Annotated in this window: 47 protein-coding genes and 1 tRNA gene (2 of these 48 running past the window's edge); 21 read left to right on the forward strand and 27 right to left on the reverse strand. The window is 59.2% G+C overall.

Translation table 11 applies throughout. From position 1 onward, the window contains the following. Positions 1-699, reverse strand: partial view of a DUF3068 domain-containing protein gene (locus LG376_RS04770; protein WP_225746319.1) — the 5' portion only. Its footprint begins 456 nt before the window's first position; the window shows 699 of its 1,155 coding nt (coding positions 1-699); the start codon lies at positions 697-699; its stop codon lies off the left edge, out of view. 9 nt (positions 700-708) lie between these two features. On the opposite strand from LG376_RS04770, the gene LG376_RS04775 reads away from it, so the two are divergent. Then, positions 709-1,869 (forward strand): acyltransferase, encoded by a 1,161-nt coding sequence (locus LG376_RS04775; protein WP_225746320.1) that lies wholly within the window; start codon positions 709-711, stop codon positions 1,867-1,869. On the opposite strand, the gene LG376_RS04780 is transcribed toward LG376_RS04775, so the two are convergent. The 3 genes from LG376_RS04780 to LG376_RS04790 are packed head-to-tail and all read right to left on the reverse strand — an operon-like array spanning position 1,790 to position 5,587. Further along, a complete protein-coding gene (locus tag LG376_RS04780) occupies positions 1,790-4,858 on the reverse strand; it encodes an alpha-(1->3)-arabinofuranosyltransferase family protein (protein WP_225746321.1) in 3,069 nt (1,022 codons plus the stop codon). The genes LG376_RS04775 and LG376_RS04780 overlap by 80 nt on opposite strands. Before the next feature lie 2 nt (positions 4,859-4,860). After that, the gene (locus LG376_RS04785; RefSeq protein WP_005325448.1) at positions 4,861-5,058 is read right to left on the reverse strand and encodes a DUF2613 domain-containing protein; all 198 of its coding nucleotides are present in this window, start codon (positions 5,056-5,058) and stop codon (positions 4,861-4,863) included. Positions 5,059-5,080: 22 nt separating this feature from the next. Next, positions 5,081-5,587: a universal stress protein gene (locus LG376_RS04790; protein WP_225746322.1), complete on the reverse strand. Its 507-nt coding sequence runs from the start codon at positions 5,585-5,587 to the stop codon at positions 5,081-5,083. 58 nt (positions 5,588-5,645) lie between these two features. Here LG376_RS04790 and LG376_RS04795 point away from each other — a divergent pair, with 58 nt between their 5' ends. The 7 genes from LG376_RS04795 (at position 5,646) to LG376_RS04825 (ending at position 17,884) form a co-directional block, all read left to right on the forward strand. After that, a complete protein-coding gene (locus tag LG376_RS04795; RefSeq protein WP_225746323.1) occupies positions 5,646-6,806 on the forward strand; it encodes a glycoside hydrolase family 3 N-terminal domain-containing protein in 1,161 nt (386 codons plus the stop codon). A gap of 34 nt (positions 6,807-6,840) precedes the next feature. Continuing rightward, positions 6,841-8,526, forward strand: coding sequence for a VanW family protein (locus tag LG376_RS04800; RefSeq protein WP_225746324.1), 1,686 nt, complete (start codon positions 6,841-6,843; stop codon positions 8,524-8,526). Positions 8,527-8,529: 3 nt separating this feature from the next. Beyond that, entirely contained in the window at positions 8,530-10,311 is a 1,782-nt protein-coding gene (locus tag LG376_RS04805; protein ID WP_225746325.1) for an ABC transporter ATP-binding protein, read from the forward strand. 639 nt (positions 10,312-10,950) lie between these two features. Next, positions 10,951-12,435: a SpaH/EbpB family LPXTG-anchored major pilin gene (locus LG376_RS04810; protein WP_225746326.1), complete on the forward strand. Its 1,485-nt coding sequence runs from the start codon at positions 10,951-10,953 to the stop codon at positions 12,433-12,435. A 193-nt stretch (positions 12,436-12,628) separates the two neighbouring features. Then, positions 12,629-13,534, forward strand: a complete 906-nt coding sequence (locus tag LG376_RS04815; protein ID WP_225746327.1) for a class C sortase — start codon at positions 12,629-12,631, stop codon at positions 13,532-13,534. Positions 13,535-13,538: 4 nt separating this feature from the next. Further along, the gene (locus tag LG376_RS04820; RefSeq protein WP_225746328.1) at positions 13,539-14,381 is read left to right on the forward strand and encodes a surface anchored protein; all 843 of its coding nucleotides are present in this window, start codon (positions 13,539-13,541) and stop codon (positions 14,379-14,381) included. Next, a complete protein-coding gene (locus LG376_RS04825; RefSeq protein WP_225746329.1) occupies positions 14,381-17,884 on the forward strand; it encodes a SpaA isopeptide-forming pilin-related protein in 3,504 nt (1,167 codons plus the stop codon). The genes LG376_RS04820 and LG376_RS04825 overlap by 1 nt, the downstream gene beginning before the upstream one ends. Positions 17,885-17,961: 77 nt before the next feature. Here LG376_RS04825 and LG376_RS04830 read toward each other — a convergent pair whose 3' ends face one another. From LG376_RS04830 to LG376_RS04840, 3 genes are all read right to left on the reverse strand, one after another. After that, the gene (locus LG376_RS04830) at positions 17,962-18,891 is read right to left on the reverse strand and encodes a class C sortase (protein ID WP_225746330.1); all 930 of its coding nucleotides are present in this window, start codon (positions 18,889-18,891) and stop codon (positions 17,962-17,964) included. A gap of 109 nt (positions 18,892-19,000) precedes the next feature. Further along, positions 19,001-19,189, reverse strand: coding sequence for a hypothetical protein (locus tag LG376_RS04835; RefSeq protein ID WP_005325457.1), 189 nt, complete (start codon positions 19,187-19,189; stop codon positions 19,001-19,003). A gap of 47 nt (positions 19,190-19,236) precedes the next feature. Next, positions 19,237-19,310: transfer RNA gene (locus tag LG376_RS04840), tRNA-Gly, on the reverse strand. Positions 19,311-19,375: 65 nt separating this feature from the next. Here LG376_RS04840 and dcd point away from each other — a divergent pair. Then, a complete protein-coding gene (dcd, locus tag LG376_RS04845) occupies positions 19,376-19,939 on the forward strand; it encodes a dCTP deaminase (RefSeq protein ID WP_005329405.1) in 564 nt (187 codons plus the stop codon). 42 nt (positions 19,940-19,981) lie between these two features. Then, the gene (locus LG376_RS04850; RefSeq protein ID WP_225746331.1) at positions 19,982-21,304 is read left to right on the forward strand and encodes a UDP-glucose/GDP-mannose dehydrogenase family protein; all 1,323 of its coding nucleotides are present in this window, start codon (positions 19,982-19,984) and stop codon (positions 21,302-21,304) included. A gap of 87 nt (positions 21,305-21,391) precedes the next feature. Here the strand turns inward: LG376_RS04850 and LG376_RS04855 are convergent, their stop codons facing one another. Genes LG376_RS04855 through LG376_RS04875 form a run of 5 tightly spaced genes read right to left on the reverse strand, consistent with a single transcriptional unit; the run spans position 21,392 to position 28,822 of the window. Next, the gene (locus LG376_RS04855; protein ID WP_225746332.1) at positions 21,392-22,654 is read right to left on the reverse strand and encodes a YibE/F family protein; all 1,263 of its coding nucleotides are present in this window, start codon (positions 22,652-22,654) and stop codon (positions 21,392-21,394) included. A gap of 52 nt (positions 22,655-22,706) precedes the next feature. Beyond that, positions 22,707-23,936, reverse strand: a complete 1,230-nt coding sequence (locus tag LG376_RS04860) for a pyridoxal phosphate-dependent aminotransferase (protein ID WP_049378968.1) — start codon at positions 23,934-23,936, stop codon at positions 22,707-22,709. 55 nt (positions 23,937-23,991) lie between these two features. After that, complete coding sequence (locus tag LG376_RS04865) at positions 23,992-24,633, reverse strand: DUF1707 domain-containing protein (RefSeq protein WP_225746333.1); 642 nt, start codon at positions 24,631-24,633, stop codon at positions 23,992-23,994. A gap of 57 nt (positions 24,634-24,690) precedes the next feature. Next, positions 24,691-25,968: a cation:proton antiporter gene (locus tag LG376_RS04870; RefSeq protein WP_225746334.1), complete on the reverse strand. Its 1,278-nt coding sequence runs from the start codon at positions 25,966-25,968 to the stop codon at positions 24,691-24,693. Positions 25,969-26,002: 34 nt separating this feature from the next. After that, on the reverse strand, positions 26,003-28,822 hold the full coding sequence (locus LG376_RS04875; RefSeq protein ID WP_225746335.1) for a (Fe-S)-binding protein: 2,820 nt from the start codon (positions 28,820-28,822) through the stop codon (positions 26,003-26,005). A gap of 250 nt (positions 28,823-29,072) precedes the next feature. Here LG376_RS04875 and LG376_RS04880 point away from each other — a divergent pair, with 250 nt between their 5' ends. Genes LG376_RS04880 through LG376_RS04890 form a run of 3 tightly spaced genes read left to right on the forward strand, consistent with a single transcriptional unit; the run spans position 29,073 to position 30,698 of the window. Then, positions 29,073-29,651 carry a DUF6230 family protein gene (locus tag LG376_RS04880; RefSeq protein WP_179387067.1) on the forward strand — a complete coding sequence of 193 codons (579 nt, stop codon included), beginning with the start codon at positions 29,073-29,075 and terminating at the stop codon, positions 29,649-29,651. Continuing rightward, positions 29,641-30,108 carry a DUF6114 domain-containing protein gene (locus LG376_RS04885; protein ID WP_225746336.1) on the forward strand — a complete coding sequence of 156 codons (468 nt, stop codon included), beginning with the start codon at positions 29,641-29,643 and terminating at the stop codon, positions 30,106-30,108. Before LG376_RS04880 ends, LG376_RS04885 begins: the two co-directional genes overlap by 11 nt. Next, the gene (locus tag LG376_RS04890; RefSeq protein ID WP_225746337.1) at positions 30,105-30,698 is read left to right on the forward strand and encodes a hypothetical protein; all 594 of its coding nucleotides are present in this window, start codon (positions 30,105-30,107) and stop codon (positions 30,696-30,698) included. The genes LG376_RS04885 and LG376_RS04890 overlap by 4 nt, the downstream gene beginning before the upstream one ends. 18 nt (positions 30,699-30,716) lie before the next feature. Here the strand turns inward: LG376_RS04890 and LG376_RS04895 are convergent, their stop codons facing one another. From LG376_RS04895 to LG376_RS04905, 3 genes are all read right to left on the reverse strand, one after another. Then, the gene (locus tag LG376_RS04895) at positions 30,717-32,654 is read right to left on the reverse strand and encodes an ABC transporter ATP-binding protein (protein WP_304505917.1); all 1,938 of its coding nucleotides are present in this window, start codon (positions 32,652-32,654) and stop codon (positions 30,717-30,719) included. Next, positions 32,654-34,396 carry an ABC transporter ATP-binding protein gene (locus tag LG376_RS04900; RefSeq protein ID WP_225746338.1) on the reverse strand — a complete coding sequence of 581 codons (1,743 nt, stop codon included), beginning with the start codon at positions 34,394-34,396 and terminating at the stop codon, positions 32,654-32,656. The genes LG376_RS04895 and LG376_RS04900 overlap by 1 nt, the downstream gene beginning before the upstream one ends. An 85-nt stretch (positions 34,397-34,481) precedes the next feature. After that, positions 34,482-34,901 (reverse strand): methylenetetrahydrofolate--tRNA-(uracil-5-)-methyltransferase, encoded by a 420-nt coding sequence (locus tag LG376_RS04905; RefSeq protein WP_225746339.1) that lies wholly within the window; start codon positions 34,899-34,901, stop codon positions 34,482-34,484. A 172-nt stretch (positions 34,902-35,073) separates the two neighbouring features. Here LG376_RS04905 and LG376_RS04910 point away from each other — a divergent pair, with 172 nt between their 5' ends. Genes LG376_RS04910 through LG376_RS04920 form a run of 3 tightly spaced genes read left to right on the forward strand, consistent with a single transcriptional unit; the run spans position 35,074 to position 38,041 of the window. Then, entirely contained in the window at positions 35,074-35,859 is a 786-nt protein-coding gene (locus LG376_RS04910; protein WP_225746340.1) for a phosphoadenylyl-sulfate reductase, read from the forward strand. Next, complete coding sequence (gene cysD, locus LG376_RS04915) at positions 35,859-36,758, forward strand: sulfate adenylyltransferase subunit CysD (protein ID WP_225746341.1); 900 nt, start codon at positions 35,859-35,861, stop codon at positions 36,756-36,758. The genes LG376_RS04910 and cysD overlap by 1 nt, the downstream gene beginning before the upstream one ends. Then, positions 36,758-38,041 carry a sulfate adenylyltransferase subunit 1 gene (locus tag LG376_RS04920; RefSeq protein ID WP_225746342.1) on the forward strand — a complete coding sequence of 428 codons (1,284 nt, stop codon included), beginning with the start codon at positions 36,758-36,760 and terminating at the stop codon, positions 38,039-38,041. The genes cysD and LG376_RS04920 overlap by 1 nt, the downstream gene beginning before the upstream one ends. 202 nt (positions 38,042-38,243) lie before the next feature. Here the strand turns inward: LG376_RS04920 and LG376_RS04925 are convergent, their stop codons facing one another. From LG376_RS04925 to LG376_RS04945, 5 genes are all read right to left on the reverse strand, one after another. After that, positions 38,244-38,642 (reverse strand): hypothetical protein, encoded by a 399-nt coding sequence (locus LG376_RS04925; protein WP_225746343.1) that lies wholly within the window; start codon positions 38,640-38,642, stop codon positions 38,244-38,246. Positions 38,643-38,717: 75 nt separating this feature from the next. Continuing rightward, positions 38,718-39,044 (reverse strand): hypothetical protein, encoded by a 327-nt coding sequence (locus LG376_RS04930; protein ID WP_225746344.1) that lies wholly within the window; start codon positions 39,042-39,044, stop codon positions 38,718-38,720. Further along, the gene (locus LG376_RS04935) at positions 39,035-40,189 is read right to left on the reverse strand and encodes a GTPase (RefSeq protein WP_225746345.1); all 1,155 of its coding nucleotides are present in this window, start codon (positions 40,187-40,189) and stop codon (positions 39,035-39,037) included. The genes LG376_RS04930 and LG376_RS04935 overlap by 10 nt, the downstream gene beginning before the upstream one ends. Positions 40,190-40,288: 99 nt before the next feature. After that, positions 40,289-40,978, reverse strand: coding sequence for an LppP/LprE family lipoprotein (locus LG376_RS04940; protein WP_225746346.1), 690 nt, complete (start codon positions 40,976-40,978; stop codon positions 40,289-40,291). A 124-nt stretch (positions 40,979-41,102) separates the two neighbouring features. After that, positions 41,103-41,696: a hypothetical protein gene (locus LG376_RS04945; RefSeq protein WP_225746347.1), complete on the reverse strand. Its 594-nt coding sequence runs from the start codon at positions 41,694-41,696 to the stop codon at positions 41,103-41,105. 766 nt (positions 41,697-42,462) lie between these two features. On the opposite strand from LG376_RS04945, the gene LG376_RS04950 reads away from it, so the two are divergent. Both LG376_RS04950 and LG376_RS04955 read left to right on the forward strand, forming a co-directional pair. Then, a complete protein-coding gene (locus tag LG376_RS04950; RefSeq protein ID WP_225746348.1) occupies positions 42,463-43,446 on the forward strand; it encodes a hypothetical protein in 984 nt (327 codons plus the stop codon). Between the two features lie 23 nt (positions 43,447-43,469). Then, positions 43,470-44,060, forward strand: a complete 591-nt coding sequence (locus LG376_RS04955; protein WP_198492140.1) for a nucleosidase — start codon at positions 43,470-43,472, stop codon at positions 44,058-44,060. 53 nt (positions 44,061-44,113) lie between these two features. Here LG376_RS04955 and LG376_RS04960 read toward each other — a convergent pair whose 3' ends face one another. From LG376_RS04960 to LG376_RS04990, 7 genes are all read right to left on the reverse strand, one after another. Next, positions 44,114-45,487 (reverse strand): AI-2E family transporter, encoded by a 1,374-nt coding sequence (locus LG376_RS04960; protein WP_225746349.1) that lies wholly within the window; start codon positions 45,485-45,487, stop codon positions 44,114-44,116. A gap of 118 nt (positions 45,488-45,605) precedes the next feature. Further along, positions 45,606-49,049, reverse strand: coding sequence for a bifunctional proline dehydrogenase/L-glutamate gamma-semialdehyde dehydrogenase (locus LG376_RS04965; protein ID WP_225746350.1), 3,444 nt, complete (start codon positions 49,047-49,049; stop codon positions 45,606-45,608). A gap of 581 nt (positions 49,050-49,630) precedes the next feature. After that, positions 49,631-50,290: a response regulator transcription factor gene (locus LG376_RS04970; protein WP_225746351.1), complete on the reverse strand. Its 660-nt coding sequence runs from the start codon at positions 50,288-50,290 to the stop codon at positions 49,631-49,633. 11 nt (positions 50,291-50,301) lie between these two features. Beyond that, a complete protein-coding gene (locus LG376_RS04975; protein ID WP_225746352.1) occupies positions 50,302-50,457 on the reverse strand; it encodes a hypothetical protein in 156 nt (51 codons plus the stop codon). A 90-nt stretch (positions 50,458-50,547) separates the two neighbouring features. Then, positions 50,548-51,228 carry a sensor histidine kinase gene (locus LG376_RS04980; RefSeq protein WP_225746353.1) on the reverse strand — a complete coding sequence of 227 codons (681 nt, stop codon included), beginning with the start codon at positions 51,226-51,228 and terminating at the stop codon, positions 50,548-50,550. 606 nt (positions 51,229-51,834) lie between these two features. Next, positions 51,835-52,908 carry an IS30 family transposase gene (locus LG376_RS04985; RefSeq protein WP_225747348.1) on the reverse strand — a complete coding sequence of 358 codons (1,074 nt, stop codon included), beginning with the start codon at positions 52,906-52,908 and terminating at the stop codon, positions 51,835-51,837. 679 nt (positions 52,909-53,587) lie between these two features. After that, entirely contained in the window at positions 53,588-53,764 is a 177-nt protein-coding gene (locus tag LG376_RS04990) for a hypothetical protein (protein ID WP_179387052.1), read from the reverse strand. A gap of 453 nt (positions 53,765-54,217) precedes the next feature. Here LG376_RS04990 and dnaK point away from each other — a divergent pair, with 453 nt between their 5' ends. The 3 genes from dnaK to dnaJ all read left to right on the forward strand — a co-directional run. Further along, on the forward strand, positions 54,218-56,068 hold the full coding sequence (dnaK, locus tag LG376_RS04995; RefSeq protein ID WP_005325523.1) for a molecular chaperone DnaK: 1,851 nt from the start codon (positions 54,218-54,220) through the stop codon (positions 56,066-56,068). Next, positions 56,068-56,775, forward strand: coding sequence for a nucleotide exchange factor GrpE (grpE, locus tag LG376_RS05000; protein ID WP_225746354.1), 708 nt, complete (start codon positions 56,068-56,070; stop codon positions 56,773-56,775). Before dnaK ends, grpE begins: the two co-directional genes overlap by 1 nt. A 97-nt stretch (positions 56,776-56,872) precedes the next feature. After that, positions 56,873-57,671, forward strand: partial view of a molecular chaperone DnaJ gene (dnaJ, locus tag LG376_RS05005; protein WP_225746355.1) — the 5' portion only. The gene runs 407 nt beyond the window's last position; 799 of the gene's 1,206 nt are visible here — the first part of the coding sequence; it begins with the start codon at positions 56,873-56,875; the stop codon falls past the right edge of the window.

The raw sequence follows: 57,671 nt of genomic DNA on the forward strand, positions 1-57,671 counted from the left end.
GACCTCGGTGGTAATGCTTTTGCGCATATCAGCCAAGGAAATGGGCTGGATATCGTGGTGGAAAGAATAGGTAGGGATACCATCGAGCTTTTCCGTCGTGGTGAAGTCCACCGCCGTGGAGGATTGCGTCGCTAGATCGAAAAACGGATAGGAGCGCTGCTCGGTACCGGAGGGAAAGAAGTAGTTGATTCCATCGCGCTCGAAGTCGGTGCGGGCCATGCCGGTATCCAGCGCCGGTAGGACAAATCTCCATTTATCCTTTGGCGCGGCAACCGGGTAGGTGGACTCGCGGTTCAACACGGAATGCTCCGTGATTTGGGCAAGGGGAGTATCGCCGGCGAGCAGGCGAGAGAGCGAATCGGAGTTAGCGAGCGCATCGTCTTCTGCTACCTCAGAGGTGGTGGTATTGCGCTCGATAGTAAGCAGGTCGTGGTGCAGGTAGCACCACATGGGCGCCTGCTTTTCTTGGCATTGCGGGTCTTTGCTATCGCCAATGGCTTTGGCCCCGGCGATGAACTCGGGCGCTTCCATCCACACACCGGCCGATGGGGCGGTGACTGTGTTGATGTTTTGGTCGAAGGCCAGCGGCCGGGTCTGGTTGTTATACAGCGGCGGCACCACGGTGCCCAGCACCAAGAAAATGACGGCGGCAATGACAACCCACGCCAGTGGCGAGCGTGGCCAAAGGTAGCGTTTCATTGCAGTAATATGTCCAATCAGTTTCAGGTCGATCCGGGGTTAGGAGCAAGCGTGCAGCCGCAGGCATCTGTGAAAAGCGTACCCCAGCATCTGCCGGAGCTAGACGGTCTACGCGCGGTCGCCTCCCTTGGAATCATTGTCACCCACGTGTCTTTTCAGACCGGAACCGGGTGGGGGTTTGCTGGGCGCTTCGATTTTTTCGTTGCCGTTTTCTTTGCACTCAGCGCCTTCTTGCTGTGGCGCCGCCGTGGCTTGCACACCTTATCCGGCTACGCGCGCTCGCGCGTGGCGCGACTTTTGCCGGCCTATTATGCCTGCGTGGTGGCGGTGATGCTCCTGCTTCCCGACGCCCACTCGCTCACCCTCACCCAGCTGCTGAGCAACCTCACCTCCACCCAGATTTATGTGGTGGACGGGCTAGCGCCGGGGCTTACCCACCTGTGGTCGCTATGCGTGGAGTTCTTCTTCTACCTTGCCCTGCCTTTGTTGGTGTGGCTTCTTGGGGCACTGCCGCGGCGCTGGCGGGTAGTGGCCATTGTGCTGGGCGCCGTGATTAGTTGGGCTTGGGGCTTCGTTCCCTTTGTGGCCGATTACACCAAGGATCAGGTCAATTCCCAGATTTGGCCGCCGGCGTATGCTTCGTGGTTTGCCGTGGGAATGCTAGCTGCCGAATACGAAGAAGCCGGCATCAGCCGGCGCGTCCAGAGGGTGCTGCGGCCGCGCTGGGCGTGGTGGCTCGCGGCGGCAGTGGTGTTGTGGACTGCCAGCCGCGAGTGGTTCGGGCCGCAGGGACTTATCCATCCAGAACCGGGTGAATTTTCCCGCCGAATCATTGCCGGAGCTGCCTTTGCCGCAGTCGTGGTGGTTCCGGTAGCGCTTGCCCCACGGGATAAGTCCTGGCTGACCAGCCCGCTTATGCAGGCACTGGGCGCGTGGTCTTATTCCATCTTCTTGTGGCATGTGGCCATCTTGGGGCTAGCTTTTCCCCTTACCGGGGTGCCGCTGTTTAGCGGGAAACCCCTGGACTTTTGGGTCATTTTAGCCGTGACGGTGGTGGGCACCGTGGTGGTCTCGGCCGCGAGCTATACGCTCATCGAGCGTCCCGGCCGGGATCTTCTCCTCGGTCGGAGGCGAAAAGACAAGCCACGCCCGCGGCACACAAGCAGCTAAGCAGGAGCGAATCGCCCGCATAGGATCCCGATGTCCACGGCGCGCGGGCAAGGATGGCCCCGGCCGCAGCCACGACACCGGACGCGAGGTAGGCGCGCGGGATGGTAGTCCAACGCACCACCAACCAAGCGGCAACGGTCGCCACCGCGGCCGGCCAGCCGGTCAGGGCCAGCGCGCCGAGTGCGACCACGGCCGAGGCAGCGCCGCCACGCGGCGCGCGCCAAGTAGGGTGGGACGGGCGCCGCGTGGCCGCCAGGATGCACAGGCCGAGGGCAAGTAACCCCAGCGCACCGCCGAAGAGGAGGGTGGCGCGGTAAACCGGTTGGGCGCTAAAGGTCATACGGAAGTCACCGGAGCGGCCGGCCGGAATGACAAAAGCTTGGGTGGCTGCATCGATCTCGCGCGGGGTGAGCTCTTCATTGCCCAAATAGCCGCGCAGGCCCTTATTGAAGGCGCGACCGGTGACCAAGAGGCGATCCTCATCAGCGGCTGCAATCGAGTACCCGGTGGGCTCGGAAGAGCCTGCTGGTTGCCAGCCCTCCTCGCGCAGGCTCACCCACGGCCCCGTGGTGCGCACGCGGTGCGTGCCAGGGCTCAGGGTGAGGGAGTCGCCGGGGGAGTAGCGGTGGGCGTCGATAAGCACAGGCTTGGTGGAATCTACCTTTACCCGCATGGGGCGCGGTGCCGTGAAATCGCGGATGAGCACGCCGGTATCCTGCAGCATTTGCTGGAAGAAGAATTGGTGCACGTCAGGGGAGGTATCCGGGACGGTCACCACGCGCTCGACCGGCTGGCCTTCTACCTCTAACTCCGCGATGCCGGTGCGGTGGGAGAGCTCTACGCGGATGGCCTCGGTATCGCCGCCGGGAACGCGGACTTCCTGCGAGCGGAAGGGCTGTAAATCCACTTCTACGGCCGCGCTGCCGGAGCGCACGGTTACCGTGGTGGCGCTGGTGGCCATGAGCTTGAGTCGCGGCTGGGTGAAAGAACCGCGCAGTTCAATCCACCCGGCATCATCGCCCGGCGCGGGCCACCAGGCGGTGGAGTTCTCCCCGTCCACAGCGGCCGTGGCGGACTTTTTCGGCTGGGCGCCGCCAAAGGCCGTGGCATCGGCAGCCGAGGAGGAGACCGCCACGGAACCGCCGTGGGTTTCCACCTGGGTGAGCGGTCCAGCGGAGGGATAGTCGCGCAGACGGTTATTCACGTGGCTGGGATCGTCCGCGGCCAGGGGCGCGGAGATAGGGCCATCGAGGGTGCCGTAGTTGCGGTCCGTGAGCGCTGGGGTATCGGTGACGATATCGGCGTCGCGATCGACGAGCTGGCGGGTGGTGGGGGTGGAGTGGGCATCGAGAAGCGCCAAGGCTTCCCCACCGCCGGCCACGCGCACTGGATCTGTAGGTCCTAAGGACATGCCGGCGTGGTTGAGCAGGATGACATCGACGTCGCCGAAGCGATGGACCTCGCCGCCAAACTTGCTGGCCAGCGCCTCGTCCTCGCCGGTGAAGAGATCGTGGCGCACCATGACCGCGCCGATGCCCAGGCGCTGCAGGGAGCGCACGCCGGTAGCCGGATCTTCCTTGAGTGCGGCCATGACGCCGTCGAGCCCGCGGATGGCCTCTGGCGGCACGAGCGGAATGGCATCGCGCACGGCCCAAGGGACATCGAGCAGCGGCTGGGCCGGCTCGTCGCGCGTCCACCCCCAGGTCTGCCGGGCGAAGGACGCCTCTGGGTAGATAAGGGTGCGGGTATCGGCGGCATGGGTATTGATAAAGTCCGTGGCCTCGTGCCAATAGGAGGGCACCTCTTTATAGGCACCCAGCGGCAGCAAGCGCTGTGACCATGCCGGGGAGACCACCGCGATGCACAACAGCAGCGTCAGTGCACCCACCGTCTGCCTCTTGGTGGGGCGCAAACTCCTCGGTAGTGGAAGATGGGCGCAGGCGCGCGCCACGCCTAACAGCAGCGGGATGCGCACCAGCGGATCGAATTTATGCAGGTTGCGCAGCGCGGCCAGCGGTCCATCGAGCGCATCGAGGTACCACGCCATCTGGCAGCCCAGCACCGCGATGCCCACCACCAGCATGACGGACCACACGCGCGGCAGCTTGCTAAGACCGTAGATGCCCACGGCCGCGATGCCCATGGTGACCAGCACAAAGAAGGACTCGGTGGCTAGCTCATAGCCGGCAACGCGCTCGGTATCGACAAACGGCGTCCAGCTCGTGGTGCCGCGCAGAATCTCTGGCAAGTTGAGCCAGCGCGTGGTCACGCGCGCGGATTCGATGAATTCCGTAAACGGCGGGGCATAGCGGCCTAGCACGACGAGCGGGCCGATCCACCAGGCCGATACCGCCAGGCACCCCAGGAGCCAGGCCGCGCCGGGCTTGAATGCGCGGCGGTAGAGCAGGATTACTGCGGCCGGGATACACGCCGCGATGGTCGCGGTGGCATTGACCGCACCCATCAGCGCTACGGGGATGGTGGCCGCGGCGGCATCGCGCCAGGTGAGCTTGGCGTTGAGGAAGGGCAGGATAACCCAGGGAGCGAGCATGACCGGCCAGGTCTCAGAAGAAATGGCGGTCAGGGTAGAAAGTGCGCGAGGCGAGAGCGCGTAGAGCATCGCCGCAACCCAGACCCACCAGCCACGCAGGCCCACCTTGCAGGCGAGCTTATGGAAGCCGATGAAGCCGACGCTCAAGACCAGCAACCACCACAGGCGCTGGGCCACCCAATCGGGCAGTGGCTGGGTTAAAACGAAGAAAGGTCCCTGGGGAAAGAGATAGCCATAGGCCTGATTCTGCAGCTGCCCCAGGGTAAAGGTATCCGTATAGGCGCTAAGCGCCCCGCGGAGAAAGTGCAGCGGATTGGCTGCCAGATCATGCTTGGTATCGGCGGCCGTTAACCCCCACGGCTGCACGAGAAGGATGAGCGCTAGGGCAAAAATCCCCAGCGGGTAGGGGCGGGCAAGCCGCCCGCGGAGGGTACGCACACCTAGTTGCGGGATCCGTACTCAGGGCCGCCCAAAACCGCATCGGAAGCAGAAACCGCATTGCCTTCTGGCACGGTATCGGTGCCGGAGAATTGTGCGATGCCGATGATGGTGATGACGCCGAGCGCGATGCCCACAACAGCGCTACCGATGGCAGGGCCAAGGGTGCGCTTGTTCAAAGAATCGGTTTCCAGAGCCATGGCTAAAGATATTAGCAGCTATTTAGAAGTATTCGGCCTCATCATCGTCCGCGTCATCTTCGTTTTCCTGTGGCACGATGAAGACGGGAAGGCCGGCATTGCGCACAATCTGGTCGGCGGTGGAGTTGGTCCACCACGCGCGGAACCCGGTCAGGGCGCGGGTGCCGGTGACGATGACGTCCACGTCTAGCTCGTGTGCTGCATCAATGATGGCGGAGGAAATAGTGGTGGCGGATTCCACCAAGTGGGCGCGGCCGGCTAGGCCCAGGCTTTCGGCCAGCTCGATGCCCTGGCGGCAAATCTTTAGTGCCTCTTCATAGGCCGGATCCTCTTCGACGCCGTCCGGGGAGACGGTGGACTGGTGCATTCCGGTGCGGCTGACGGCGCGGGCGGTCTGCCGGGCTACCGGCTCCCAGGCGGTGAGGATTTCTACCGTGGTGGGCCGCAGCAGCTGGGACGCGTACTCGAGGGCGCGGCCGGCTCGTTCGGTGCCATCGTAGGCAATTAGCATTGTCTCGCCGTTACTCATGTCACTAGTCTACCCACCGCTTGCGACAGAACGCGAGGAATATTGCACACTAGAAGGCATGAAAACTCCGCGCATCCTTGCCAGCCTCGCCTTCGTGACGGCCTTGGGAGCCTGCTCTACCTCCATCCAGGAGGACAATGAGAGCCAAAACTCCACCACCCCGGCTGCGTCGAGCTCACCTGCCGCAACGCAGGAAACGCACGAAGAGACCTCGCAGGAGGCCGCCCCGCAGCAGGACATCCGCGCCATGGCTGCGTCCGTGCTGATGCCGCCGGTCATCAACTACGACGACGCTAAGGCCAAGCTGGAGGCCGGTGTGGGCGGAATCTTTATCCCCAGCTGGGCGGATCCAAACCTGCTGCAGGAAGAGGGCCGCGATATTAATGCCCTGCGCCAAGAGGTAGGCCGCGACTTTGAGGTCTCCATCGATTTTGAGGGCGGGCGCGTGCAGCGGTTTTCCGACGTCCTCGGGGAGTACCCTTCCCCGCAACAGATGGCGGCCGAGCGTTCCCCACAAGAGGTGGAGCAGCTTGCGCACGAGATGGGCACGAGCCTGAAGGCGCATGGCATCAACGTGGACTTTGCACCGGTGCTTGACATCGATGGCAATGGCCTAGAGGTGGTGGGAGATCGATCCTTTTCCACCGATCCGGTCCAAGCAGGCGAGTATGGCGCGGCCTTTGCCCGCGGGCTGGATTCCGCTGGGGTCAAGGCAGTATTCAAGCATTTCCCGGGACACGGCCGTGCTTCTGGCGATACCCACCTGGCCGAGGCCGTTACCCCGCCGCTGGAAGAACTAGAAGGCCACGAGTTCATTCCTTTTAAAACCGCTCTTCCCCAAGCGCCCAATGCCGCGCTCATGATGGGCCACCTCGCCGTGCCCGGCCTGGGCGATGGTCAGACTCCCGCTTCCATCCTGCCGGAAGCCTATGGTCTAGCCCGCGAGACCCTGCAGTACGACGGGCCCATCTATACCGATGACATCGGCGGCATGAAGGCGATTGCGGATTCGCTCCCGCTTGCCGACGCCGTCGTGGCCTCCCTCAATGCCGGTGCCGACATGCCCCTGTGGTCCACCGAAAGCGACATTAATGCGGTGATCGACGCCGTTGTTGGCGCCGTCGACCAAGGCCGCCTGCCACTCGAACGACTTGCGGACGCCGCCCGCCATGTCAGCGCTCCCCCGGCCGGCGCTGCACCCGAGCCCGCACAGGACTAGGAAAAATGCCACTAAAACCGTTAACCTTTAAGGCGTGAAAAAGGCAGAAGGAAAAAACGGTGCTAAAGGCTGGCTCATCGCGCTCGGCGCATTGGTCGGCCTTGTCCTGATCGCGGGCATTGCTTATGCCTGGGATGTCGCGGCCAACCAGGACAAGATTCCGCGCGCCGTTTCCGTCAACGGCGTGGATATTTCCGCCATGGATCGCACCGCCGCCGTGGAGAAGCTCGAAGACGAGCTTGCGGGCGTAGAAACCGAGCCCGTGAGCGTCACCTCCGGCGATCTGCACACCGATCTGGTCCCTTCCGAGTCGGGCCTCGCCCTAGATAATCAGCGCGCCGTGGACAATATTGAGGAGCCTTCCCTCAATCCTTTTACCCGCCTGTATAGCTTCTTCCGCTCCACCCGGGATATTCCGGTAGAGACCAACGTGGATGAGGCCCAGCTGCAACCGGCTCTGGACCGCGTGAAGAAGGATCTCTCCACCGATCCAGTTGATGGCATGTTGGAGCTCAACAATGGTGAGCTCAAGGTCACCGACCCCAAGCTCGGCCAAACCGTGGATGCCGGCTCCCTGCACAATGCGGTTACGGATAATTGGCTCGATTCCGAGGGCGTAAACGTGGACCCAGAAGAAGTAGAGCCGGCCATCAATGATGAAGCCATCGAGGCCATGCGCACCGGCGATGCCGCCAAGGCGCTGGATAATCCCATTACCTTGAAGGCCAAGAATAATGTCAGCGCTACCCTGAATAAGCCGGAAATCTCCCAGTTCACCAGCATTGAAAAGAAGGACGGCAAGCTTAAGCTCGCCGTGGATACCAACCGCGCGCAGGAGCTGCTGGCCGAGCGCTCCGAGGGCGCCGATGTCCCCGGCGTAAATGCCAAGATTTCCTTCAACGGCAACGACAAGCAGATCACCCCGTCCGAAGATGGCGAGATCATCGATTGGGAGCCGACCATGAAGGACTTTGACAAGCGCGTGACCGGCGACGACCGCGAGTGGGATGCTACCTACAAGCCGGACCCAGCAGAGTTCACCACTGACGATGCCAAGAAGGCGACCTTCAACGACACCGTGGGCGAGTTCACCACTGAGGGCTACTCCGCTGCCTCCGGCAAGAATATCGAGCTGGTAGCCCAACAGGTCAACGGCGCCGTGGTCAACCCAGGCGAGACCTTCTCCCTCAACGGCCACACGGGCCCTCGCGGCACGGCACAGGGCTACGTTGAGTCCGGCATCATTATCGATGGCCACTCCGGCTCCGCCGTGGGCGGCGGCATCTCCCAGTTCGCCACCACCTTGTACAACGCTGCCTACTTTGCGGGCATGGAAGACACCGCCCACACCCCGCACTCGTACTACATTTCCCGCTACCCAGCCGGCCGCGAGGCCACCGTGTACGAAGGTGCCATCGACCTGCAGTTCACCAATACCTTCAATACCCCGGTCCGCATTGAGACCGACTTCGGCGGCGGCAAGATTACCGTGCGCTTAAAAGGCACCAAGACTGTCGACGTCGAGTCTGTGAACAACGGCCGCTGGGCCAAGACGGAGCCGCAGCGCAAGTCGGTGAGCGAGGATTGCTCGCCGTCGTCTGGCGCGCCGGGCTTCACCACCTCGGATACCCGCGTGATCAAGGACCTCTCCGGCAAGGAGATCTCCCGGGAGACCACCACCACGGTCTACGACCCGCAGCCCATCGTTACCTGCGGTTAAGCCATGACCCGGCCGATGCACACCGCGGTGAAGGACCCGGCGGACATCGATCAGCTGGCCCAGCACCCGGTTGCCTTCCGCCGCGTCGCCGGCCTGTTTCGCCCGCACCGCGGCACGCTGTTGCTGGTGGTGGCACTCATCATCGCCACCTCCGGGCTGACGGTGGTGCAGCCTTTCCTGGTGCGCCGCACCGTGGATGAGGCCATTCCTGAACACGACACCGCGCTGCTGCTGTGGCTCGTCGGCGGCATGCTGGCCATCACCGTGGTCTCCCAGGCCATCGGCGTTATCCAGTCCTTTCTGTCGGCGCGGGTGGGGCACACCATCATGCACGAGCTGCGCACGCAGGTCTTTGCCAACCTGCAGCGCCAGTCGCTGCAGTTCTTTACCAATAACCGCGGCGGTGAGATTCAGTCGCGCCTGACCAATGACATCGCGGCGATGCGCGGCATGGTGACCACAACCGCGACATCCGTGGCCAGCAACCTCACCATGACTGTGGCTACGTTGGTGGCGATGGTGGCGCTTTCGCCTACCCTCTCGCTTTTGTCCCTGGTGGTACTGCCGCCTGCAGTGTGGCTGACCCGCCGCGCCGCCGTTCTGCGCCGCAGCCTCATGGAGAAAAACAGCCGCGCGCAGGCGACGCTTCAGCAGACCATTTCGGAGAACCTGTCCGTGTCCGGCATGCGCCTGGCGGCCACGCTGGGTGCGCAGGAGCGCGTCTATGACGGCTTTGAGAAAACCTCCCGCTCCCTCATCCGTTTGGAGCTGGAATCGCAGTTGGCCGGGCGCTGGCGCATGGCGCTGACGCAAATCATCTTCGGCTTGATGCCGGCCCTGATTTACCTGGCGGCCGGCTTGCGCCCGGGCATTACGATTGGCACGCTCATCGCCTTTTCCACCCTGCAGACCCAGATCTTCCGTCCCATTACCGGCCTGCTCAACGTGGGCGCGCAGTGGGTGGCGTCGATGGCGCTGTTTAGCCGCATCTTCGAGTACCTGGACCTGGAGCCCGAACTCACCGAGGCCACCCAGCCCGCCCAGCTTGCCGACGCCTCCCTCACCCTCCAGCACGTCTCCTACCGCTACCCCGGCACCGACACCGACGCGCTTTCCGACGTCTCCCTTTCCATCCCCGCCCACACCACCACCGCGCTAGTGGGGCATACCGGGTCCGGCAAGTCCACGGTGGCCGCACTTTTTGCGCGCCTTGCCGATCCGACCGAAGGCACCGTGCACCTGGGCGGGGTCGACCTGCGCGATATTCCACCTGAGCAGCGCGCGGAGGTCATTGGCGTGGTCTCCCAGGAGACCTACCTGATTCACGGCACGGTGCGGGAGAACCTCCTCTTCGCGCAGCCGAATGCGAGTGAGGAACAGATGTGGGCGGCGCTTAACGCCGCGCGCGTGGACGAGGTCATCGCCGCGCTGCCGGAAGGTCTGGACACAGTGGTGGGCTCGCGCGGCTACCGCTTCTCCGGCGGTGAGCAGCAGCGCCTTTCGCTTGCCCGCACGTTGCTGCGCCAACCACGGGTGCTCATCTTGGATGAGGCCACCTCCGCCCTCGACAACGAGACGGAGCGCGCCATCCAGGAGGCAGTGCTTGGCGCGGATGCTACCCGCTTGGTCATCGCCCACCGCCTGTCCACTATCCGCGATGCCGACCAGATCATCGTCCCCGACGCTGGCCGCGTGGTCGAGCGCGGCACCCACGCCGAGCTGCTTGCGTGCGGCGGTGCCTATGCGGCGCTTCTTCGTGCTGTCGACGAGGCTCAGAGTACGTAGAGAGCTCTTGTCAGGAATCTTAACGCTATTAACTCTTTGGTACGTGGGCTGTTGAAGGCTGAGAATCTAAATGAGTTCAGGGTACCTTGAGCGCTCTTGGTGACGCTTCCTTTTATGGGTCATCAAAGGGGATGTTCTACCTGGTGGTATTGGCAGCATATATGGTTCGTTTCGTCGTCGTTGGAAGGTGCTCTCTGGGAAGCTACTCTCCTGCGTGAAGCTTGCATTCTATGTAACGGGTGTAAAATCGAGCAGGCTTACCCCCTTAAAGGGGCAATGTGTTCAGTTTCACACAAAACTAGATGACGTCACGAAAGCATTAGTTGAACTGCAGAAGGAGTCTTCACGTTTGGGTGGACCGTGCGGATTCTTGAGAAGTTTAGCCGGTTTTGCGGGGGAGGAGCTTTAGTTGGGGACTTTGCCCAACACGCTGGGGTAGAATCTAGTTATGTAATCCACAGGCTATCGTTAGTTAAGGTTGGGGCCTGCGTAGACGTTTCCACCTGAAAACTACTCTCGGCAGGCGAAAGATTCTTAGCAACGAGTCAGGTCATGGTGCGTGAACCGTGGGGAATGGATTGCACACAGCCAATGAGGTGCGGTGCCTCATTTCAGAACTCGTGTAAAGGACCAGTTTCCGTGAACAAGATCTCTCGTACCGCTCGTTCGGCTACTTTCGCTGCCGTCGTTGGCCTCTCTATGGGTATCTCCGCTCCGGGGGCCCTGGCGCAAGACGGTGTTGTCGATGCACAGCCTGCTGCTGAGCAGGGCGCCGTGAACAAGGCAAACATCAATTTCAACAAAAAGGGCTCTATCACCCTCTTCAAGAAGAAGGGTGCTGAGTCTGGTACTGCAGCTACCGGTCAAAAGATGGAAGGCGTTCCGGGCGAACCGCTCGCTGGCGTCACCTACAAGATCACCAAGCTGAATTACGACCTGCAGAATGGTGACTGGTCCAAGTTCCCGAAGGCTGCTGCAGATGTCAAGGACGGAGATAAGACCGATACCACCTTCGAGAAAACCACCGCCGGCGAGGGTGAGGCGAAGTTCTCTGATCTGCCTTTGGGCATCTACTTGGTAGAGGAAACTAACGCTCCGGACGGCATCGTTGCCGGTGCTCCGTTCATCGTGTCGGTGCCGATGGTTAACGAGGCATCGGATGCCTGGAACTACGACGTCATCGCGTACCCGAAGAACACGGAAACCAAGACCAAGAAGACTGTCAAGGATGCAGATCAGAACATCCAGGACGCGTACACCTACACCATCAACGCGGATGCTCCGACCTGGGGTGCGGGTAAGAGCCTGACCGCCTTCCGCTTCGAGGATCAGCTGGACCAGCGTTTGGACTTCCAGAAGGTCACCGAGGTCAAGGCTGGAGAGACCGCTCTGGGTGCCGGTGACTACGAGGTCAACAATCCGGCTGAGAACGGAAACAAGCTCGTCGTTAAGCTGACCGACCAGGGCCTTGCCAAGGTTAAGTCCGGTGACAAGATGTCTCTGACCTTCGAGGTCAAGCGCAAGGAAGTGGGCGACACCACTGAGCTGAAGAACCAGGCTGACGTCATCTTCAACAACCCGAACACCGGCAACGAGGTCAAGAACAAGACCAATGAGGTCGTGACCTACCACGGCAAGCTGAAGGTTGTGAAGAAGGACGGCAAGGAGGACGGTAAGGTCCTGGAAGGTGCTGAGTTCGAGCTATACCAGTGCACCGCGGCAAATAAGCTGGGCGGTAAGTTGACCGTCAAGGAGCAGGACAAGTGGACCACCGGTGCTGACGGCACCATCACCATCGACGGACTGCACGTCACCGACTTCGCAGATAACGCACAGGTCACCGACATCAAGAAGTTCTGTCTGAAGGAAACCAAGGCTCCAGCGGGCTACGCACTGCCGGAAAACCCTGTTACCGAAATTGAGTTCACCCGCGAGAACATCGCGAAGACTGGTGAGCTCGAGGGTGACGACGCCGTCACCCTTGTTTCTGAAATTGAAAACATCAAGCGCGACACCCCGAACCTGCCGATGACCGGTGGTGCCGGTGTGGGCATCCTGGCTGCTATTGGCGCAGCAATTGTTGCTGCTGGTGCTTGGTTCGCTCGTCGTACCGCGCGCAACTAATAGCCGGGCGTAGTTCCGGTGGCGCAGACTGTCCATGATGGTCTGCGCTGCGGGTCGGGTAATCAAAATATGGTGCTCGACCCAGTGAGGGGACTGGGCTAGGTATAGACTTCAGTCCCCTTCATTCTCTTTCGTTGTAATCCCGGTCGCGCTGCGCTAGCGCGTGGGGCATTGTTTTGGGTGGTGCGGGTCGTTGACTACGGTGGTAGGCCAAAATGCAGGCCGACGGCACAGGCGCCGTGGAGGCCTAGTCCTTCCGGCGGTAATCGTTGTCGTTGGGTTGTTGGTGATGCTGTACCCAGTGGTCTCGACCGCATGGAACAATTGGAACGCCTCAAGAGTGGCGCAGGAATATGCGCGACTGGATAAAGAGACACCGGCGCAGGTGCAGGATTCGGTGTGGGATGCTGCACATGCATACAACGAAGAACATACGTCGGGTCCGATTCTGGATCCGTGGCTGAACCGTATCGGGGTAGACAATCCCGACTATGAGGCTTATCTGAAGCAGTTGGGTGAGAACGAAGCGATGGCCCGCCTCGTGTTCCCGGAGGTAGACGTTGATCTTCCGGTATTTCATGGCACCGCAGATGAGACACTGCAGCGTGGACTGGGACATTTATATGGTTCTGATTTGCCGGTAGGCGGATCAGGAACCCACTCCGTCATTACGGGGCATACGGGTCTGGCAAATTCGACGATGTTTGATCACCTCGACTCTGCCACCGAGGGAGACGTGTTCTACATCCAGGTTGCTGGCCACAAATTGAAGTACGTCGTCGACAGCATTCAAGTGGTTCTGCCGAGTGAGGTTGATGGTCTACGGCCAGTCGCCGATCAGGATTACGTCACGCTGATTACCTGCACCCCGTACGGGATCAACACACATCGCTTGTTGGTACGTGGCCATCAGGTTCCTATGGAGCCGGGGGAGGAGTCGGTATTTGAAGGCTCCCACGGCCCGGGTTGGCAATGGTGGATGTACGCACTGTTGGCTGCGGTGATTGTCATTGGTTGCTGGCTGGTGTGGTGGCTGCGACGGCAGAAGGCGGCCGGAGCGCAAGAAATTATTGGTGAGGAAAGTAGCGTGCGGGAGTAAGGCGATGAAGAGGTTGACAAATACTTGGTCGGCCCGAATGGTTGCCGTCGGAGTAGCGTGTGCAATTGCGTTCGCTGGGCCGGGCATGGTTGCTGCGGGTGCGGTACAGGTTGTCGGGCAACAGACTACTGGTGCGGAACGCACCGTAGATACGGATACGGTGACTGTTCGGCTTACGCAGGGCAATCCCGACGACGATGGGCAGGCACCTTCGGGAAAGATTCAGGGAGTCACGATACATCTGGCCCGGCTCGCCGGCCTAGATCCAAACAACGCTGACGATGTAGCACGCGTGCAAGACGCGGGTCTGGCCGAGGTTCGTGAATGGCGTACCGACGTGCACGTGGACCAGGTCACCGATGCCAATGGAGAAGTGACCTTTGACGGTCTAGCGGATGGCTTCTACGTAGTGACGTCGTCGGCGCCAGATAACTCCTACCGGGAGATCAACACATTTGTGGTAGCGGTTCCATTCCACACTGTGGCGGACAATCCGAAACCAGTGCCAGGAGTAATTGTGGCCAAGACTCACAAACCGGGTGAAACACCAACGCCGCCCACGACGCCGACTACTCCGCCGTCGCATCCGAATACGCCGCAAACAACTCCAAACTATCCACCGACTAAGCCTGGGAATCCGCCACACCAACCCGAGACAACACCGTCGAGTACTCCAGGTGCAGGTAAGACCTCCACTCCGGCAGCTCCGTCGGGGAACAGTGGCTCATTGGCGATGACCGGTGCACAGGTAATCGGTGTAGTAGCCGCAGCGTTGGCATTGATTGCCACTGGTTTCGTGATGATTGCCTTTAGCCGTAGGAAGAATTCAGAAAGCGAGGGACGCTAATGTCCTGGACAGATTCTCATCCGGTCGAGCCGGTTGTGTACCGCTGGCGTGCTCTTGCGGCGTTCATTGCTGCACTGGCTCTCGTTGTTGGTGTTGCTGCACCGGCTGCTCTGCCCGGAATCGTTGGTGCCGTAGCCGAAGCACAAACCACAACCCTGCGCACCAAGCTCGATTCCGCAGACCAACTGAGCCTGACTGTTGGCGACTCCGCAACATTTGAAGGCCACTTTGTTGACGCCGGAACCGTGGAGGAGTTGGAATTCACTGTTGAGACTGCAGGACTGGAGTTCGACGGCTCGGCCTACACACTGACTATCGACGGCGAAGTGATCCCCGTCCGCGAAGGAGACAACCTCGTTGTAAAATCAACCAGTTCTTCAGTGACTTTCCGAATCGCTGGCCTTTCTACTGACGTGCCAGCAGGGGCAGCTTTCTCACTGAAGATCCCAGCGGTCGCAGAGGAATCCGAACTGAGCGGGATGTCCGTCGACGTGCGTGGAGTAGCCGAGGAGACTACCAGCACGTCATCACCTGAATCCAGCGAAGCCTTAGAAGCCCCTTCGGAGGTGACTGAGCCGCTTGATATTGCTGACGTTGACGCGGCCCCAGCCCGTCTGATGGCGGCGCCGAACATTACCCCGTACGCTGCAGGCGACCGCACCATCACGATGGTAAACGATGGATACGTGCTCAAGGGAAGCCGCTATATCCCGAACTTTAAGATTCCGGCCGGTGAGCTTTTTGGCGGCCAGCTGTCCATTCCGCAAGGCACGGTGGTTACCCTCAAATCCAGCGTTAACAGTTATTTATCGACTAACCCTGATGACCTGACGATCTATTACACCGGTGCCAACGGAGGTTGGTATGAGGCGAAGGTGACCTACAAAAGGATTAGCGCCAAGGAATACCAAGTCATCCTGCCGCAGATTACTATTGGTGGCACCGCACAGATTCAGTTTAAGGGTGTTCACCGCGGGCCAGCCGATACAGTGTTTACAGCTTCCTTCACCGTTCCTGCGAAAGAGGAGTGCCAAGATCCGGTTACAAGCAGACAGCCAAAGCGCGATCTCACCCCAGCTGAATTTGCCGACGGTAGCCCTGTCTACGTTGTAACCAGTGAACCTAAGGATCTTCGCCGAGACACTTCCATTCTGAGCCGTCAAGTCAACCAAGGCCGAGACTTTCGCCAGGTGGGAGAGTCCACTCCCTGGGTATACAATGCTCTAGCCTTTGATTCGAGTGATAACTGGCTTTATGCGGTAAGCCAGATTCGCGGTCAAAATGGTGATCCCTGCTACCCTGCAGGAAATCTCCTGCAGATCAATCCGGCAACCGGTGAAGTATATAATCTTGGGCCTATTTTAAAGGCCGGAAGTACCGGTACCCCGTTTGAAACGAGCGGCGACCGGGATCTCCTCAACGCTGGCGTGTACACCAGCGAGGGATTCTTTGTGGGCAACACGTCCACTTCTGGTAGCCGTCACCTTTATAAGGTCGACGTCGACAAAGTCACGGCTCAACGCGTGCTAGGAAGCCAGAAGTCCTACTCGGAGGACTGGGCGGTGCTCCCGCAAGCCCAGAAGTATATGTGGGGTTTCCAGAGTAAGGCTCAGGCAGGCGACAAGCTTATCCTTGAACGCATTGACACACAGACCGGCGACATCAGGACCTGGGATCTCACCGGCATCAAGACCTTGGATGGGCGCACGATCTCGAACCCCTCTGCTTCTTGGGGCAAGGCGTGGACCTACTCCAATGGAAACCTGGGTTTTGGCTCGGGTAGTGCGAATGCGAATCAGCTGGGCTTTGAGCTAAAGATCACCAACCCAGATGATGATAGCCCGAAGTTCGAGCTGGTCAACATAATGAACAACCTGCCTGCTTCATTTAACACGGACGCGGCCTCCGACCTAGTTCCGCCGCCGCCAGCGCTGCAATCAAACATTGCGGTGAAGAAGCAACGCTCCGAGACCAAGGTGGTGGACGGTGAGGTGCGGACTTTTTGGACTATCTCCGTGGAAAACACTACGGACAATGCCAGCTCGGGTGGTACGTTCTGGGAATACCTACCAACGGATACTCACTATGGTGTGAACGCTACCGACCCCACGGCAAAGTTTGAGGGCTTTGGTCCGGGATCTACCGTGGTCAACGGCCGTGGTCCGGGGCCCAATGAGATCAAACCTGAGAGCGGCATTTACGCCGGGATGGACGTGCCGTCAGCCACAAGTGGTGAGGTGGGGTACATGAAGGGTTACGTGGGTACCCTTCCCGGACACGCGAAGGTAGAGTATGTCGTCTCTGCGCCGGTGCGAAAAGATGAGAACGGCAACCTCAAGACGGTGTGTAGTCCCAACAAGGTGGCCTTCCAGGCCACGGACGGGGAGTCGAGCCCGGCTGAAGATGACAACGTTGCTACTGAAGCCTGCTTGAATAAGGTTGCTGTCGACAACACACCGCAACCTGTTCTTGGTGCAGTGAATGAATACACTGCGAAGTACAACGTCGTAGTTGAGGCACCGGACGCACCTGGCTTCGACACCAACGACGTGATCTACGGCAAGCTCACGGACACCCCGAAGTTCGTTGGTGCTGCCACGGTGACTGGAGCCACTGTGGTCTTCAAGGATGAGTTCAACAGGACCAGCCAGCCGCGTGCGTACCAAGGTGCCGGCCCCTTTGAGCTCAACAAGAATGACACTCCGAAGATCATTAAACCCAAGGGTGTTGACGGAAGCACTGGGCAGCACGTCTACGAGGTAACGGTGCGTTTCAAGCTGGACCGTACAAAGCTGGATAGCACCTCCGTACCCGCTGGGTACCCGAGCCAGCCTGCAGGTAACTCCCGCTGCTACACCAAGGGTGGCCTTTATGAGCCTAAATTTGGCCTCATGAATGAGGCAGAAATGGGCGGCTGGAAGGATACTGACTGTATCCCGCTGGAGACCAAGGAAACGATGGACGTCCTGCTCGAAAAGGCGAGCTATAACCCGGACAACCCGGACGAGATCCAAACCGACGGTTTGCTTGGCGGCGCGCAGTTCACCGTCCACCGCAGTGATGCTAACGGCAACCTGAAGCTAAACGCGGATGGCAGCGTCAACGTTGATGCTAACCCCGTGGTGAAGCAGTCCACGACCACCACCACAGGCCGCGTCAAGCTCGAAGGCTTGGACGCCCCTGGCGTGTACTACCTCATCGAGACCAAGGCGCCGAAAGGCTACAACCTGCTGCCCGCGCCGATCAAGTTCTCGACGGAGTGGGATCAGAATGGCAATGCAGTCATCGAGGTGCTCTCAGGAGGGACCGCGATCACCAGTAATAGGTGCGCTGAATCTGACACCTCTGCCAACTGTGTGAAGAAAATCGGCGTCCTTCAGGTCGCTGACATCACCAAGGGTGCACTGCCCAAGACCGGTGGTGAGGGCGTAGGCCTGTGGGCGCTCGCTGGTGGCGCGATTGTCGCGGCAGGGTGCCTCGCTTTGCGACGCCGCTGGGTATAGAACCACCGCTTGCGGCTACTTTTAGAAAAGGCCCGCTCTTCCAGGGAGGGCGGGCCTTATTGCATGTTCATTGGCGGTTAGGAGTCTTGCGGGTCGTCGTCAAGCGCGGTGTCCTTGGCGTTGCTGACATATTTGCGCCACCAGTAGATGAGCAGAAGCACGATGATGGCAGTGGCAGCCAGGATGGCCCACATCCACCACTGCCAGTGAACACCCGAGCTGTTGAACGCGGCCTCGTCTTCCGGATCCATCGGCACTCGGTGGCCTGCGACGAGCAAGCGGTGGGTATTAACACCGTAGGGGGTGCAGGTAATGAGCGTAACGAGGTCCTGGCCTGGCTCACGGTGGAGCAAGCTGGTGTCCGCAGGCTCGACGACCCGAATATCGTGTACCTCGTATTTGAGCTTCTCGCCGCCGGCGGCGATGTAGAAAGCATCGCCCTTCTTGACCTTGGTGAGGTTGTCCCACAGCGTGGCATTTTGTAGGCCTGTGTGGGCGGAAAGTGCTGCGTGCCGACCCTCGCCATCACCTACGCCGCCGACAGGTAGGTCCGTGCCGTAGAGGTGGCCAGCGCCGCGGGAGAGCGCCTTTTCTGAAGTGCCGTGATAAATGGGCAGATCGGAATCGATAGAGGGGATGACGATACGACCCATGGCATCGGTCTCAGACAATACCGACAGGTACTGGCGGTAGCGCTGGTACTCGGGGGAGTCTTCGTTATCGGTGGTGGTCCACGCGTCGCCAATGCTGATTTGGCCCAACCCGGCGTTGTAGGCTTGTGCTTCCTCCCACGCGGTGTGCAGAACCTCAGGCGGGGCTTGTTTTTCGAGCTTTGCGTACTCTTCCGCGGCGCGGGACTGGTTGTAGTTATTCCATTGCGTGGCTACGACGGGGTAGAGCAGGACGCCAAGGCCGACGAGAATCAGGATCAACGCGATGATGGCGTTGTGGTTGGTGCCTTTTTTCTTGGCTGCGTCGGTGTTTTCCGCTGGTTCCTGCTTGCCCATTGTGTCCTTCCTGTGTGGGGTCTGTTGCGGTGCGTCCTGGTATTGGCGTGGGGGTAGTTTTTGAATCTCAGGCTAGGGAAGATGTAGCTCTGAGAGAAAACGTGTCTGTCTAGTCGCCGATAACAAAGCACAGGGCTTCATACCGATTCAGAGTTGCCTCGTCGATGACCAAGATTTGATCAACCGCGCGCTGTTCGTGGAGCTCATCGATTGTGCGGGGCGCAAGATCTTGAAGTACATGCTCACGCTCAGCGCGAAGATCCGCTGTGGTTTTAGGCGTGAAGATAGGGGCTGTCATGGTCCATCCTGTAGGTATGAAATTAGTCCATGAAATGGGAAAACAAGTGGAGCCGACGACGGGAATCGAACCCGCGCCAGCAGCTTGGGAAGCTGCAGTTCTACCATTAAACTACGTCGGCACTGCGCGCTTGCACGCTCCGGCCTACTATACACCGCGGCCTTCGGCATGAGTAGAATTGGGGCCGTGCTTCTTTCAGATCGTGATATCCGTGCCGCCATTGACGCCGAAGAACTGGGCATCGAGCCCTTCGACAGCGAACTTATCCAGCCCTCGTCCGTAGATGTGCGCCTGGATAAGTATTTCCGAGTCTTCAATAACTCGCGGTACACGCATATTGACCCCAAAGAGGAAATGCCGGACCTCACCACCTTGGTGGAGGTAGAAGAAGATCAGTCCTTCATCCTGCACCCAGGCGAGTTCGTGCTCGGCGCCACGCTGGAAAAATTCACCCTGCCGGCAGACTTGGCCGGCCGCTTGGAAGGCAAGTCTTCCCTCGGCCGTTTAGGATTGTTGACCCACTCCACCGCGGGCTTTATTGACCCAGGCTTTTCCGGTCACATCACGCTCGAGCTTTCTAATACCGCCAACCTGCCCATCGCCCTGTGGCCGGGCATGAAGGTGGGGCAGCTGGCTATCTTCAAGATGACTTCACCAGCGGAAAGCCCATATGGCACCGGCTCGCTGGGCTCGAAGTACCAGGGTCAGCGCGGACCGACGCCATCGAAGTCTTACCTGAATTTTCGATAGGCTTAAACCGGCATTCACATAGAGCCTCTAATATGGGGCTTTATGCGTATGACTGTAATCGGCACCGGATACTTGGGTGCAACCCATGCTGCCTGCATGGCCGAGCTTGGCCATGAAGTACTAGGCGTGGACGTAGATGACAATAAAATTTCCGCTCTTAAATCGGGCAAGGTTCCGTTCTATGAACCGGGCCTACCGGAGGTTCTCGAGCGCAATATCGAGGCCGGCCGTCTTGACTTCAGCACGGACTATGAAGAAGCAGCCGCGTTCGGCAACCTGCACTTTTTGGGCGTAGGTACCCCGCAGCGCCGTGGTTCCTATGCAGCGGATATGACCTACGTGAAGGCCGTTATTACGGACCTGGTGCCCAAGCTCAAGGGCGATCACATCATCTTCGGTAAATCTACCGTCCCGGTCGGCACCGCCGCGGAACTTCAGGAACTAGCCAATGAGGTTGCCCCAGAAGGCACCACCGTGGAAATCGCGTGGAACCCGGAGTTCCTGCGTGAGGGCTACGCCGTCAAGGACACCATCACCCCAGACCGCATTGTTCTCGGCGTGCGCGAGGGTGAAAGCCGCGCCGAAGAGGTAGCGCGCGAGGTCTATGCCCAGCCGCTATCGCAAGACACCCCGTTTATCGTGACGGATTGGCAGACTGCAGAGCTGGTCAAGGTCTCCGCTAATGCGTTCCTAGCCACCAAGATTTCCTTTATCAACGCCGTTTCTGAGATCTGCGAGATTGCTGGTGCAGACGTTACCGCTCTTGCCGACGCCATTGGGCTCGACGAGCGCATCGGCCGCAAGTTCCTTGGCGCCGGCCTCGGCTTTGGTGGCGGTTGCCTGCCCAAGGATATTCGCGCCTTCATGGCGCGCGCCGGTGAGCTTGGCGCCGACCAGGCGCTGACCTTCCTGCGCGAGGTGGACGCCATTAATATGCGCCGCCGTGACCGTGTGGTGGACCTAGCCAAGGAAGCCTTCAATGGGTCCCTGCTTGGCCACCGCGTGACCGTGCTGGGGTGCGCGTTCAAGCCGAATTCCGATGACGTGCGCGATTCGCCCGCCCTTGCCGTGGCCGGTTCTTTGTCTTTGGCTGGTGCGGCAGTAACCGTCTATGACCCAGAAGGCATGGACAATGCCAAGAAGGTATTCCCCACCTTGGATTACGCCGCGGACACTGACGATGCCCTGCGCGAGGCAGAGTTGGTGATTCTGGCAACCGAGTGGAAGCAGTTCAAGGAATTGAATCCGCAACAAGCGGGCCAGCTTGTGGATAATAAGCACATTATCGACGGCCGCAATGTGCTGCCTGTCGCAGACTGGCAGCAGGCCGGCTGGAAGGTCGAGGCTTTGGGCCGCACCCTTTAACTAGGGTTATGCCAAAAGGCGATACGGAGGGCTGAGCAGTGAGGAACATTGCTCGGCCCTCTCGCTTGTGCCTAAGCCAGTTCATGTTTAGGCGGCTACACGGCTATGCGGAATCGTAAACGCTGCGATAAGTGTGGTTATCGGCACTGCGAGGATTAGAGCCATCGCACCCACACCGGAGCGAAGCAACTCGGTGGCGACGAGATCGCTGGTGAGCATCTGGCTGGCGGGGCGCTGCGCTGCGGTAATGAGTAAAAGGAGCGGAAGCGTGGCGCCGGTATAGGTGAGGATGAGTGTGTAGATCATCGAGGCAATGTGATCCCGGCCTACCTTCATTGCAGAAAGAAAGAGTTCTCTTGGGCGCGCGTCTGGGTCGGCTTCGTGGAGCTCGGTGACTGTGGAGGCTTGGCCCACGGCGACATCGGCAAGGCTGCCAAGGGAGCCGACAACGAAACCGCACAGTAGCACTCCAAGGATGGAAACGCCCGGCATATAGAGCAAGAGCTTTAGGTTGTCTTCGGAGCTGTAGCCCTGCAACTGCGAGGTATCGATCGTGGCCCAGGCGAGGAATGCCGCGATAATGAGAGCTAGCAGCGACCCACCTACCGCTGAAGCTGCTTTCCAATTTGCCCCGTGCACGAGTGGTACGGCGACCAAGATGATTGCGGCGCAGGAAACGAGGGCGGTCCAGAGGGGACTATGGGCCTCGATAAGCGCAGGCAAAAGGAACGCAAAGACTACGCCAAGGCTAATCGCCAAGCCGATGATGGCGCGTACCCCCTGCCATGCGCCGAAAACAATTACGATGATGGCAACGATTACCGCCCACAAGATTAGGCTGCCGGTGCGCTGATAATCCGCAAAAGCATAGGTAACCGCCCCAGACGGGTCAGTAGCCTTGGATAAGACTATCTTGTCGCCGGTTTCCAACTGCGGATCGCCAGCTTTGCCATAGGTGACCAGCTGGGTCATGTGCCCTGCGTCTTCGCCAGAGGTGATTTTAACTAGTGCGCGATCGCAATATATCTCTTCCGTGCCGGGGATAAGGGGAGGAGTGTCAAAGACCTGTCCCGTTTGTTCTGATTGACAAGCCGAATGGTCAGCCGTATCTACCGTGCCCTCTACCTGTGGGTGATTGAGCGTATAGGTTTGCTGAAATTCCGCGGACGTGTGCTCATTGGCAGGGCTGTTGGGCCAAAGTATTACCAAGCCAGCAACGGTAGCTATGAGCGCTGCGGCGAGCGCGCCAAGAAGGCCTATCCGCCAATGATTTTGAGCTATCGAAGTAAAAAGCCGGCTCCACAGGGCGGAAGCCGGCTGGGACTTGATTGCCGCAGAATGTCTTCCCATGCACCTTATTGTGACGGATTATCACTATCATTAGCAACTGGCGGGAAGAAAATTACTGTTTGTAGCTCACAAGGAAGTTACCTAGGCGCTCAATGGCGTTTTCAATCTGGGATGCCCACGGCAGCGTGACCACGCGGAAGTGATCTGGGTTCGGCCAGTTGAAGCCGGTTCCCTGCACCATGAGGATCTTTTCCGCCTTCAAAATATCCAGCATGAGTTTGGCATCATCATGGATTTCATACACATTCGGATCCAGGCGCGGGAAGAGGTAAAGCGAGCCCATAGGCTTTACCGCGGAAACGCCGGGAATCTCATTGAGCTTCTCGTAGGCGATATTGCGCTGGCGCAAAAGACGCCCGCCGGTACCGGTGAGCTCAAAGATAGACTGCCGGCCACCCAACGCCACCTGGATAGCGTGCTGCGCCGGTACGTTCGGGCACAGGCGTGTTCCGGCCAGAAGCTCAAGGCCTTCGATGAAGCCACGGGCGTGGTGCTTAGGGCCGGTAAGTACCATCCAGCCGGCACGGTAGCCACACACGCGATAGGCCTTGGATAAGCCATTAAACGTGATGGTGAGCAGGTCCGGGGCGAGCGAAGCGATGGAGATGTGCTGCGCGCCGTCATAAAGAATGCGGTCATAGATCTCATCGGCCAAGATGAGCAGGTTATGCTCGCGGGCGATATTGACGATCTTCTGCAGCACTTCGCGCGAGTAGACCGCACCCGTTGGGTTATTCGGGTTAATGACCACGATGGCCTTGGTTTTATCCGTAATCTTGGACTCGATGTCCTCGATGGATGGATTCCAATCATCGTCCTCATCACACAGGTAGTGCACTGGGGTGCCACCTGCCAGGGACGTAGCTGCGGTCCACAATGGATAATCCGGTGCCGGGATGAGAACCTCATCGCCGTTATTGAGCAGCGCTTGGGTGGTCATGCTAATGAGCTCGGAGACGCCATTACCCAAGAAGACATCGTTGATATCGAAGGGCGGGAAGTCCTCCAGCTCGTAGCGGGTAACGATGGATCGGCGGGCAGGAATGATTCCCTTGGAGGTGGAATAACCCTGGGAAGTAGGCAGGGCAGCGATCATATCGCGCATGATGACATCGGGTGCTTCGAAGCCGAAGACGGCTGGGTTACCGGTGTTGAGTTTTAAGATGGTGTGCCCATCGAGCTCCATGCGTTCCGCTTCCGCAGAGACCTCGCCGCGGATGTCATACGCGACGCCCTTGAGTTTGTCGGACTGGTCAAAGATGCGGTGTTTCGGAGAAGTCATGGAAGTATTGTGCCACGATTCACAGCTACACAAAATGCTTCAACACCGGCAATGACTATTTTTTATTCCACTCGTTGAACTTGCGCTTGGCCAGATCCATAGCCTGTCCGGTAATTTCGCCGGCTTGCATGCGACGATCGGCCCACATCTTTTCTTCGATCATTTTTTGCTGTGCGCGCTCATGTGCCGTGAGCGCGCGAATCTCGCGCAATTGTTCTTTCTCAATCTGGCGTACAGATGGGGCGTGCCACGAGGATGGACCCACCTTGGCAACGTAGAGCAGAATCCACAGGATAGGGATGAGCGCGGCTGCTGCCGCGCCTCCTAGCAAAAGCCATGGGTTGCTCAAGGTCGCGCTCATCACGATAAGCGTTGGGCTGGCAACGGCAAGCAGCACCGAGCCGGAAAGGGCGGTCGCAAACTTTGGCTTCTTGCCCGCATTATGGGCGCGCGTTACCTCACCGCGGGAATAGACCTTGACCTCGTGGGAACCACGCGCCGGAATGTCTTGAAAGACGGGCACGAGGTCTTGGTGGGTGTGTGCCCGCATGACGTCGTCCGAGCGGTCCTCGAACTCCTCCATGGTTAACCGGCCTTCACCCACGGCGCGGGCGAGGTCATTGATGGCATCGTTGCGCTCGGAATCGGACAGGCGCAGCGTCCGATTGATAGGGGAAGAACCAAAGTTATTACTCACATCTTCCAGTCTAGGAAAATTCTGCCCTTGTAGGGACGTGCTCTTAGCGAACGCTGCCTATAGATCCTTTGTCTCAGCGGCGGAGATTTCCTCGTCCTTCTTTTCCGGCTTCTTCTTTCCTCCTACCAGGCTGGCCAGGAATGGGAAGACGGCGACGGTAAGTGCGCCGCCGGAGACGAAGATGGAGGCATTTTCGGGTTCCATAATCTTCGAGTTCACCGCCAAGGTGGTCACCGCCACGATGATCGGCAGACCGGTGGCGGAATACAATCCCACTTGGAGGCGCTCGCGGAAGGTTTCAATATTAGATCCGGTATGCGCTACATTTTCGCGCAGAAAGACTGGCAGACCGCGGGTCACCAGAATGAGGGCTGGAATGCCCAGCACCTTCCACGGATTATGAGCGATGGTATCCCAGCTAATGCTCATGCCAGAGACCACAAAGAAGACTGGGATGAGCATGGAATAAAACACCACATCGAGGCGGTGCTCTAGGCGACGGTGGAATTCATCCGGGATGATGCGGTTCAAAATAATGCCAGCGGCAAAGGCGCCGAGCACGATATCGAGTTCAAAGACTGCCGTAACCGCCATGAGGATGGCCAGAATCAGGATGATAAGACGCAAGATCGTCTGGTTGGTTGAACCCGCACCAGAGATAAAGGCGGTCTTCACCCAAGGGATCGTTGATGCGATAGCCGCTGGCATGATGGCGACAGCAACGGCGATGATGATGAAGAACAACAAAATGATCATCGTCGTCAGCGTGGAACGAGTACCTAGCAACAGCGCCATTGCGGTAATGGGGGCGACCTCACCAATGGCACCATGAATCATCACAGAGTTGCCCACCTTGGTGCCCAGAATGCGGTCCTGCTTCAGCATCGGCGTCAGCGTGCCCAGCGCCGTTGACGTCAGTGCCAAGGCGACGACGATGGCACCTGGCACATTATCTACCAGGAAGTAGGCGCCCACCCCACAGGCGAGGGCACAGATTGCCCAAGTGGATAATGCCGTTCCGGCTTCCTTGGTTTTGAGGGTGGAGATTTGAATTTCAAAGCCTGCGAGGAGAAATAACGCTCCCACGCCGAGCTCCTTGAGCATTTCGATGCCTTCATCCTCGGCCGCAAGGTCGAGGACGGAAGGACCAATAATCATGCCGAAAATCAGCAAGAGGGCTACCGATGGAAGACGGTAGCCCAGCATATAAGAGACCAGCGGCGCCAGCAGCGCCGCGGCCATAATCCAGGCGAAAGAGACGAGGGAATTTGTATTTTCGGTTGCGCCTGCCGCCAGCAGCAGGGCATCGGTGGGGAGTCCCGCATTAAAATGCATGGACTACAGCGTACGCACCAATGCCCCTGCGCGCCTACTCAGATTCAGTCGGCTTGGGCACGCTTTCCGACGCCGGTGGTGCCGGAGCCGCCGGAGGTGCTGGCGGGGTTGGTGCGGCTGGCGGCTCAGCCTTTGGCGGGGTGGACGCAGCAGGGGCCTGTGGCGGTTTCGGTGCCGCAGGCGTTGCAGGCGCGCTAGGTGGTGTTGGAGCCGCTGGTGCGACGGGTGCCGCTGGTGCTTGGGGAGTTTGTGGTGCCGCTGGTGCGGTGGGGGCCGCAGGCGTTGCAGGCGCGCTAGGTGGTGTTGGAGCCGCTGGTGCCTTGGGCGCAGGTGCTGCTGGGGCACTTGGAGGAGTAGGGGCGCTTGGCGCCGCGGGAGCGGCTGGTGCCGCGGGTGCACTAGGTGGCGTCGGAGCGGCTGGTGCTGCATGCGGAGTCGGTGCCGAAGGCGCAGTAGGTGCACTTGGCGCGGGCGCAGCCGGTGCTACGGGTGCTGCGGGTGCGCTTGGTGGTGTTGGAGCGGGTGGTGCTTTTGGTGCAGGTGCTGCCGGGGCGCTCGGTGGGGTAGGCGCGCTTGGTGCTGTGGGAGCTGCCGGTGCTTGGGGAGTCTGCGGTGCAGCTGGCGGGGTCGGTGCCGACGGAGCAGAAGGTGCACTTGGCGCGGGGGCGGCCGGTGCGGCCGGTGCTGCAGAAGCTGCCGGGGTGTGGGTGGTGTTTGGGGTGGCGGAAGTGGGGGCGTCGGCAAGCGGGGTTTCTTTGGCGCTGGCCGACTTTTGGTGGCGCACAGGGGTGGAGAGGAAGGCCTTGGGATTGGGCTCCGGCAGGGTGCCGGACTCGTCGAGCGCGATGGAATTGCGCAGCATAACCGCCACGTCATTGACCTTGGTGGTGGGGGTGGAATCCTGCGCCAAGGACTTCACGCCGCCGGTCATCATGACATTGCAGAAGGGGCAGCCGGTGGCGATTTCTTCCGCGCCGGTCTCCAAAGCCTGCTCGGTGCGGAAATCATTGATGCGGGTGCCGAGCTTTTCCTCCATGAACATGCGGGCACCGCCGGCGCCACAGCAGAAGGCTTCATCACGGTTCTTGTCCATCTCGCGCAGCTCCACGCCGGTGGCCTCGAGCAGCTCGCGCGGAGGATCGAAGACCTTATTGTGGCGGCCGAGGAAGCAAGGGTCGTGGTAGGTAATCGGCTTGCGATTCTCCGGCGTGCGCGGCACCGGCTTGAGCAAGCCCTCGCGGACCAGGCGGTTGAGCAGCTGGGTGTGGTGGAAGACGTCGAAATGCCCGTCAAAGTCCGGGTACTCGTTGCGGATGGTGTTAAAGCAGTGTGGGCAGGTGGTGATGATCTTGCGCTGGCCCTTTGGCACACCATCGAAGGCGTTGTTGAGGGTCTCTACGTTTTGCTGCGCCATCATCTGGAAGAGGAACTCGTTGCCGGCGCGGCGGGCAGGATCACCCGTACAGGTCTCACCCGTGGAGAGCACGCCAAACTTCACGCCTGCGGTATGCAGCAGGTCTACAACGGCGCGGGTGGTGCGGCGGCCATCGTCATCATAAGCGCCAGCGCAGCCCACCCAGAGCAGGTATTCCATATCGGAGAAATCGGCCTCGTCTTCACCGATGATGGGGACGTCGATGCCATCGGCGCGGGCCTCATCGATCCAGGCGCGGCGCTCAGAGTTATTCCGGCCCCACGGATTGCCCTTGTTTTCCATATTCTTAAACAGGCCGGTGAGCTCGGAAGGGAAGTCCGATTCCGCAAGCACCTTGAAGCGGCGCAGGTCCGCGATGTGGTCGATGTGCTCAATATCGGTTGGGCACTGATCCACGCAGGCACCGCAGTTGGTACAAGACCACAGCACGTCATCATCGATAACGCCGGCCATGGACAGTACATCTAGGCCCTCATGCGGGTTGTAGTTATCCAGTGCGCCCTGGCGCAGGTCCATCATGACCTTTTTGGGGCTCAGCGGCTTTTCGGTATTCCACGCCGGGCATAGTTCTTGGCAGCGGCCACACTCAGTACAGGAGGTGGAATCCAGCAACATCTTCCAACTACCCGGGGTGATGTCTTCTTCCAAGTCCGGGGTGGGCAGTTCTTGCAATGCCTTTTCACCGGTGGCGTTGCGCTGGAAGAAGATATTGAAAAAGCTGGTGAAGCGGTGCCACATCACGCCCCACTGGAAATTGCGGGAAATGAAGACGATAAACAGCATGCCGGATAGCAGCTTGAACAGGGCGAAAAAGCTCACCAACGCCGGGGATTCGGGGAAGAGCTTGGCCAAGTGGATGCTCAAGAAATCCGCCCAGGCGGAGCCGCCCCCGTAGGTGGCGATCTTGGTGGACTTCACCAGGATCATGCCGAGTCCTTCAGAAAAGACAATGAACTCTACCCAGCGCGCTGAGGCGGTCTGGGAATTGAAGAAGCGGCTGCCGCGCTCGGTATCGCCGAGTTTGAGGCGCACGCCGATGAGAAATCCAATACCGAGGACCGTCGCGATGCCCAAGACTTCCTCGACGAAGTGGTAAACCGGCCAGTGGCTGAGCCACGGCCAGCCCTTATCCGGCGCAAAGGTTTGGATATAGGCTTCAAACCACACCAAAATGCCAAAGAGGAAGCCCACCATTACCAGCCAGTGGGCGGCATTGACCAGCGGTTTACCCTTGAAGTGGGAATGGCCAAAGACCTCCGCAATCACGCGCCATAAACGCTTGCCTAGGCTATCGGTGCGCTTGAGCTGGGTGGGTCCGCCCGAGCGGATGAACTTAATCAGGGTCCATACGCGGGTGAAAAAGTACAGCCACACCGGAATCGATGCGGCTATAGCTATCCAACCGAACACGGTGGTCATGCGTGCTCCTTTATTACTGATGCTCCACGTTGTTCTCTACCTTAAAGCCTAGGGGTGGAAATCCCAGAGTCTGTATTCAGTGCGGTATCGCGGTGGGGTGGGCTGTACACTGTCAAGATGAGAAACTCGGTCGCCATATTCTGCTAAACGTGCTGTACACGGCGGCGGAGTACCACCGGGGTTGGAAGCCGCAGCGTGGCCGAACCCGCCAAGAAGAGGACCTAGACCGCCGCAGAAAGGGCAAACCGCCATGGGCAAAACGAACATCACCAAGGCCGCGGTGGCCTTGACCGCGGGCCTTGCCGCCTTTGGCGTTACTGGATTCGCCGTGGCGCAGGGCGGCTTGACCGCGAACCTGGCCCTTTCCGGTAGCTTTTTCAAGATCACCATGGGGCACTTGGATGGAGAGGGCTTTTCGCTTTTTGTTGATGATGATCAAAAGGCCGAAGAGCACCTTCCTGTCGCGCGCATCAAGCTGGACCATGCCAAGGTCTCTGATCTCTGCCTTTCCGTGACGGTTCCCAAGGTGCCCGGCGTTGGTGGGGAGGCCACCCTAGCACTGAAGGCTGAGGGTGAGGGCAGCGTGGAATCCGATAGCCTGCTGGTCGGTGCGACCGACGTGGATGGTTCTTTGGTCATGCAGGATGTCAACGTGGGCATCGATGCGAATCAGCTCAGCGATACCGCGGATCCTGGTGCGTGGGGCCTGTACTCCAAGCAGGTCTCCCTCAAGGCGGACGATGTGAAGGCCACCTCAGTGGGTGCACAGCGCCTTTCTGCCAAGAACGTCGGAGTAACGGTGCGGAGGGGTTCGGATAATGGCTGCTGAGTCGACCACGGAAGACACGCAGACCCTCCCGGTGGCGGAGGCAACGGGCGAGGAGGAATCTAAGCCCAGCGCGTGGCAGCGCTTCCGCCGCTGGCGCAGCGGCCGGCCCTTCTTTCCGGGACTGTTGCTCATCTTGTCCGGCATCATCATTGCCGCACCGGCCTATATCACCATCCGCGTCTCTGACCTTTTGGTCATGATTTCCACCATCTCTGGCGTATCTACGCTGCTTATCGGCGTCTTGCTAGCCATGTTCGGCCTCGGCGCGTGGTTCCAGCCGGCAACCTCAAATTATGTCGGTGTGCTGGGCATCATCGTGGCCATTATCGCCTTGCCGACGTCCAACTTGGGCGGCTTCATCATCGGCTCCCTGCTCGGCATCATTGGCGGGGCCTTTACCTTTGCGTGGCAGCCGGGGGAGCAAAAGCGCCGCACCAAGGAAGCAGCAGAGCAATGACGAGGGCGATGCCGCGGGCGGCGCGTAGCTGCTTGGCCGTACTCACCTGTGCCCTGGTGGTGGGCGGTGCGAGCGGTTCCGAACGGGTTAATGCGCAAGATGCCCCGGCGGTTCCGTACTTCAGTACCGTCTTCGCGGATACGGTGACGCTGACGAAGAATGTCACCGTGTCCTTGGGCACTTTCCCCACCGCCAGCGGTGATGTGCGGGTTCTAGAGCTGAAGGGCGAGAACCTCGACATCGATAATCTGGGGATTACGCTACCCGGCCGCTACGGCGATGGCATGTTGACTACGGGAGGGGATACCACCGAGGTACGCGGCGGACCGGTGACCATTATGGCTACCGAGCTCACAGCCACCCCGGCGGTGGGTAAGGTTTCTACACCGCGGGCGGAAATCGATTTAAGCCGCGACGATATCAATGCCGTGTTGGACAAACTTGGTATTCCAGAGGCTCACCCCGTCCCCGATGCGGAAGTGCCCGATGTAGTCATGGATCATCTCGAGCTGCGCGATGTCACCCTTGAGCTGGTAAACCTCAAGGGTGCTCACTTCAGTGCGCCGACCGTGACGGTAGGGCTGGAATAGCTCACCGCCGGCGAAGACCTACCCTTGAGCGAACTGGGACTGATGCAGGCGCCAGTATGCGCCTTGGGCCGCAAGGAGATCGTCGTGCGAGCCTTGTTCCACGATGGTGCCGTTCTCCATGACGAGGATGAGGTCAGCATCGCGAATGGTGGACAAGCGGTGGGCAATGACGAAAGAGGTGCGGTCCGCGCGTAGCGCGTTCATCGCCTCTTGGACGAGGACCTCGGTACGGGTATCGACCGAAGAGGTGGCCTCATCAAGGATGAGCAGCGCGGGCTGGGCCAAGAACGCGCGGGCAATGGTGATGAGCTGGCGCTCGCCAGCCGAGATAGCACCGCCGTCTTGGTCGATGATGGTGTCGTAGCCATCGGGCAGCGCGTGAACGAAGCGGTCCACATAGGTCGCCTTTGCCGCCGCAATGACTTCTTCGTCCGTCGCATCCAAGCGGCCGTAGCGGATGTTCTCCATGATCGAGCCCTTAAAGAGCACGGCGTCCTGGAGCACCATGCCCACCTGGGAACGCAGGGTATGGCGAGGCATGCGGGCGATGTCGTGCCCATCAATGAGAATCTGACCACCATCTAGCTCATAGAAGCGCATGAGCAGGTTGACCAGGGTGGTCTTTCCGGCACCGGTGGGGCCGACAATAGCCGCGGTCTGGCCGGGCTCCACGCGCAGGTTGAGGCCGGTGATGAGCTCCTTCTCCTCTGCGTAGGAGAAGTCAACGTCCTGGAACTCCACGAGCCCCTGGGCACGGCCGGGAAGGTCCTCGTCGGTGGTGTCGGGGGCTTGCTCTTCGGCGTCGAGAAGCTCAAAGACGCGCTCGGCCGAGGCCACACCGGATTGCACCTGCTGCATCATGCCGCCGAGCTGGCCTAACGGCTGGTTGAACTCGCGGGAGTATTGGATGAAGGCAGTGGCAGCGCCCAGAGTCATGTGTCCATTGGCCACGCGCAGACCACCCAGGACCGCAATGGCCACATAAGACAGGTAGGACAGGAATTGCATGATGGGCATCATGATGCCGGACAGGAACTGAGCCTTAGCTGCGGAGCGGTAGAGCTCCTCGTTGCGCTTGTCGAATTCCTTCGTCATGGCCTCCGTGCGGCCAAAGACGATGGCTAGGTCGTGGCCGGAGAAGGATTCTTCTACCTGGCCGTTGAGCTGGCCGGTGGAGCGCCACTGCGTTGTGAACTGGCGCTGCGAGCGGCTGCCGATGATGCCGATAACTAGACCGGTAAGCGGCAGGGACAGGAGGGCGATGAGAGCGAGCTGCCACGAAACGCTGAACATCATGATGGTGATGCCAATGACCAGCAGCGCGTCATAAAACAGCTGCGATAGCGCCTCCTGCAGGGCCTGCTGCATGTTGTCGATGTCATTGGTGGTACGTGAGAGGATATCGCCGCGCTGCTGGGAATCAAAGTAGTTGAGAGGCAGCGCATTAATCTTCGCCTCCACGCGCTCGCGCAGGTCAAACACGATATCCATGCTTAACTTGTTGAGGATTGCTCCCTGCCACCACTGGAAGCCAGAGGAGACGATGTACATCGCGATCACGGTGATGATGAGCGTGCCCAGTCGGTTAAAATCGATGCCTTCACCGGGGACGAAGTCCATCGCGGAAGCCATATCCGCAAAGCGGTCCTGGCCCTCAGCACGCATGCCCGCAATGGCTTGCTCGGCGGAGATATTAGAGGGCAGGTTGCGCGAAATGACGCCGGCAAAGATGACGTCCATGGCCTTGCCCATGATCTTCGGGGCTACCACGGCCAAGAAGATGCAGACTATGTTCATTGCCGCGACGGCCCATAGGTGGCGCTTGAAGGGAGCAAGCAGGGAGAAAAGGCGTTTGGTGGAGGGCCAGAAATTCTTGGCCTGACGGGGTGCGGAGCCGCCCATCGGATCAAAACCGGTATCCGTGGACTCGGCGGTAGAGGTGGTGTTTTCAGCCATTAGTTTTCGCCCCCTGCCACACCGGCGGTTTCTTGGGAATCAACGATTTCTTGGTAGACCGCGCAGCGGCCCAGGAGTTCCTCGTGGGTGCCGCGGTCAACGATGCGGCCGGCGTCCAGCACCAGGATCTGGTCCGCATCGCGGATAGACGCTACGCGCTGGGCGACGATAATGCTGGTCACCGGCTTTTCGCGCTCGGCAAACGAGGCGCGCATTGCCGCCCGCACCTTGGCGTCGGTAGCCACGTCCAGCGCGGAGAAGGAATCATCAAAGAGGTAGATCAGAGGCTGGGCGACAAGCATGCGCGCGATGGACAGGCGCTGGCGCTGGCCGCCGGAGACATTCGTGCCGCCTTGAGATATGGGCATATCTAGGTCCTCAACGAAGTCAGCTTGGGCCACGCGCAGCGCCTCCCAGAGCTCTTCATCGGTGGCTTCGGGCCGTCCGAGGCGCAGGTTAGAGGCCACCGTGCCGCTAAATAGGTAGGCCTTTTGTGGAACCAGAGATACGCGCTGGACGATGTCCTGGCGGGCCAGGGAGGTGGTAGGGGTGGCGTCGATAAGCACCTGGCCCTCCGTCGGCACGTACAGGCGTGGGATGAGGGAAACCAGGGTGGTCTTGCCCGAGCCCGTTGAACCGATGATGGCGGTAGTGGTGCCGGGCTGAGCGGTAAAGGAAATGTCTTCTAGCACCGGCGCATCCGCACCGGCATAGGAAAAGCCCACGTTGCGAAATTCCACCGTGCCCACGCAGGCCTCCGGAGAGGTGGTGGAGCTGGGTGGAGTAATGGAGGGCTCGTGCTTGAGCACCTCGGTGATGCGGCGGGCACAGATAATGGCGCGCGGCAGCATCATCGCCATGAAGGTGCCCATCATGACCGCCGCCAGAATCTGGAGCAGGTACTGCAGGAATGCGGTGAGCGAGCCGACGTTGACCAAGCCCTCATCCACGCGGTGGCCGCCGAACCACAGGACCGCGCCCGTGGCCACGTTGAGGATCACCGTAATGAGCGGGAACATCACCACGAAAAGCCGGCCGATGTTCAAGGACAGGCGGGTGATGTTCTTATTTTCCTCGGTAAAGCGCTCGGACTCATAGGCCTCGCGCACGAAGGCACGCACCACGCGGATGCCGGTGATCTGCTCGCGCAAGGTGCCATTGATGGAATCCAGCTTGTCCTGCATGGAACGGAAGAGCGGCATGAGGCGGGAAATGATAACGGAGATGGTGCCGAGCAGTACCGCCACGGACACCCACACCAGCCAGGACAAGCCTGCGTCTTCACGCACGGCCATGATGATGCCGCCGATGGACATGATGGGTGCGGTCACCATGAAGTTCAGCATCATCATGTAGACCATCTGCACCTGCTGGACGTCATTGGTGCCGCGGGTAATGAGCGTAGGCGTGCCAAAGCGGCTCATGTCCTCAGTGGACAGGGAATTAACGTGGCGAAAAACCTCGCCGCGCAGATCCCGGCCGACACCCATGGCGGTGCGGCTGCCGCACCAGACTGCGCCAACAGCGGTGATGACTTGGGCAAACGCGACGGCCAGCATGATGCCGCCGGTGCGCCAGATGAAGTCCACATCGCCCTGAGCCACACCTTCATCGATGATCTTGGCATTAAGCGATGGAAGGTACAGCGTGGCGGCCGTAGATAAGGCCTGCAGGACAAGCACCGCGATGAAATACGGCGTATATGGCGCCGACCGTGTAATGAGAATGCGAACCAGATCCATGGACTCGCGCCCCTTTCCTTGCCGTGGCTGGGTAGCCGTGCAAGTTTATACCGGTGGTGGGTGGGGTGCTAGTCGGTAATTGCTGCTAAATCCCCACGTGAGCCAGCTGCGCGCGGGTGATGACGCTGCGCCAGTCTTCAAAATCCTGCAGTGGGGCGCATAGGCCTTCCCACGTGGTGACGGCCACGCCGCGAGCCTTGAGCTCCAATACGAGTAGCTCGCGGTTGCCAGAGGCGGCTAGGCGGTGGATTTCGTTCTGCGTGATGTCGCCGTCGGGTCCTACGTGCACATTGCCGATGAGGCGCAGGCGGGGAGTGGTGCCGGGGCCGCAGTGGGAGCTCGTGACGGCGTCGCCCAGCACGCCTGCCAAGCCTGCAAAGCGGCGGAGTAGACCGAATGGTGCGGTGCACTGGGTAATGAGGTCCACACACATGCCAGCGCTGATAAGCTTCTCGGCGGTGGATAGGGCCGCCGGGCCCTCCCCGATGATGGCTATACGCTGCATGAAAGTGCCTCCTTGTGCGGGGCGCGGACGCCCGCAATAGACTGTCTTGTCTGTAAATCTAGTCCGCTTGGTACGGATTGGAAACTTTTTATTCGCACCTCCCGCCAAGCTCAGCGGCTTTTCGCGCACAATCTCCTGCACCGCCTTGGGCTTTTGCCTAATGTGTGACGGCATGAACCCAACGACGAACCTGCTGGACGGTGGCAAGAACTACCGCGACCCCAGCATCTCCCCGGAAGGCACGCGCGATACCGCGCCGCTGGACGCCGAGGTAGCCGCGCGCAACCAGCAATTGGTGGACCAGTGGGCGGATAAGCTTTATGACGCCTCAGCGGAAACCATTACCGAATGGGCCGCCGAGCACGCACCCGGCCGCTTGGCCGTGACCATGTCCATGGAAAATACGGCCTTGGCTGAACTCGCCCACCGTGCTGGGCTCGATGCGGACCTGCTTTTCATCGATACCGGCTGGCACTTCCCGGAAACCCTGCAGGTAGCCGACGAGGTAGAAAAGCGCTACCCGGACCTCCCACTTGTTCGCGTGCTGCCTTTGCTCACCCCGGAAGAACAAGACGAGGTGTACGGCCCGCGCCTTTACGCTCGCGATACCGCGGCCTATAACCGCATGCGCAAGGTCGAGCCGCTGAATATGGCGATGGACCCATATGCTGGCTGGGTCACCGGCCTGCGCCGCGCCGATTCCGAACACCGCGCCACCGCCCCGGCGCTGAGCCTCGACCGCACCGGACGGTTGAAGATCTCTCCCATCATCACCTGGGATTTGGACGATACGGACTGCTATATCGAGGACAACGACCTCATCATCCACCCACTCACCCTGCAGGGATACCGCTCCATCGGCTGCGCCCCGCTGACTTTCCCGGTTGGTGAAGGCGACGATGCCCGGTCCGGGCGCGTATTTGCAGACGGCAAGACAGAATGCGGGTTACACGAATAATGAGCACACTTTCTCCACACTTAAAATACCTAGAAAACGAGTCCATCCACATCCTGCGCGAGGTGGCCGGGCAGTTCGACAAGGTCGGCATCCTCTTTTCCGGCGGCAAGGACTCCGTCGTTGTCTTCGAGCTAGCCCGCCGCGCCTTCGCCCCGGCCACGGTGCCGTTTGAGCTGCTCCATGTCGATACCGGCCACAACTTCCCCGAGGTCATCGATTTCCGCGACCGCCTCGTGGCAGAATCCGGCGCTCGCTTGCACGTAGCCCGCGTCCAAGATTGGATTGACCGCGGTGACCTGCAAGAGCGCCCCGACGGCACCCGCAACCCGCTGCAGTCCGTGCCGCTGGTAGAGACCATCGCCGAGCGTGAGTACGACGCCGTCTGCGGTGGCGCCCGCCGCGATGAGGAGCGCGCCCGCGCCAAGGAGCGCATCTTCTCCATCCGCGATTCCTTCGGCGGCTGGGATCCCCGCCGCCAGCGCCCCGAGCTGTGGGACCTCTATAACGGCGGCAAGATGGCCGGCGAAAACGTCCGCGTCTTCCCCATCTCCAACTGGACCGAGTCCGATATTTGGGAATACATCGGCGCCCGCGAACTCGAGCTGCCCTCCATTTACTACTCCCACGAGCGCGAGGTATTCAAGCGCAATGGCATGTGGCTAGCGCCTGGTGAATGGGGTGGACCGGCCGAGGGCGAGGAGCTGGAAACCCGCACCGTGCGCTACCGCACTGTGGGCGATATGTCCTGCACCGGCGCCGTGGAATCTACCGCATCGACCCCGGACGAGGTGCTCGCGGAGATCTCCATTTCCACTCTTTCCGAGCGCGGCGCCACCCGCGCCGATGACAAACTTTCCGAGTCCGCCATGGAGGACCGCAAGAAGGAAGGCTACTTCTGATGACCACGACCCTCACGCCGAATGTCGGCGCCCTCAAGCAGCGCGATACGCTGCGCCTGTGCACCGCCGGCTCCGTTGATGACGGCAAGTCCACCTTCGTCGGCCGCCTGCTCTATGACACCAAGTCCGTGCTTGCAGACCAGGTGGAGTCGATGGAGCGCACCTCCACCGACCGCGGCTTCGACGGCATGGACCTTTCCTTGCTTGTCGATGGCCTGCGTGCCGAGCGCGAGCAGGGCATTACCATCGACGTGGCCTACCGCTACTTCGCCACGGATAAGCGCACCTTCATCCTCGCCGATACCCCCGGCCACGTGCAGTACACCCGCAATACGGTCACGGGCATGTCCACCTCTCAGGTGGTGGTGCTTCTTATCGACGCCCGCCATGGCGTTGTCGAACAAACTCGCCGCCACCTCAACGTCGCCGCCCTCCTTGGCGTGCGCCACGTGGTCCTCGCGGTGAACAAGATTGACCTGGTGGACTACGACGAGCAGGTCTTCCGCGATATCGAGTCCGAGTTCAACCAAATCGCCACCCGCCTGGGTATCACCGATACCACCGTGGTACCGATTTCCGCGCTCAAGGGCGATAACGTGGTCGAGCGCTCCACCACCATGGAGTGGTACACCGGACCGACCGTCCTCGAGGTGCTCGAGACCGTCCCCGTGGCCACCGGCCGCGCCGATGAGCTGGACTTCCGTTTCCCCATCCAGTACGTCATTCGTGAGCACGCCTCCGATTACCGCGGCTACGCCGGTCGCGTGAAGGCGGGGTCCATCTCCGTGGGCGACGAGGTCCGCCTGCCCGAGGGCCGCACCAGCACCATCACCCAGATAGACACTGCTGACGGCCCCGCCGACTCCGCCGCCACCGGCGACTCCGTGACGCTCCTGCTTGCCGACGACGTCGATCTCGCCCGCGGCGATCTCCTCGCCGGACCCCAACGCCCCGCGGCCACCCGCGAATTCGACGCCACCGTTGTGGGCCTGACCGAAAAGGACATTAAGCCCGGCCAGATGCTCAAGCTGCGCTACGGCTCTTCCCTGGTTAAGGCCCGCGTCGCCGCCGTCACCCGCACCCTGGATCTTGATGGCGTTTCCGATGTCGAGGACCCCGAGTCTGTCGCCATGAACGACATCGCTCACATCACCATCCAGACCCAGGCCGAGCTCCCCGTCGAGGACTATGCCGCCCGCGGTGCGGTGGGCAACTTCCTGCTCATCGATCAATCCTCCGGCAACACCCTCGCCGCCGGCTTCGTAGGCCACCGCCTGCGCTAGTCGTCCTGTGCGCCGCTGCTACTGCTCTCACCGCTCATCATTATGATGCCAGTGATACCGAGCAACAGCGGCGTGGAGATACCGAACACCGTAGGCCCTACTACGGTTAAGTTCACGATCAGCAGGACACCGCCGCCACCAGCGCGAAAGCCTAGAACGCGGCCACTTCTTGGCTGCCGCGCCCCCTCTAGGCTTTTGGTACTTATGGGAAGAATACTTCTCCTACAGCGGGGCCGAGCTCTGAGAAAAATTCTGGAGTGTTGCCGGCGACCTTTCCCTGCCATTGGATTTTGTCATCTTCGTTGTAGTCCAATGCGCTGGCCAGCGTATCTCCGGCTAATCGGTCCAACCAGCCTTCTATAGCGGTTTCTTCTTCCGATATGGCAGAACCAGGTCCCGGAAGAACTGTCATTTCCAATCCCACGTACGCAATCCCTTTCGGAGCCGAGACTGTGAAAACGGCGTATGCGAGTCCCGCTGTTCTCCACACCGCCCGAAGTTCTACTGCAGCCGGAGAAAGCCCATTGTCTCCTGCGTAGTATCGCTTTAGCAGGCAATTCATCTTCTCCGCGAATTCTGTTGAATTCCAGCCATCAGTCATCTTCATCATTCTTCTGGGGAAAAGGTCTTGATATTCACGGCGGCGATTAACTGTTGAAAGAGCCCAGCTTCTTTTCTAGTTTTCTGCATCCCAGAGCTTGTTATATTCGTCCGCAATCAAAGGCCACATAAAAGAGCATGCTTCGTCGTAAGAGCGGGCATCGGTAATGGCATGACCGCTGATAACTAGGTCGTGGTAAATCAAGCGGCCTGACTCATCGTGGCGTTCCTCTGGATCTGGAAACCTTAAAGCCAAGTGTCCATTGTAGCGCTCAAACACGCGGCGGGAGTTTTCAAAGCCCGAAAATGCCTCAAGATATGGCGGCAATGGGTCCTTATAGCCGCCATCGAGTAAGAACTTATGGCCCCAGTGTTTGCCTCGAGTAGCCCAGATTATTTCCATCGCGGCGACCTTTCGAGAATGTCGTTGTCTATGCTCTCTCGCAATTTCATGACGAAATCTGTGAGCAACAATTCCTTAAATGCATGTTTTTCAACCGCATCTTTTCGAGCTTCAGCAATTACCGGAATAGCCGCAGACATGAGGGGGTCAACCAGACCAGCGATACCTTGAGCCTTCGCTAGGAAGTTGAATGGCATCTTGTTTACTTTGCCAAGCATCGCAAAAGCGGATTGTGCTATACCAAGTCCCCTCTTCACCATCTTTTCGTCCGCTAGGCCAGCAGGAAGAAGTCGAAGTACATTCCATCGCTGGTAGCGCTGGATAGGCAATATTGTGGACAGTGGAAGCAATGCGTCGACGCCTTTGTGCTTTTCTAAATCAATACTGTCATTTTTGAATTCAGCCGAGGAGATAACGATATAGTCTTCTCCGACCGATAGGGCCTCATCACCATTGACAAAATCGGCCAAGACTTTGCGCAGCGCGTTCAGTTCATCTGCGGCATGAAGAATGACGAGTTCATGAAGCCTGTGCGCATCCAACTCCGGCATGAGGTCGGCTTTAGAAAGCGCGATAACCCAGATGCGGGGAAACTGCTCCAGCCGTTCATTGTCAGCAATGATGTCGGATTTAATGCCTAGCAATGTGTTCCGGAAGGTGCCGAATAGAGACTTGAGGTAGCGCTCTTCGTCGCCTTGGTGGTCGAGCAGCTTTTGTGCGTCAACCAAAACTAGCGCCACATCTGATTGGATCAGCTGGCGGAAAGTACGAGCCCGATCATTTCTTTCGCTTTCGGAGCTGACCTCGGACTCGAACCATTCGCCTGGATAGTCATGCCAAGTAATGCCAATGTGCGAATTCTTCTTCTTCGCGTCCAAAGGCTGGGACTCGGGGACGAATTTAAAACCGAATGGAGAGGAAACAAACTTATCCTGCATCGGAGCTTGGGCTTGCTCCTTCATTCCCAAGTATTTTTGGAGCAGTTTATTTCCGCGCGCAGAATCGTCCGCTAGGAATCTGTACCCGTTCTTATGGATGGTCGATGGCTCGTGGAGGCGGCCAAAGAGTGAGGAAAGAAGGACTGTCTTTCCGCTTCCAGCCTGACCAAAAACTGCGATGTGCTGGTGAATTTGTTGTTTGCTCATAGTGCGAAAATACATCAGCGGAAAAAATCATGCCTGACGCCTGCGAGAAATTCTTCAGAGGCCAAGGGGGCGGGTAAAAGCGGTGGATTGATTACGCCTTTAGCTGCCTACAGACGTTGGCGGGACGTCGCCGGACATGATGACCTTTTGCTGGCCTTCATCCCAGCGGAAGCCAGCGTCAGTCGTACCGGAGCGGTTCGCGTTGCCTTCACCTTCGCGTGGCCAGTGGTAGGTTACCGCGATCTCGGAGTCACTCACGCGCTCAATAGTGGGGGCGAATCCATAGGGCTTTGCCGTTGCGGTGCCTAAGTATTCGCCATGGTTAAACAACATGATGTGGAACGGTGAAGAACTAGTTCCTCCCTCAACCATCAGCGTTTCCCACGATAGAGATGCACAGGGATCGTAGCCTGAGGAATCGAAAAGCTCCCACCCGATGGTGCCCCATGGAGCGACTTGGGATACTCCCTCGGAGAATGCCGTTTGGGCATCAGCTGCACCACACGACGAGGCGGTGTCGGCTTCCGGGCTTGGCTGCTCGTCATCCATCACGACGTTCGGAGGCACCGGCCGAGTAGGTTCTTCTTCCGTCGCAGTAGAGTCAACGGGTGATTCTTCCAGCTTGGCATCGCTGTTTTCTTCTGTAGAGGACATTGTCGTCGACTCAACTGAAAACTCCTGCGCGGTTGTATGCGAAGTTTCGTCATCGCAGGAAGCCAGGGAGAAACTAATGAGCGTCGCACTCGCTGCAATGATTATACGGCCTAGGTGGGCAGATGATTTAGGCATAAGGTATTGCTTTCAAATTGAGGCGGTAGATGAAAAGTCAAAGGGGTGCACGCTGCGTTGTATCGGGTGTAGGGAGACAACGCAGCAGAAGGGGAGTGACAGGGAATCGAACGCGGAATCGGGGTTAGCAGGGGTCAGAGAAATCCGCGTCATTATTGAGGGAACGGGCATTACCGCCATACTTGGCCTTGAGCTCGCAGACCTTGTCCACGCTGTGGCCGGCTTTGTAGATAATGGCATAGACAGAGCCGCTTTCAGTGCGGCTGCGCAGGGAACTACATGCGCTGCCCCGGATGATCTTGGAGCCTGGGTACTTCTTGTGCACTCGGTAGGGCTCAGAAATCGGATCAGTTGCCGGCGGGATGATGACCGATTCCGCGATGAGTACGTAGCTGCCATCGCATTCGCCGTACCAATAATCTTCTGGCGGAAATTCCTCCTCAGCGGTAATGGGCCTGTCGCGAACCTTTGGAGTTTGCGTTTGCTGTGCATCGCAGAGTTGGAGCTGGTTGGTCAGCTCCTTCGGGGCGCCAGCCGTGTCCAACTTGCCCTTGTCGTAGCACTGATTGACGGAGTCTCCAGTGGTATTGTCAGACCGGTACAACTTCCACTCATTATCGGTCCAGTAGAACAGTCCATAATTTGAGGATTGCTTTTGGGCCATGTAAAGCCAGGTGCCATCGCAAAACAGCTGAAGCGTGCCAATTGGAACGTCCATTAGGTTGTTGGCTAACGTTCCACACTTTTCCTCTGTGGAAGGTCCAGTGCTAGCGCCCTTAGCTTGTGTAGTCTTAGCTTTCTCCTCGGGCGTGGATTCTTTTTCAGAAGTCGCCTGTTTAGTGGTTTCCTCGCTGTTGTTCTCTTGAGAATGAAAATTCGGTTCAGCGCTGCTCGAACCATCAGAATTCTTGTTTCCCGTTAGCGCCCAGGCACCTCCGCTGATTAGCGCGATAACGGTTAGGACGGCAACGACAATAATTGCGGTGCGCTTGCCTTTGCCTGAAGAGTTAGTGTTTGTTCCAGTACCGGAGTCCTGTACAGGGGAGGCAGATTCGTACGAATCTGAATATGGGGTTGAATCTGATGAACCCCAAGAATTCTTGTCGTTCAAAGGCAATGCTCCTTTGTGCGCTGTCCAGAGAGAGAAATGCGAAAGAAGAGGGAATGGTTAAGAATCATTCCGTGTCATACTATAGCCATATGAGTTGCAAGAATTCTCTCGAGTCGGACTATGAAAGGGGTATTTGCAACGTAATGAATCTTTCACGATGTAACCCTTAAGGATTAAGGTTGTCATCTGTTGGGAGACGGAGAATCAACGGTGGCGAAGCGGAGAGTTCCAAAATCCCCTAGGAAGGCTTCTTAACAATGCTCTTGCTCCGCGAAAGGGACGCAATGAAAGAAGTCCACAAAGGCCAATGTCCGGCTTAATCCCAAGCATGACCAAAAATTAAATCCCCGATGAGGGGGAGGAAGGAGCCCTCGTGGGTCTGGACCGCAATCTGAATGCTGCGGAATTACATGCAACTCGCAACCGGGTGAGCGTGTCCCCGGATCTCATCCGCCGTTTGGGCGGTGCCTTGGGCTATGACGCAATTGAGGCTTTTGGATCTGAGGCACAGACGGACTTGAGCAAGGTCTTTGACCTGGGGGACATCATCGATCTGATGTTGCTTAGCCAGTTACCGGAGATGGAGGTCGCGCCGGGAGTGGAGCAGCAGGTAGAGGGGGACGTCGCTAAGCAGCTGCTGCGGCGCATCAGTGCGGGTGATTATCTGACGCGTCAGCAGGTGCACGACCGCCTGCCGCGGGCGACGGTGATGTTGTACCGCATGGGGCATCCGCGCTTGTGGGCCTTTGCCGCCCGCCAGCGCCTGCCCCAGGACGCGGAAAGAGCCGTGCCGGATTCCTTCCACCGTGATATCACCGGCCCGTACACCACTCCGGAGGAAGCGTGGCTGGGCATGTACGTGGCCGATGCCACGCGGCTCGGGGAGCTAAACACCCAGGTAGATGGTGCCGGGTTGGACGAGGACAGGCAGCAGCGCCTGCGTCTGGGCATGAGCTTGGCCGATACATACCGCCAAGTGTGGAGCTCCGCGCGCGGCCATTGGCGCGTCAGCCCCCAGACGCGCTATATCGTGCCTTCGCGTTTTGGCTATTGCCCATTTGTCTTCCGCGTGGCCGAGGGTGGGTGGCGCCGCGATTCCTTCGAGGGGAGCCACGATCGCTTCATGGCCACGGAGGGCTATTGGATCGACGTGGAGCGCGAACGGCTCATTCACCTCGGCGCGCCAGACCCGCACGATGCTTGGCTGCCTACGGCGCGGGTCGCGGCCGAAGCACCGACGGAGGAAGACTTGGCCGTCGCCCGGGTGCTCAGCGGGAAAATCATTGCCCTTGGCGCTGGCCAGAAAAACATTACGATTCGCCTGCGCCAGAAGAACCGCACATTGAACTTTGACTAGGGCGGGCAGGTATTCTCGCAGGCATGGAGAATCTCAACGGACGCCCCCTTTTCGTCGCCGCTGTGGACGCGGAAGCCGCCCACATTCCGGAAGGCGAACCCCTGCTCATCACCGGAATCGGTACGGTTCCGGCGGCCATTGCGCTGACGGAAGCTCTTGCCGACGCCCGCGCTAACGGCGCCCTTCCCGATCGCGTGGTCAACATTGGCACGGCCGGCGCGCTTGTCGACGGCATGGCTGGCGTCTTCGAAATAGGCAAGGTCACCAAGCATGACTTCAAGTTAGAAGTGCTTACCGATATCAACCGCTACCTGCTGCCAGAGGCCATCGAGCTCGAGACCTCCGGCCGCCTGCCGGTGCGCGGACTGGCCACGGGCGACATGTTTGTCTCCGATACCGCCCTGCGCACCGAGCTGGCCAAGAAATCGCAGCTGTGCGACATGGAAGGCTATTCCATCGCCGCAGTATGCCAGCGCTTCGAGGTGCCCTGCACCCTGCTCAAGCAGGTCTCCGATTCCGCCAATGAGGAATCCAAGGGCACCTGGGCCAACGTCCTTGACTGCGGTGCGCGCCAGCTCGCCTCGGCAGCTACGGACCTAGGCTTTCTGCGCTAAAAACTAAAAAGCGCGCCGGGGAGGACCGGCGCGCTGCTTGTTGTGGCTGAGTCTTAGCTCAGCGGGCTCATGGACTGGTAGAGCTGCTCTACCTTGTCGCGTGGGGTCTCATCGTGTTCGTAGGTGAAGTCGCTGAAGTCTTCAGGATCGTCCTTGGAGCCGGTGATGATGTCTATATCGGAGGGCTCGACTTCGCCGGAGCGCAGCGCGGCCATCTCGGCGTGGTAGCGCACGACAACGGCGATGGTTGCGGCCACGGGGACGGCGAGGAAGGCGCCCACGATGCCGGCCAGGGTGGAGCCGACGGTCACGGAAAGCAGGACGATGGTGGCGTGCAGGCCCATGGCCTTGGACTGCAGCATCGGCTGGAGGACGTTGCCCTCTACTTGCTGGACGATGATGATAAGCGCCAAAGCAAGAAGTGCGTTAGTAAGACCGTTGGACACCAGCGCAACGATGACGGCGAGCGCACCGGCGGTGACCGCGCCGATGATCGGGATGAAGCTGGCGAAGAACGTCACCACGGCGATGACGAGCGCGAGCGGAACTTGCAGAGCCCACAGGCCAAGGCCGATGAGAACTGCGTCCACCATGGCCACCGCGGCCTGCGCCTGGATAAAGCCGGACAGGGTCTTCCAGATGCGCGCGCCGAGCTCGGTGATGTGCCAGCCGGTGGAGTTGCCGGTGTACTTGCGCAGCCAGGGCAGGAACTTGTCGCCGTCTTTAATGATGAAGAAGGTGACAAAGAGCATGATCAGCGCGGCCACGACGATGGAGCTGGCCATCGAGAAACCAGAGATAACGCCGGTAGCGATGGTAGAGGCTTGGCCCTTGGCAAACTTGACCACGTCTTCGAGCACGGACTGTAGCTGGTCACTTTGGATATCGATGGGGGACTCTTCCACCATTTCCGTGAGTTGACTGATGCCATCTTCAGCTTGGTCAATGAGTGTCTGGCTTTGGTTGGTGACAACCGGGGCCATGGCGGCGAAAACACCGCAGAAGATAATGATGAGACCGAGCAAGGTGCTGACCGCCGCGAGCGAGCGCGGGAATCCCTTACCACGCAGCCAAGCGCTGATCGGATAGAGCACCGTGGAGACGAGGATGGCGAGCAGGACCGGCAGCAGGCCTACCCAAATGAACTTGAGCAGGTAGCCGGCCAGCGCTAGGCCGGCGACGATAAGGATAAAGACCACCGAGACCTTGGCCATGGTGCGGAAGTCCTTGGCCAGGACGGCGGATTTATCGTCGCGCTCGGCAGGGTGCTCGCTGGCAGCCTCTGCACCAAGGTGCGCATCATCATAAGAGACGAGGGTATGCGAATCTTCCTCGCCCGGCTTTTGGATCTGTGTTGCGTTGCCTTTTTCCTGCGCAGACGGGCGCTTGGCCTCGTCGCGGGAAGACGAATTATGTGACGTAGACATTGCCTACCACTATGCCACATAAAACTCGCAGCGCATATACGAAAAGGAGGTAGCAGCCCACGGGCGGGGCGCTACCTCCCTTCAGTACCTTTAACACGTCCGCTGACGCGGCCGGGATTTACTCGTCACGCAGGTTACCTACGTTGCGGATAATGCCGAAGCGGTGCATGGTTACCGAGACTGCCTGCTCAAGGAGGTAAGGAAGGAGCTCGCGGCGGCCGTCGGCAAGCACGGGCTGGTCCAGCACCACGGAGTTGGAGCGTACCGCGGCCTCGTAGATGGAATCCGGCACGGTGCCCAGGGCGCGCACGCGGGAGGAGGCGTCATTGGCCACGGCGGTGGCAAAAGCCTCGTCGGTGATGGCCTTGACGTCGAAGCCGAGGTCCTGCAGCTGGGTGGCAACCTCCGGGGTGGCGGAGATTTCCGTGGCGGTGCCGGTAATTGCGGCGGCCAGCACCTGGCGAGCAACCTCGCGCAGCTCGTAGCCTTCGCCCACGCGCACGCGCAGCTTGGTCAGCAGTGGACGGTAGCGGAAGATATTGGCCTCAGAAACCAGGCCGGTGCGGTCGTGGTTGCGGCCAAACTCTTCCTGCCACGCCACCTGGTCCAGTTCAGCGGCGCGCCACAGCCAGGTGATGTCCTCCTCGGTGAGCTTGTCAGAGAGGTTATCGCGCAGGCGGTGCAGCGCGGCGAGGCTTGCTGGGGCGATATCTACGTTGCGCGGCTTGAGCTCGCCATCGGCCCACTCACCCATCTGTGCCACGTAGTTCGGGCCGCCAGCCTTGGCGCCCGGTCCCATGACGGACTTCTTCCAACCGCCGAAGGACTGGCGCTGGACAATCGCGCCGGTGATGCCGCGGTTGACGTAGGCGTTGCCCACCTCAACGTTGTCGATCCAGTACTCAATCTCGGCGTCGTCAAGCGAGTGGATGCCGCCAGTTAGGCCGTAGCCGGTGTCGTTTTGCCAGGCAATGGCCTCTTCCAAGGTATCGGCGTACATGATGCCAAGGATGGGGCCGAAGCACTCATTCTTGTGGTACCAGGAGCCCGGCTGCACATTATCGCGAATGCCCGGGGACCACAGGGTGCCTTCCTGGTTGAGCTTTTCCGGCTTGAGGAGCCACTTCTCACCCGGCTCGAGCTGGGTGAGGCCACGCAGCAGCTTCTCGCTTGGCTCTTCCGCTAGGCCATTCATGGTGGTGGTGATATCGAAGCCCGGGCCCGGCTTAAGGGTCTTAACGGCATCCAGCAGCTGGGTGCGCAGGCGCTCGGACTTACCCGCCGCGCCGACGAAGATAACCAGGGAGGCCGCCGAGCACTTCTGGCCGGAGTGGCCAAAGGCGGAGTTGTAGAGGTCATCGATGGCCAGGTCTGGGTCGGCCGCAGGGGTGATGATGAGTGCATTCTTGCCGGACGTCTCCGCCATAATGTTCATCTTCGGCTTCCAGGAACGGAAGAGCGCACCGGTATCGGACGCGCCGGTGAGGATGACATTGTCCACGTCATCGTGGGAAAGCAGCGCCTTGCCAGCCTCGGCCTCATCTGTGAGCACAAGCTGCACCAGATCCGGATCCAGCCCCTGCGCCTCGAGGGCGGTGCGGAAGGCTTCCACCACGAGCTTGCCACAGTGAACTACCTGCGGGGCTGGTTTGACGATAACCGCCGAGCCGGCCGCCAAGGATGCCGCAATGCCGCCGGTCGGGATAGCAATGGGGAAGTTCCATGGCGGGGTCACCACGGTAACGGTGTGCGGGGTGAACTCGGAGTAGGACTCCTCCAGCAGGCGCGCGGACTGGCCGTAGTAGGTGCAGAAGTCAATCGCCTCAGAGACCTCAGGGTCGGTCTGGGTAACGGTCTTATTGGCTTCATACGCAGCCACGGAGATGAACTTGCCGCGCTGGGAGGCAATCTGATCTGCCACGGCCTCCAGTGCCGCGGCGCGCTCGGCGGCAGGGCGCTTGCCCCACTCGGTGCCCAGCTCCTTGGCGCGAGCGATGTGACCTTCGACCGCCGTAGGGTCGGTAACCTCCGCGATGCCGTGCTCGCCCGGATTGCGTTTGAGCGCTTCCTGCGCCCACTGGCGGTTCGGCGCGAGCGCCGGGTCAGTGTCTGCCTCGTTGGTAAAGCGGCCGGTGCGCGGTGCCTGGCGGCCGTCCTCCTCGAGGCGGTTCTGGGTACGGCGGGCGCCAGCGAAGGTGTCCCAGCGCTTGGCGACGGCCCGACGGAACGTCTCTTCCTGATCCGCCAGCGGCTCCTCGCCTGGGGCAAAGAGCGCGTAGAGGAAGTTCTGCGGCGCGGAGTTTTCCTCCAAGCGGCGTACCAGGTAGGACACGGCGACATCGAAGTCTTCTGCGTGGACAACCGGGGTATAGAGGATCTGGCGGCCGTCAAAGACCTTGCGCACCGCTGCCTGCTGTGCTGGGGACATGCCCTGCAGCATCTCCGAATCCATCATGTGCAGCACGCCGCGCTTCTTACCCAGCTCATAGGCCATTGCCGCGGTGTAGAGGTTGTGGGTTGCTACACCGATGCGGACGCTATCGGCGTACTCTTCGCGCAGGATGAAATCCAATAGGCGGTAGTAGTTGGCGTCAACGTCGAGCTTGTTGGTGTAGGTAGCCAGCGGCCAATCGTGGACCTCGCCCTGCACGGTTTCCATGGATAGGTTCGCGCCCTTTACAATGCGCACCTTGACCTTGCCGCCGCCCTTAGCCACGCGCTCCTTAGCAAAGTCAGCGATATCCTTGAGCGCATCAAAGGTATCCGGCAGGTAAGCCTGCAGCACGATGCCGGCATCCAGGGTGAGGAATTCCGGCTCGCTGAGTAGCTCTTTGAACAGGCGGATGGTCAGGTGGAGGTCGTGGTACTCCTCCATGTCCATGTTGATAAAGACCTTGTCGGTTCGGTTCGCCGCAGCCTGGTACAGCGGACGCAGGCGCTCCTTGAGGCGCTCTACCGAGCCATCGATATCCCAGTGGTTAAGCTGGGCCACCATGGAGGAAGCCTTGACCGAAACGTAGGTTACGCGGGGGTTTTGGATGAGCTTGAGGGTGCGCTCCGCGCGGGACTTAGCCTCTTCCTCACCGAGCACGGCCTCACCCAGCAGGTTGAGGTTAAGCTGCTCCCCGGATTGGGCGGCCTTGTCCAGGATCTTGTTGAGGGCATCAGACTCGGCGTCCAGAACCAGGTGGCCAACCATCTTGCGCATGTACAGGCGGGCAACCGGCATGACTAGGTTGGGCAGGATTGGGCCGAAGAAGCCACCGGCACCAACGAGCGCACCATTGATGCTGCCGAGGAACGACGGGTCATAGTGAGAAGAAATATCCTTCAGCGCATGTGCGGCAACCTTGTCATCTTCTGGGCGCATGACGCGGTCGACGAAGTCCATGGTGAACTTCACGCCGTCCTCATCGCGCAGCAGGTCTGCGAGTTGTTCGGTGGCTTTATCTTCTTCGTCCGCAGTGGACTTCAACCAGTCGTGGGCGCGGCTGATAGCTGCAGGCAGGACTGCTTCCACATCATCAGAGATGGGCAAGCGGGTATTAGCAGGAGAAGTCATATGGGTTCTACCTCTTTTTCAAACGGGTCACATCCCCTTAACCGCTAGCAGTATTCGTGCCGGACAGTGGGCTGCCGGGCGATACAGGCGGCTGGGACGTAAGCGGTGAGCTATGTGGTGCTGCAGGGCTGCAGTCGGGTGAGGAGCGAACACGCGGGTGCGCGCGACGCAAAGTGAGGGTCGCAGGGATTCGGAGTGAAGTGCGATGTTCAGCGGGCCACTATGCGGGCCGAATGTGGACGGGAGGCCTATCGCTGCTGCGACGAACGCGCGCCAGGTTGGTGTTCAACTCTCACCTGCTTTCTATGACGTGACTGTGTAAGGCTAGAGGAAAACGCGAGCGCCATAACGCTCTGACGTGCGGCAACCCTGCAGGTTCAGGTTCCAAATGTTGCCTGGGAAATACTAAGAACTTTTGTGTTGCCGCAATTATAGGAAAGCGGCAAACGTGATGCTAGTCTCTTTTGAAAAATGGCAAGCGGGGGTGGAAAAACAAAAAATAAACCCCAGCATGTGGGGTTTAGAGGGGGTGTTAACTCATCCGGGGGTAGCCCACCCCCGGATTATCCAACAATTGGGTTCTAAGAACCGTAGCCGGCCTTGAGCGCCTTCACCGCCAGCTCGAGTCGCGATTTGGCGTGGAATTCACTGAGTAGAGTGGACACATACTTCTTCACCGTGCCCGGTGCATAATGCGTGCTCTTGGCAATCTCTTCGTTGGACTTTCCTTGACAGACCAAGTCCAGGACCTGCTCTAGCGCAGGGGAGATATGGTGATTGTCCTTGATCTTGGCGGTTGCGGCAGCCGCATCGGCGCTGGTTCCCTCAGCGTTCCAATCGGGAAGCTGCTCAAACAAGCGGGTAAGCGACTGTGGGGTGACAACCGTGCCGCCGCGCACGGCCTCGCGCACGGTATCCAAAATGTAGACCGGCTTGGAGCTTTTTAAAATATAGGCCGCGGCCCTATTGGACATGACCTCTTTGAGGGTCTCGTCATTGTCCATCGCGGTCATCGCAACAAAGACAGGTGGTTCTTCCAGCTTGTTGACCTCACGCAAGAGGGTCGTGCCATCCATCTCGGGCATATGGATGTCCGCGACAATGACGTCAAAGTCCTGCTCTTGCAAAAGCTCGAGAGCGACCTTGCCATTTTCTGCGGTGGCGCGCACCTCCATGTCCTCAGCCGAGGCGAAGTAGCGCCCCAAGGCCTCAAGGACAAGTGGGTCGTCATCGACGACCAAGAGGGATATTTTTACTTCACGCACCATGGAGCCGGGCAACCAAATGCAATATCGACGGGAGATGCGTATGCCGTAGTCTTTGGCAGCTCACCAGGGGTAAGGCCGGCGCCGAAGATGGAAGAAGACAACATGAGTGGGGCGAGAAGACTTGCGAGTGCGGCCTGCATCAAGGCGCTCCTTTTGTGAAAGTTTGAATAGGCAGAAACAAGCGAAAGCTTAGTGTAAGAATTAAGTCTTTGCTATACAACGTGGTGGAACTAACGCCGCTTATGGGCGCTGGGCGGCAGAAATAGATTCAACTCCCATTTTCCAGACTCCAAATCCGTGTCCAATCGCGCGTTCATTGTGGCCGCAATCCGGTTCATAGAGGACATACCAATGCCGGAGGACATTTCGGTGTTCTTGCTTGTTGGTTTTGCTACGGGATTAGTGATGGTAATGACCGTCCAGCCCATATGCGGTCGAACGGAAATTACAATCTCCGCCCCTGGTGGAGAATACTTCACCGCGTTTAGGCAGGCTTCTGTGGTGATGGCTGCGATGGGTTCTAGAATTTCTTGAGGAAATTCTGGCGCAAACTCCTCGCCCTTGACCTCAACGATGGGTGATCGATTGAGACGGGAAAGGCGTTCCTCTTCCTCTGAAATGAGCTGGGCAAAGCTTGTTGGCTTGGTGGTTGAACCAAAACTCATGCCGTCGTTAATGTCATCGATATTATTTCGCAGGACCTTGGTCAGTGCCCGTACTTCCGACATGGAAGAGCGCATGGAGTCGCTGAGGGCATCGAGCTTTTCCGCTAGCTCTGGCAGCTTGGAATATTCGAGACTTAGAGCCTCTAGCTGCATGGTGTTTACCGTTAGGTTAGAAACAACCGAGTTGTGCAAGGTTTCGGCGAGGTCGGTTTGTCGGCGCTTCACGTCATCGTTCCACTCCACCATGGCAGATCTATATCGGTTTGCAGAGTGGGCGAAGGTCGCTCCAATTACGCCACCGACGCCAATTAGCATTCCCCAAGTGAAAGCTGGGGCAGGGTGGATACTTAGTTCAAGCGTTTCGGGATCAATGAGCCCGCAAATCCATAGGAGTAGGCCGACAGCAATTGTGTGGCTATGTTTGCCGTGGTAAGCAACTACCGCTAGGAAAATCGGAGCTAGGAACACCGAACAAATAAAAGGGGTTCTAGTAAGAAATGTAGCGATTAGCCACACGGCAATAAAGGTACCGGCCATTCCCAAAGGCCAGCGAAAGCCTGAAGTAGTTATCACTGTGAGAACTAATCCAAGAATGGCTGCCGATAACTGATGTTCTGTGGGGGTAAGGAATGCGCCTAGCAGGGTAAGGACAACGCAGAAGAAGGCAGTAATGGCTGCTGTTCGCTGCAGGGTCATGGCCGCGCGGATGCGTTGGTGAAGGGGCGGCTGTGAAGGTTTCGACACGGTGCGGTCCACGCTTCCTGGTTGCTAAAGCTCGATGGGGTTCGTCTACTTAGTGTAAGTACAACGGCCGCGAAGTAGGGCGGATTCTAGTGGTCGTGGAAACACTTCTTATGTTTCGGTTGAGTTTATCAGTGCGGCCATTTTCTCGGCTGGTGTTTGAAAGCCCAGGGTTTTGCGGGGGCGGCGGTTGAGTTGCATGGCGACGAATTCTAGGTCCGCTGCACTATGGACGCTTAGGTCTGTTCCTTTAGGGAAGTACTGCCTTAGTAGTCCATTGGTGTTTTCATTGGTGCCTCGCTGCCACGGCGAACCAGGATCGCAGAAGAACACGGGACACTTTGTAGCTACAGAAAAGGCCTTATGGCAGGCCATTTCACTTCCCTGATCCCAGGTAAGTGATCCTTTGAGATGATCTGGCAAGGTAGCAATCGCTTTAGTAAGTGCTTTATTTACTTCGGTAGCACTATGCCCATTAGGTAAATGCAGCAAGATGACATAGCGCGTGGTTCGCTCTACTAGCGTGCCAATTGCAGACTTATTACCCGCGCCTAAAATGAGGTCGCCTTCCCAATGACCTGGTACTGCTCGGTCGTCTACTTCTGCTGGCCGGTCGGAAATCATCACCATAGGGTCAACAAACCGCCTGCGGGCACTGCGCGTGCCACGAGGTCGACGTTGGGCGTGACCGCGACGCAGTGCAGCAGCGACTTCCTTTTTCAACTCACCTTTAGCCTGGAAATACAAAGACTGATAAATAGTTTCAGGACACACGTACATAGTCTCATCACCGGGGTAGCAGCTGCGCAACCTCCCAGAAATCTGCTCCGGCGAGTACCTATCTTTCACCATCGCCCAGACCACGGTGCGCAAACGTGGATTGGCATCAATCTTGCGCTTTTTCGGTCTAAACCTACGCAACACCGATTTACGGTGCGCATGCGTGGGAAGATACACCCCAAATTCATCCCGGTTGCGTTTAAGCTCCTTGCTGATAGTGCCAGCAGAGCGCTGAAGACGCCGAGCTATCTCACGTACACCTTTGCCTTGCCGGTCAAGGTCAAAGATGAGCTCGCGTTCTTCTACCGATAAGTAGCGCGAAGAAATACGCCTATCGATACGCTGTTGCGGAATAACCTGGACTGGAACTGCTTGGCGACCATCAACGTACTCAATTACCTGCATAAGCCTGTTATACAGCGCCACATCTGGGCCAGCCGGGACAAAAGGCACACGCCCAGTGGAAAGCTTAATGACACCTTTGTCTATATCAGCAGCATTACGCGGATGAATGCCACAGGCTAAAGCGGCATCTTTGCGGCCTAAAGCATTCGCGCGCAATTGCAGATAACTACACCGGTCAGTTGTGGCCGCAGCTTTTCGGCCATGCGGATTGCGCTTCCACAAACCAAGCTCAATACCGATGCGGTACACCGGAGAAGAGCCTATAGAAAGCTGGCGCGCAATATCCATCGGTGCCACACCTTCCAGCCACAGGCGAGCTATTTCCTCACAGTCATCCGAGCTAGTAGTCCTGCGGCGCTTGCGCGGCAAGTCCAACTCACCAGCAAGCCGATAAGCCACCGACCGCGCTAAACCAACCACCCCAGCAGCCGCCCGTATTGAACTACCAGCCCGAACCAACGACGCAAACCGCGCCACAACAGCAGAATCCGGAACCCATTTCGACTCCACACAATCACCTAACCCATGTCAGGTGTTTCCACGACCACTAGAAATCAAGTAGCTATTGAAAACAGCGAAACCCCCGCACCTTCGTGCGCGGTTCCTTGTGGTGGGTTCCGTGCGGAGGTAGAAGGTGAGGGGGTTTAGCTGGTCTTCATGAAGGAGTACAGAAGGCTAATTACTTAGCTTCTGCGGCAGCCTCTGCGTCATCCTTGGAGGACAGGCCCTCGAATACGGAGGACAGGCCCTCGGAGTCGGTGTTGGACTCGGAGGAAGCCTCGATGAGGCCCTTGATGCCCTTGATGAGTGCCTCGAAGTCGATGGCGGAGCTGAGGTCTGCGAGGGTATCGAACATATACATTCCTTTCGGATCGGCGGAGTAAAACTACAATCTCTCTCTGGGGTAGCAGCTCTTAACTGCTGTGATTCCTAGTATGCGGTAGCGGGGGCGGGCTGCCAATCCTCTTTTGGATCCTTTCTGAGGTGACTTTTGGATCCTCTTAGGGCTATTTAAGGACCTCTGTTTGGGTATGGGGTGGTGTTGGGTGAAGGGGGGTGATTGCGTGGAAGGTGGGAGTGGGCGTCGGCAAGAGTGGCGCTGAGCTGCACAAAAGGAATGTTGACAAGAAAAGTTGAGTCGCGGGGAATAACTTTTGTAGGCTTCCGGTTGTAAGGATTGAGTGACACAGGCTCAAGGTTGTGTGACCGGACGTGGAAGTTCTGTTACAGTAGCGCTCGGACGCAACGAGAAGTTGAGTCACTGACAGTCAACTTTATTAATTACCCCAAGATAAAAGGAGAAGAAATCATGGGACGCGCAGTAGGTATTGACCTTGGTACGACGAACTCCGTCGTTTCCGTATTGGAAGGTGGCGAGTCCACCGTTATCGCAAACTCTGAGGGCTCCCGCACCACGCCTTCCGTCGTTGCTTTTGCAAAGAACGGCGAAATCCTGGTCGGCCAGTCCGCTAAGAACCAGGCGGTAACCAATGTTGACCGCACTATTCGCTCCGTCAAGCGTCACATCGGCACCGACTGGAAGATCAACATTGATGACAAGGACTACACCTCCCAGGAGATCTCCGCTCGCACGCTGATGAAGCTGAAGCGCGACGCAGAGGCTTACCTCGGTGAGGATGTTACTGACGCCGTTATTACCGTTCCTGCATACTTCGAGGACGCACAGCGCCAGGCCACCAAGGAAGCTGGCCAGATTGCAGGCCTGAACGTGCTCCGTATCGTTAACGAGCCAACCGCAGCTGCTTTGGCTTATGGCCTGGAAAAGGGCGAGCAGGAGCAGACCATCCTGGTATTCGACCTGGGTGGCGGCACCTTCGACGTCTCCTTGCTGGAAATTGGCGATGGCGTTGTCGAGGTTATGGCCACCGCCGGCGATAACGAGCTGGGTGGCGATGACTGGGATCAGCGCATCGTCGATTGGCTGGTAGACCGCTTCAAGACCTCCCAGGGCGTTGACCTGACCAAGGATAAGCGCGCCGTGCAGCGTCTACGCGAGGCTGCAGAGAAGGCCAAGATTGAGCTGTCCTCCTCCCAGCAGGCCAACATCAACCTGCCGTACATCACCGTTGACTCCGATAAGAACCCACTGTTCTTGGATGAGACCCTGACCCGCACCGAGTTCCAGAAGATCACCCAGGATCTGCTGGACCGCACCAAGGCTCCGTTCAACCAGGTCATCAAGGACGCTGACCTTTCCGTCGGTGATATCGACCACGTTGTTCTCGTTGGTGGCTCCACCCGTATGCCGGCCGTATCTGACCTGGTTAAGGAACTAACCGGCAAGGATGCCAACAAGGGCGTTAACCCGGACGAGGTTGTTGCAGTCGGCGCTGCCCTGCAGGCAGGTGTTCTGCGCGGCGAGGTTAAGGACGTGCTGCTTCTCGACGTCACCCCGCTGTCCCTCGGCATTGAGACCAAGGGTGGCGTGATGACCAAGCTCATCGAGCGCAACACCACCATCCCGACCAAGAAGTCCGAGACCTTCACCACCGCGGAAGACAACCAGCCTTCCGTACAGATTCAGGTTTTCCAGGGCGAGCGCGAGATGGCTACCGCCAATAAGCTGCTCGGCTCCTTCGAGCTCGGCGGTATTGCTCCGGCACCGCGTGGTGTTCCGCAGATTGAGGTTACCTTCGATATCGATGCCAACGGCATCGTCCACGTAACCGCAAAGGACAAGGGCACCGGCAAGGAGAACACCATCAAGATTCAGGATGGTTCCGGCCTGTCCCAGGAAGAAATCGACCGCATGGTCAAGGACGCCGAGCAGCACGCTGAAGAGGACAAGAAGCGCCGCGAGGAGCAGGAGCTGCGCAATAACGCAGAGTCCACCTCCTACCAGACCCGCAAGTTCTTGGACGACAACGCTGACAAGGTATCCGAGGATGTTAAGACCAAGGTCACCGAGGCTGCTGACGCCGTTGATGAGGCTCTGAAGGGCGATGACCTCGAGGCCATCAAGTCCGCAGTAGAGAAGCTGTCCACCGAATCCCAGGAGATGGGCAAGCAGATCTACGAGGCACAGGCTGCTGAGGCTGGTGCTGAAGGCGCGGCTGATGCTGGCGCTGCTCAGGGTGACCCGAACGTCGTCGACGCAGAGGTAGTTGACGAGGACGAGAACAAGGATGGCAATAAGTAATGACTCAGGACAGCGGAATGCCGCACAACCCAGGCGACCCGGAAAACACGGATCCGGAGGCTACCTCGGCTGACCGCGCTGAGGCTGCTGCCGAGCAGGCCGAGGAGGCCCAGGCTGCGCAGGAAGCGCAGGCTGACGCCACCGAAGAAGCCGAGCTGGATCCCACCCTCGATGCTGACCTCGAAGAAGCGCTGGCAGATGTCAACACTGATGAGGTAGAAGCCGAAGCAGCGGGTGAGGAGCCCGCAGGCACCGGCGCCAGCGATGTGGAAGCACAGTTGGCAGAACGCACCGAAGACCTGCAGCGTCTGAATGCGGAATACACCAACTACCGCCGCCGCACCGAGCGCGACCGCCAGGCCGTAATCGAGACCGCCAAGGCCAAGGTCATCGCAGATTTCCTGCCTGTCCTTGATGACTTGGAGTTGGCTCGTGAGCACGGTGACTTGGAAGGCCCACTCAAGGCGTTTGCGGATAAGCTCCACAGCACGCTGGAAAAGCACGACCTCGCTGCTTTTGGTGAGGAAGGCGATGCCTTCGACCCTGAGGTCCACGAAGCCGTGCAGGACTTGTCCACCGGTGATGAGCAGGTGCTTGGCACGGTGCTGCGCAAGGGCTACCGCGTGGACGACAGGCTCGTACGCAATGCCATGGTCATCATCGCGGACCCCAGCGATGAGTCCGGCAGCTCGGAAGAATCCGAGTAAATAACAAAAAGGGCGCCCTGGGAATTGACTAGTGACCTTCCCGCGGCGCCCTTTTACTTAACTTGTATCGATTCTCTTTGAAAGGAGGAGATGCCCAGTGAGCGCTAAACCCGAATGGGCAGACAAAGATTACTATGCGGATCTGGGGGTCTCCTCGTCCGCAGACCAGAACGAGATTAAGCGTGCTTACCGCAAGCTAGCGCGCGAGAATCACCCCGATACCCACCCGGACGACCCCGCGGCAGCGGAAAGGTTCAAAAAGGTTGCGGAAGCCTACGACGTGCTTTCCGACGCCGCTGAGCGCAAGGAATACGACCAGTTCAAGGCCATGCTCCGCAATGGAGGCGGCTTTGGACGGATGGGAGGCGCCGGATTTCCCGGCGGGTTTCGATCCACGCGCATGGGTGGACAAGGTGCGCAAGAATTCGACCTCTCGGACCTCTTCGGAGGATCCGCTGGAGGAGCGTCTCAAGGCGGCGGTGTTGGGGATATCTTCGGTAGCGTTTTCAACCGCGGCGGTAGTGCTGGCCACTCAGCTAAACCGTCGCGGGGGGCCGACGTCGAAACGGAAATAACCCTCGACTTCCGCGAGGCTGCTAAGGGAACCACCATTCCCCTAGCGCTCAGCGGCAATGCGCCGTGCACCACGTGTCACGGCTCGGGCTCCGCTTCCGGCAAGACCTCTACTTGTGGCACCTGCAACGGTACCGGTTTTACCTCGGAAAACCGCGGCGCTTTCGGTTTCTCTGCCCCGTGCAAGGACTGCGATGGCACCGGCCGGCGCATCACGGATCCGTGCAAGGATTGCCACGGCACCGGCACGGTTCACCGCACCCGCAATATCACCGTGCGCATCCCTGCCGGCGTCATCGATGGGCAAAAGGTCCGCCTCGCCG

It is taken from the genome of Corynebacterium sp. Marseille-P4611, from assembly GCF_916618765.1.
GTDB classification, from domain to species: domain Bacteria; phylum Actinomycetota; class Actinomycetes; order Mycobacteriales; family Mycobacteriaceae; genus Corynebacterium; species Corynebacterium marquesiae.

Excerpts from the sequence above, each read along its gene's own strand:
- LG376_RS04775 (WP_225746320.1), top strand. The coding sequence starts at position 709 with ATGTCCAATCAGTTTCAGGTCGATCCGGGGTTAGGAGCAAGCGTGCAG.
- LG376_RS04785 (WP_005325448.1), bottom strand. The coding sequence starts at position 5,058 with ATGGCTCTGGAAACCGATTCTTTGAACAAGCGCACCCTTGGCCCTGCC.
- LG376_RS04790 (WP_225746322.1), bottom strand. The coding sequence starts at position 5,587 with ATGAGTAACGGCGAGACAATGCTAATTGCCTACGATGGCACCGAACGA.
- LG376_RS04795 (WP_225746323.1), top strand. The coding sequence starts at position 5,646 with ATGAAAACTCCGCGCATCCTTGCCAGCCTCGCCTTCGTGACGGCCTTG.
- LG376_RS04805 (WP_225746325.1), top strand. The coding sequence starts at position 8,530 with ATGACCCGGCCGATGCACACCGCGGTGAAGGACCCGGCGGACATCGAT.
- LG376_RS04820 (WP_225746328.1), top strand. The coding sequence starts at position 13,539 with ATGAAGAGGTTGACAAATACTTGGTCGGCCCGAATGGTTGCCGTCGGA.
- LG376_RS04825 (WP_225746329.1), top strand. The coding sequence starts at position 14,381 with ATGTCCTGGACAGATTCTCATCCGGTCGAGCCGGTTGTGTACCGCTGG.
- LG376_RS04830 (WP_225746330.1), bottom strand. The coding sequence starts at position 18,891 with ATGGGCAAGCAGGAACCAGCGGAAAACACCGACGCAGCCAAGAAAAAA.
- LG376_RS04835 (WP_005325457.1), bottom strand. The coding sequence starts at position 19,189 with ATGACAGCCCCTATCTTCACGCCTAAAACCACAGCGGATCTTCGCGCT.
- LG376_RS04850 (WP_225746331.1), top strand. The coding sequence starts at position 19,982 with ATGCGTATGACTGTAATCGGCACCGGATACTTGGGTGCAACCCATGCT.
- LG376_RS04855 (WP_225746332.1), bottom strand. The coding sequence starts at position 22,654 with ATGGGAAGACATTCTGCGGCAATCAAGTCCCAGCCGGCTTCCGCCCTG.
- LG376_RS04860 (WP_049378968.1), bottom strand. The coding sequence starts at position 23,936 with ATGACTTCTCCGAAACACCGCATCTTTGACCAGTCCGACAAACTCAAG.
- LG376_RS04870 (WP_225746334.1), bottom strand. The coding sequence starts at position 25,968 with ATGCATTTTAATGCGGGACTCCCCACCGATGCCCTGCTGCTGGCGGCA.
- LG376_RS04875 (WP_225746335.1), bottom strand. The coding sequence starts at position 28,822 with ATGACCACCGTGTTCGGTTGGATAGCTATAGCCGCATCGATTCCGGTG.
- LG376_RS04880 (WP_179387067.1), top strand. The coding sequence starts at position 29,073 with ATGGGCAAAACGAACATCACCAAGGCCGCGGTGGCCTTGACCGCGGGC.
- LG376_RS04885 (WP_225746336.1), top strand. The coding sequence starts at position 29,641 with ATGGCTGCTGAGTCGACCACGGAAGACACGCAGACCCTCCCGGTGGCG.
- LG376_RS04890 (WP_225746337.1), top strand. The coding sequence starts at position 30,105 with ATGACGAGGGCGATGCCGCGGGCGGCGCGTAGCTGCTTGGCCGTACTC.
- LG376_RS04895 (WP_304505917.1), bottom strand. The coding sequence starts at position 32,654 with ATGGCTGAAAACACCACCTCTACCGCCGAGTCCACGGATACCGGTTTT.
- LG376_RS04900 (WP_225746338.1), bottom strand. The coding sequence starts at position 34,396 with ATGGATCTGGTTCGCATTCTCATTACACGGTCGGCGCCATATACGCCG.
- LG376_RS04905 (WP_225746339.1), bottom strand. The coding sequence starts at position 34,901 with ATGCAGCGTATAGCCATCATCGGGGAGGGCCCGGCGGCCCTATCCACC.
- LG376_RS04910 (WP_225746340.1), top strand. The coding sequence starts at position 35,074 with ATGAACCCAACGACGAACCTGCTGGACGGTGGCAAGAACTACCGCGAC.
- cysD (WP_225746341.1), top strand. The coding sequence starts at position 35,859 with ATGAGCACACTTTCTCCACACTTAAAATACCTAGAAAACGAGTCCATC.
- LG376_RS04920 (WP_225746342.1), top strand. The coding sequence starts at position 36,758 with ATGACCACGACCCTCACGCCGAATGTCGGCGCCCTCAAGCAGCGCGAT.
- LG376_RS04925 (WP_225746343.1), bottom strand. The coding sequence starts at position 38,642 with ATGACTGATGGCTGGAATTCAACAGAATTCGCGGAGAAGATGAATTGC.
- LG376_RS04930 (WP_225746344.1), bottom strand. The coding sequence starts at position 39,044 with ATGGAAATAATCTGGGCTACTCGAGGCAAACACTGGGGCCATAAGTTC.
- LG376_RS04935 (WP_225746345.1), bottom strand. The coding sequence starts at position 40,189 with ATGAGCAAACAACAAATTCACCAGCACATCGCAGTTTTTGGTCAGGCT.
- LG376_RS04940 (WP_225746346.1), bottom strand. The coding sequence starts at position 40,978 with ATGCCTAAATCATCTGCCCACCTAGGCCGTATAATCATTGCAGCGAGT.
- LG376_RS04945 (WP_225746347.1), bottom strand. The coding sequence starts at position 41,696 with ATGGACGTTCCAATTGGCACGCTTCAGCTGTTTTGCGATGGCACCTGG.
- LG376_RS04955 (WP_198492140.1), top strand. The coding sequence starts at position 43,470 with ATGGAGAATCTCAACGGACGCCCCCTTTTCGTCGCCGCTGTGGACGCG.
- LG376_RS04960 (WP_225746349.1), bottom strand. The coding sequence starts at position 45,487 with ATGTCTACGTCACATAATTCGTCTTCCCGCGACGAGGCCAAGCGCCCG.
- LG376_RS04965 (WP_225746350.1), bottom strand. The coding sequence starts at position 49,049 with ATGACTTCTCCTGCTAATACCCGCTTGCCCATCTCTGATGATGTGGAA.
- LG376_RS04975 (WP_225746352.1), bottom strand. The coding sequence starts at position 50,457 with ATGCAGGCCGCACTCGCAAGTCTTCTCGCCCCACTCATGTTGTCTTCT.
- LG376_RS04980 (WP_225746353.1), bottom strand. The coding sequence starts at position 51,228 with ATGGTGGAGTGGAACGATGACGTGAAGCGCCGACAAACCGACCTCGCC.
- LG376_RS04985 (WP_225747348.1), bottom strand. The coding sequence starts at position 52,908 with ATGCAGGTAATTGAGTACGTTGATGGTCGCCAAGCAGTTCCAGTCCAG.
- LG376_RS04990 (WP_179387052.1), bottom strand. The coding sequence starts at position 53,764 with ATGTTCGATACCCTCGCAGACCTCAGCTCCGCCATCGACTTCGAGGCA.
- dnaK (WP_005325523.1), top strand. The coding sequence starts at position 54,218 with ATGGGACGCGCAGTAGGTATTGACCTTGGTACGACGAACTCCGTCGTT.
- grpE (WP_225746354.1), top strand. The coding sequence starts at position 56,068 with ATGACTCAGGACAGCGGAATGCCGCACAACCCAGGCGACCCGGAAAAC.